Origin of the sequence: Chromobacterium sp. Rain0013 (assembly GCF_015291765.1) — a bacterium.
Lineage (GTDB): Bacteria > Pseudomonadota > Gammaproteobacteria > Burkholderiales > Chromobacteriaceae > Chromobacterium > Chromobacterium haemolyticum.
Map to the genome: position 1 here is coordinate 1,014,529 of NZ_CP031514.1, position 55,074 is coordinate 1,069,602.

General features: G+C 63.0%; 59 protein-coding genes and 1 tRNA gene. 47 read left to right on the top strand and 13 right to left on the bottom strand.

The genetic code is table 11. The features are described from left to right. Positions 1-59 precede the first annotated feature (59 nt). From DXT74_RS04780 to DXT74_RS04880, 21 genes are all read left to right on the top strand, one after another. Entirely contained in the window at positions 60-1,079 is a 1,020-nt protein-coding gene (locus DXT74_RS04780; protein WP_194427421.1) for a heme A synthase, read from the top strand. Positions 1,080-1,104: 25 nt separating this feature from the next. Continuing rightward, positions 1,105-2,004, top strand: a complete 900-nt coding sequence (locus DXT74_RS04785) for a heme o synthase (protein WP_043636858.1) — start codon at positions 1,105-1,107, stop codon at positions 2,002-2,004. Then, a complete protein-coding gene (locus DXT74_RS04790) occupies positions 2,004-2,591 on the top strand; it encodes an SCO family protein (protein WP_194427422.1) in 588 nt (195 codons plus the stop codon). The genes DXT74_RS04785 and DXT74_RS04790 overlap by 1 nt, the downstream gene beginning before the upstream one ends. A gap of 93 nt (positions 2,592-2,684) precedes the next feature. Next, positions 2,685-3,401 (top strand): flagellar brake protein, encoded by a 717-nt coding sequence (locus tag DXT74_RS04795; RefSeq protein ID WP_231138274.1) that lies wholly within the window; start codon positions 2,685-2,687, stop codon positions 3,399-3,401. Positions 3,402-3,454: 53 nt separating this feature from the next. After that, positions 3,455-4,096 (top strand): ATP phosphoribosyltransferase, encoded by a 642-nt coding sequence (hisG, locus tag DXT74_RS04800; protein ID WP_043589540.1) that lies wholly within the window; start codon positions 3,455-3,457, stop codon positions 4,094-4,096. Between the two features lie 10 nt (positions 4,097-4,106). Beyond that, on the top strand, positions 4,107-5,399 hold the full coding sequence (gene hisD / locus DXT74_RS04805) for a histidinol dehydrogenase (protein ID WP_081554438.1): 1,293 nt from the start codon (positions 4,107-4,109) through the stop codon (positions 5,397-5,399). A gap of 57 nt (positions 5,400-5,456) precedes the next feature. Next, the gene (locus DXT74_RS04810; protein WP_043636864.1) at positions 5,457-6,446 is read left to right on the top strand and encodes an ABC transporter substrate-binding protein; all 990 of its coding nucleotides are present in this window, start codon (positions 5,457-5,459) and stop codon (positions 6,444-6,446) included. Positions 6,447-6,545: 99 nt separating this feature from the next. Continuing rightward, entirely contained in the window at positions 6,546-7,616 is a 1,071-nt protein-coding gene (gene hisC / locus DXT74_RS04815) for a histidinol-phosphate transaminase (RefSeq protein ID WP_194427423.1), read from the top strand. A gap of 3 nt (positions 7,617-7,619) precedes the next feature. Next, positions 7,620-8,213: an imidazoleglycerol-phosphate dehydratase HisB gene (gene hisB, locus DXT74_RS04820; RefSeq protein ID WP_194427424.1), complete on the top strand. Its 594-nt coding sequence runs from the start codon at positions 7,620-7,622 to the stop codon at positions 8,211-8,213. Beyond that, on the top strand, positions 8,210-8,626 hold the full coding sequence (locus tag DXT74_RS04825; protein WP_043636870.1) for a VOC family protein: 417 nt from the start codon (positions 8,210-8,212) through the stop codon (positions 8,624-8,626). The genes hisB and DXT74_RS04825 overlap by 4 nt, the downstream gene beginning before the upstream one ends. Positions 8,627-8,630: 4 nt before the next feature. Next, positions 8,631-9,272 (top strand): imidazole glycerol phosphate synthase subunit HisH, encoded by a 642-nt coding sequence (gene hisH, locus DXT74_RS04830; RefSeq protein WP_194427425.1) that lies wholly within the window; start codon positions 8,631-8,633, stop codon positions 9,270-9,272. A gap of 20 nt (positions 9,273-9,292) precedes the next feature. After that, positions 9,293-10,033, top strand: coding sequence for a 1-(5-phosphoribosyl)-5-[(5-phosphoribosylamino)methylideneamino]imidazole-4-carboxamide isomerase (gene hisA / locus DXT74_RS04835; RefSeq protein ID WP_019103911.1), 741 nt, complete (start codon positions 9,293-9,295; stop codon positions 10,031-10,033). Positions 10,034-10,201: 168 nt separating this feature from the next. Further along, positions 10,202-10,966 (top strand): imidazole glycerol phosphate synthase subunit HisF, encoded by a 765-nt coding sequence (hisF, locus tag DXT74_RS04840; RefSeq protein WP_019103912.1) that lies wholly within the window; start codon positions 10,202-10,204, stop codon positions 10,964-10,966. A 358-nt stretch (positions 10,967-11,324) separates the two neighbouring features. Further along, positions 11,325-11,717 carry a phosphoribosyl-AMP cyclohydrolase gene (gene hisI, locus DXT74_RS04845; RefSeq protein WP_194427426.1) on the top strand — a complete coding sequence of 131 codons (393 nt, stop codon included), beginning with the start codon at positions 11,325-11,327 and terminating at the stop codon, positions 11,715-11,717. 124 nt (positions 11,718-11,841) lie between these two features. Next, positions 11,842-12,168: a phosphoribosyl-ATP diphosphatase gene (locus tag DXT74_RS04850; RefSeq protein WP_043589545.1), complete on the top strand. Its 327-nt coding sequence runs from the start codon at positions 11,842-11,844 to the stop codon at positions 12,166-12,168. Positions 12,169-12,190: 22 nt separating this feature from the next. Next, a complete protein-coding gene (locus DXT74_RS04855; RefSeq protein ID WP_019100820.1) occupies positions 12,191-12,514 on the top strand; it encodes a histidine triad nucleotide-binding protein in 324 nt (107 codons plus the stop codon). A gap of 72 nt (positions 12,515-12,586) precedes the next feature. Then, on the top strand, positions 12,587-12,796 hold the full coding sequence (tatA, locus tag DXT74_RS04860) for a Sec-independent protein translocase subunit TatA (protein ID WP_043589548.1): 210 nt from the start codon (positions 12,587-12,589) through the stop codon (positions 12,794-12,796). A 14-nt stretch (positions 12,797-12,810) separates the two neighbouring features. Beyond that, positions 12,811-13,305: a Sec-independent protein translocase protein TatB gene (gene tatB, locus DXT74_RS04865; protein WP_052370776.1), complete on the top strand. Its 495-nt coding sequence runs from the start codon at positions 12,811-12,813 to the stop codon at positions 13,303-13,305. 72 nt (positions 13,306-13,377) lie between these two features. Beyond that, on the top strand, positions 13,378-14,118 hold the full coding sequence (gene tatC / locus DXT74_RS04870; protein WP_194427427.1) for a twin-arginine translocase subunit TatC: 741 nt from the start codon (positions 13,378-13,380) through the stop codon (positions 14,116-14,118). After that, positions 14,115-14,468, top strand: coding sequence for a DUF2069 domain-containing protein (locus tag DXT74_RS04875; protein WP_043640648.1), 354 nt, complete (start codon positions 14,115-14,117; stop codon positions 14,466-14,468). The genes tatC and DXT74_RS04875 overlap by 4 nt, the downstream gene beginning before the upstream one ends. Before the next feature lie 200 nt (positions 14,469-14,668). Further along, a complete protein-coding gene (locus DXT74_RS04880; protein WP_114152411.1) occupies positions 14,669-16,300 on the top strand; it encodes a methyl-accepting chemotaxis protein in 1,632 nt (543 codons plus the stop codon). 158 nt (positions 16,301-16,458) lie between these two features. Here DXT74_RS04880 and DXT74_RS04885 read toward each other — a convergent pair whose 3' ends face one another. The 6 genes from DXT74_RS04885 to kynB all read right to left on the bottom strand — a co-directional run bounded on the left by DXT74_RS04885 (position 16,459) and on the right by kynB (position 24,477). Beyond that, a complete protein-coding gene (locus DXT74_RS04885) occupies positions 16,459-17,253 on the bottom strand; it encodes a TatD family hydrolase (RefSeq protein ID WP_194427428.1) in 795 nt (264 codons plus the stop codon). 18 nt (positions 17,254-17,271) lie between these two features. Continuing rightward, complete coding sequence (locus DXT74_RS04890; RefSeq protein ID WP_194427429.1) at positions 17,272-19,029, bottom strand: ABC transporter ATP-binding protein; 1,758 nt, start codon at positions 19,027-19,029, stop codon at positions 17,272-17,274. After that, positions 19,019-20,791 carry an ABC transporter transmembrane domain-containing protein gene (locus tag DXT74_RS04895; RefSeq protein ID WP_114152413.1) on the bottom strand — a complete coding sequence of 591 codons (1,773 nt, stop codon included), beginning with the start codon at positions 20,789-20,791 and terminating at the stop codon, positions 19,019-19,021. The genes DXT74_RS04890 and DXT74_RS04895 overlap by 11 nt, the downstream gene beginning before the upstream one ends. 247 nt (positions 20,792-21,038) lie before the next feature. Further along, the gene (locus DXT74_RS04900; RefSeq protein ID WP_043640636.1) at positions 21,039-22,427 is read right to left on the bottom strand and encodes an amino acid permease; all 1,389 of its coding nucleotides are present in this window, start codon (positions 22,425-22,427) and stop codon (positions 21,039-21,041) included. A 134-nt stretch (positions 22,428-22,561) separates the two neighbouring features. Then, positions 22,562-23,815 (bottom strand): kynureninase, encoded by a 1,254-nt coding sequence (kynU, locus tag DXT74_RS04905; RefSeq protein WP_194427430.1) that lies wholly within the window; start codon positions 23,813-23,815, stop codon positions 22,562-22,564. A gap of 8 nt (positions 23,816-23,823) precedes the next feature. Continuing rightward, complete coding sequence (gene kynB, locus DXT74_RS04910; protein WP_194427431.1) at positions 23,824-24,477, bottom strand: arylformamidase; 654 nt, start codon at positions 24,475-24,477, stop codon at positions 23,824-23,826. Positions 24,478-24,617: 140 nt separating this feature from the next. Between kynB and DXT74_RS04915 the strand changes: the two genes are divergently transcribed. From DXT74_RS04915 to DXT74_RS04925, 3 genes are all read left to right on the top strand, one after another. Next, the gene (locus tag DXT74_RS04915) at positions 24,618-25,088 is read left to right on the top strand and encodes an Lrp/AsnC family transcriptional regulator (RefSeq protein WP_043640627.1); all 471 of its coding nucleotides are present in this window, start codon (positions 24,618-24,620) and stop codon (positions 25,086-25,088) included. Positions 25,089-25,211: 123 nt separating this feature from the next. Further along, positions 25,212-27,482, top strand: coding sequence for a TonB-dependent receptor domain-containing protein (locus DXT74_RS04920; protein ID WP_194427432.1), 2,271 nt, complete (start codon positions 25,212-25,214; stop codon positions 27,480-27,482). Between the two features lie 255 nt (positions 27,483-27,737). Then, on the top strand, positions 27,738-28,292 hold the full coding sequence (locus DXT74_RS04925) for a DUF2939 domain-containing protein (RefSeq protein WP_052370769.1): 555 nt from the start codon (positions 27,738-27,740) through the stop codon (positions 28,290-28,292). Positions 28,293-28,492: 200 nt separating this feature from the next. Here DXT74_RS04925 and DXT74_RS04930 read toward each other — a convergent pair. Further along, positions 28,493-28,577: transfer RNA gene (locus DXT74_RS04930), tRNA-Leu, on the bottom strand. Between the two features lie 82 nt (positions 28,578-28,659). Then, complete coding sequence (gene rsmI, locus DXT74_RS04935; RefSeq protein ID WP_194427433.1) at positions 28,660-29,556, bottom strand: 16S rRNA (cytidine(1402)-2'-O)-methyltransferase; 897 nt, start codon at positions 29,554-29,556, stop codon at positions 28,660-28,662. Between rsmI and DXT74_RS04940 the strand changes: the two genes are divergently transcribed. From DXT74_RS04940 to DXT74_RS04960, 5 genes are all read left to right on the top strand, one after another. After that, on the top strand, positions 29,551-30,669 hold the full coding sequence (locus DXT74_RS04940) for a penicillin-binding protein activator (RefSeq protein WP_194427434.1): 1,119 nt from the start codon (positions 29,551-29,553) through the stop codon (positions 30,667-30,669). The two genes, rsmI and DXT74_RS04940, sit on opposite strands and share 6 nt — an antisense overlap. Further along, the gene (locus tag DXT74_RS04945; RefSeq protein ID WP_114152420.1) at positions 30,669-31,004 is read left to right on the top strand and encodes a YraN family protein; all 336 of its coding nucleotides are present in this window, start codon (positions 30,669-30,671) and stop codon (positions 31,002-31,004) included. The genes DXT74_RS04940 and DXT74_RS04945 overlap by 1 nt, the downstream gene beginning before the upstream one ends. Positions 31,005-31,043: 39 nt before the next feature. After that, complete coding sequence (locus tag DXT74_RS04950; protein WP_043640614.1) at positions 31,044-31,634, top strand: phosphoheptose isomerase; 591 nt, start codon at positions 31,044-31,046, stop codon at positions 31,632-31,634. Continuing rightward, a complete protein-coding gene (locus DXT74_RS04955) occupies positions 31,631-32,215 on the top strand; it encodes a BON domain-containing protein (RefSeq protein WP_231138275.1) in 585 nt (194 codons plus the stop codon). The genes DXT74_RS04950 and DXT74_RS04955 overlap by 4 nt, the downstream gene beginning before the upstream one ends. Positions 32,216-32,447: 232 nt before the next feature. Continuing rightward, positions 32,448-33,245, top strand: coding sequence for a DNA-binding protein (locus DXT74_RS04960; RefSeq protein ID WP_194427435.1), 798 nt, complete (start codon positions 32,448-32,450; stop codon positions 33,243-33,245). A gap of 18 nt (positions 33,246-33,263) precedes the next feature. On the opposite strand, the gene DXT74_RS04965 is transcribed toward DXT74_RS04960, so the two are convergent. The 4 genes from DXT74_RS04965 to DXT74_RS04980 all read right to left on the bottom strand — a co-directional run bounded on the left by DXT74_RS04965 (position 33,264) and on the right by DXT74_RS04980 (position 37,140). Then, positions 33,264-34,457 (bottom strand): EAL domain-containing protein, encoded by a 1,194-nt coding sequence (locus DXT74_RS04965; protein ID WP_043640611.1) that lies wholly within the window; start codon positions 34,455-34,457, stop codon positions 33,264-33,266. A 144-nt stretch (positions 34,458-34,601) separates the two neighbouring features. Then, positions 34,602-35,591, bottom strand: coding sequence for a Tim44 domain-containing protein (locus DXT74_RS04970; RefSeq protein ID WP_043640608.1), 990 nt, complete (start codon positions 35,589-35,591; stop codon positions 34,602-34,604). 56 nt (positions 35,592-35,647) lie between these two features. Continuing rightward, entirely contained in the window at positions 35,648-36,349 is a 702-nt protein-coding gene (tsaA, locus tag DXT74_RS04975; protein WP_194427436.1) for a tRNA (N6-threonylcarbamoyladenosine(37)-N6)-methyltransferase TrmO, read from the bottom strand. 41 nt (positions 36,350-36,390) lie between these two features. After that, positions 36,391-37,140 (bottom strand): GNAT family N-acetyltransferase, encoded by a 750-nt coding sequence (locus DXT74_RS04980; protein WP_194427437.1) that lies wholly within the window; start codon positions 37,138-37,140, stop codon positions 36,391-36,393. Positions 37,141-37,338: 198 nt separating this feature from the next. Between DXT74_RS04980 and mnmG the strand changes: the two genes are divergently transcribed. From mnmG to DXT74_RS05070, 18 genes are all read left to right on the top strand, one after another. Then, entirely contained in the window at positions 37,339-39,234 is a 1,896-nt protein-coding gene (gene mnmG, locus DXT74_RS04985) for a tRNA uridine-5-carboxymethylaminomethyl(34) synthesis enzyme MnmG (RefSeq protein WP_194427438.1), read from the top strand. Then, positions 39,231-39,872 (top strand): 16S rRNA (guanine(527)-N(7))-methyltransferase RsmG, encoded by a 642-nt coding sequence (rsmG, locus tag DXT74_RS04990; protein ID WP_081554458.1) that lies wholly within the window; start codon positions 39,231-39,233, stop codon positions 39,870-39,872. The genes mnmG and rsmG overlap by 4 nt, the downstream gene beginning before the upstream one ends. Further along, positions 39,869-40,660 (top strand): ParA family protein, encoded by a 792-nt coding sequence (locus tag DXT74_RS04995; protein WP_043589578.1) that lies wholly within the window; start codon positions 39,869-39,871, stop codon positions 40,658-40,660. The genes rsmG and DXT74_RS04995 overlap by 4 nt, the downstream gene beginning before the upstream one ends. Positions 40,661-40,665: 5 nt before the next feature. Then, a complete protein-coding gene (locus tag DXT74_RS05000; RefSeq protein ID WP_114152425.1) occupies positions 40,666-41,523 on the top strand; it encodes a ParB/RepB/Spo0J family partition protein in 858 nt (285 codons plus the stop codon). Between the two features lie 90 nt (positions 41,524-41,613). Continuing rightward, on the top strand, positions 41,614-41,976 hold the full coding sequence (locus tag DXT74_RS05005) for an ATP synthase subunit I (protein ID WP_039755309.1): 363 nt from the start codon (positions 41,614-41,616) through the stop codon (positions 41,974-41,976). An 11-nt stretch (positions 41,977-41,987) separates the two neighbouring features. After that, positions 41,988-42,800, top strand: coding sequence for a F0F1 ATP synthase subunit A (atpB, locus tag DXT74_RS05010; protein ID WP_043640594.1), 813 nt, complete (start codon positions 41,988-41,990; stop codon positions 42,798-42,800). A gap of 77 nt (positions 42,801-42,877) precedes the next feature. Then, positions 42,878-43,165, top strand: a complete 288-nt coding sequence (gene atpE / locus DXT74_RS05015; protein WP_019101091.1) for a F0F1 ATP synthase subunit C — start codon at positions 42,878-42,880, stop codon at positions 43,163-43,165. Positions 43,166-43,215: 50 nt separating this feature from the next. Beyond that, a complete protein-coding gene (locus DXT74_RS05020) occupies positions 43,216-43,686 on the top strand; it encodes a F0F1 ATP synthase subunit B (RefSeq protein ID WP_043640591.1) in 471 nt (156 codons plus the stop codon). 7 nt (positions 43,687-43,693) lie between these two features. Beyond that, positions 43,694-44,230 (top strand): F0F1 ATP synthase subunit delta, encoded by a 537-nt coding sequence (locus DXT74_RS05025; protein ID WP_043640588.1) that lies wholly within the window; start codon positions 43,694-43,696, stop codon positions 44,228-44,230. Between the two features lie 8 nt (positions 44,231-44,238). After that, positions 44,239-45,783, top strand: a complete 1,545-nt coding sequence (atpA, locus tag DXT74_RS05030; RefSeq protein WP_019100514.1) for a F0F1 ATP synthase subunit alpha — start codon at positions 44,239-44,241, stop codon at positions 45,781-45,783. A 44-nt stretch (positions 45,784-45,827) separates the two neighbouring features. Next, positions 45,828-46,694, top strand: coding sequence for a F0F1 ATP synthase subunit gamma (gene atpG, locus DXT74_RS05035; RefSeq protein WP_043640585.1), 867 nt, complete (start codon positions 45,828-45,830; stop codon positions 46,692-46,694). 41 nt (positions 46,695-46,735) lie between these two features. Then, on the top strand, positions 46,736-48,133 hold the full coding sequence (gene atpD / locus DXT74_RS05040) for a F0F1 ATP synthase subunit beta (protein ID WP_019103741.1): 1,398 nt from the start codon (positions 46,736-46,738) through the stop codon (positions 48,131-48,133). Between the two features lie 11 nt (positions 48,134-48,144). Next, on the top strand, positions 48,145-48,567 hold the full coding sequence (locus tag DXT74_RS05045; protein WP_043640582.1) for a F0F1 ATP synthase subunit epsilon: 423 nt from the start codon (positions 48,145-48,147) through the stop codon (positions 48,565-48,567). Between the two features lie 74 nt (positions 48,568-48,641). After that, a complete protein-coding gene (glmU, locus tag DXT74_RS05050) occupies positions 48,642-50,009 on the top strand; it encodes a bifunctional UDP-N-acetylglucosamine diphosphorylase/glucosamine-1-phosphate N-acetyltransferase GlmU (RefSeq protein ID WP_194427439.1) in 1,368 nt (455 codons plus the stop codon). 174 nt (positions 50,010-50,183) lie between these two features. Then, a complete protein-coding gene (locus DXT74_RS05055; protein WP_194427440.1) occupies positions 50,184-50,975 on the top strand; it encodes a DeoR/GlpR family DNA-binding transcription regulator in 792 nt (263 codons plus the stop codon). Then, on the top strand, positions 50,975-52,804 hold the full coding sequence (glmS, locus tag DXT74_RS05060; RefSeq protein WP_194427441.1) for a glutamine--fructose-6-phosphate transaminase (isomerizing): 1,830 nt from the start codon (positions 50,975-50,977) through the stop codon (positions 52,802-52,804). The genes DXT74_RS05055 and glmS overlap by 1 nt, the downstream gene beginning before the upstream one ends. Positions 52,805-52,994: 190 nt before the next feature. Next, positions 52,995-53,582: an HD family hydrolase gene (locus tag DXT74_RS05065; protein WP_081554462.1), complete on the top strand. Its 588-nt coding sequence runs from the start codon at positions 52,995-52,997 to the stop codon at positions 53,580-53,582. 423 nt (positions 53,583-54,005) lie between these two features. Further along, positions 54,006-54,518: a hypothetical protein gene (locus DXT74_RS05070; RefSeq protein ID WP_194427442.1), complete on the top strand. Its 513-nt coding sequence runs from the start codon at positions 54,006-54,008 to the stop codon at positions 54,516-54,518. 158 nt (positions 54,519-54,676) lie between these two features. On the opposite strand, the gene DXT74_RS05075 is transcribed toward DXT74_RS05070, so the two are convergent. Beyond that, on the bottom strand, positions 54,677-54,880 hold the full coding sequence (locus tag DXT74_RS05075; protein WP_043634925.1) for a cold-shock protein: 204 nt from the start codon (positions 54,878-54,880) through the stop codon (positions 54,677-54,679). Positions 54,881-55,074: the final 194 nt, after the last annotated feature.

A 55,074-nucleotide genomic window follows, 5' to 3' on the forward strand; every position in this document is an offset into this window, starting at 1 on the left:
TGGCCGCCACGGCCCGCGGCTTTCGCAGTTTGTTGGCCGCTCGACAAGGGGAGCGCAGCATGAGGCGACTGATCTGGCTGGCATTCATCCTGGCATGCGTGGTCGTGCCTTTCGGCGCCTATGTGCGCCTGTCTGACGCCGGGCTCGGCTGTCCGGATTGGCCGGGTTGTTACGGCCAGATATCCCCGCACCACGCGGCGGAGAGCATCCAGCGGCAACATGCCCAGAGCCCGGACGGGCCGGTCAGTCTGGGCAAAGCCTGGAAGGAAATGAGCCATCGCTATCTGGCCGGCGCGCTTGGGGCCTTGATTGTCGCCGTTGCCTGGCAAGCCTGGCGTGCGCGGCGGCATCGCCGCGCGGCCGGCGCATTGCTGACGGTGGTGGCGGCCCAGGGCCTGTTGGGCATGTGGACGGTGACCCTGCTGCTCAAGCCGGCCATCGTCACCCTTCATCTGCTTGGCGGCATGTCGGTGCTGCTGCTGTTGGCCTGGCTGGCCTTGTCCCCGCGGCTGCGGCCGGTGGAGGCGCCGGCGGCGCTTAACTGGCTGGCGCGCGGCTTGGTGCTGGCTGTGGTCCTGCAAGTGGCGCTAGGCGGCTGGGTGTCCACCAACTACGCCGCTCTGGCCTGTCAGGGCTTCCCCGCCTGCAATGGCGAATGGTGGCCGCAGATGCGCTTTGAGCACGCTTTTCATCTGTTCCGGGCATTGGGCGAGGCGCCGGACGGCAGCCCGTTGGCGGTGGGCAACTTGGTGGCGGTGCATTGGCTGCACCGGCTCGGGGCCGCGTTGGTGGCCGTCTTGTGCCTGGCGACGGCGCGCGCCGGTTGGAGGCTGCCGGCGCTGCGGGGCCATCTGGCTTGTTTGCTGGCGCTGCTGGGCTGCCAGCTAGCCCTGGGCGTCGCCAATGTGCTGCTGGCGCTGCCCTTGCCGGCGGCGGTGTCGCACAATGCCGGCGCTGCTAGTTTGCTGCTGGCGTCCAGCTTGTTGGCGCTGCGCTTGCGCCCGGCGCGAGCTGTTCAGCCTCGGGCCGCGGCCGGGCCATTGCCGGGTCTTTCGAAAAATCATCGCGAGTGGGTTTGAGCGCCGCATCCTGAAGGGGGAAAACATGAACGCAGCGGAGCTTCAGCAGGCGCGCCAGCACGCGGTCGCCTTGATGCAATTGGCCAAACCCCGGGTAGTGGGGCTGATCGTGTTCTGCGCGGTGATCGGCATGTTCCTGGCGGGGCCGGGCTGGCCGGATCCGGCGCGTTTGCTGCCGGCCACCGCCGGCATCGCCCTGGTGGCCGGCGCGGCGGCGATGATCAACTGTCTGGTGGAGCGCACGGTGGACGCCAATATGCGTCGCACCGCCTGGCGCGCCACCGCGCGCGGCGAGGCCGGCGCGGGCGAGACCCTGGTCATCGCTCTGACCGCCGGCGGTATCGGCATGGCCTTGCTTGCCGGCCTGGTCAACGCCTTGACCGCCTGGCTGACGCTGGCCACTTTCGTTGGCTACGCCATCGTCTACACCTTGCTGCTCAAGCCCAATACGCCGCAGAACATCGTGATCGGAGGCGCCAGCGGCGCGATGCCGCCGGTGCTGGGCTGGGCGGCGATGACCGGGGAGGTGCACGCGTTCGCCTTAGTGTTGTTCCTGATCATCTACGCTTGGACGCCGCCGCATTTCTGGGCGTTGGCCTTGTATCGCCGCGACGATTACGCCCGCGCCGGGCTGCCGATGCTGCCGGTGACTCACGGCCAGCGTTTCACCACGCTGTCCATCTTGCTGTACGCCTTGCTGTTGTCGGCCATCACCCTGCTGCCGGTGGCGATGGGCGCGGCCGGTTGGCTCTATCTGCTGGCGGCGCTGGCGTTGGACGCGCGTTTGCTCTTCCTTGCCGTGCGCTTGCATCGCCAGTATGCTGACGCTCTGGCCCGCCGCGCCTTTGCCTGGTCGATCTGGTATCTGACCTGGCTGTTCGCGGCCCTGCTGATAGACCACTACTGGCTGATACCCGTTTCCTGATGCGCAAATTGATAAAACTCGCCGGCTGGCTGTTGCTGCCGTTGTGGCTGGCCGCGTGCTCGCCGAATGAACCCAAGCTGGATTTGAAAGGCACCGATGTCGCCGGAGCATCGATAGGCGGCGATTTCACCTTGACCGACCATCAAGGCCAGCGCCGCAGCCTGTCTCAATACCAAGGCAAAGTGGTGGCGCTGTTCTTCGGCTACACCCATTGCCCGGATGTCTGCCCGACCACCATGCTGGAATACGCGGCCGCGGTAAAGCAACTGGGCGATAAGGCCGGACAGGTGCAGGTGCTGTTCGTCAGCATCGATCCCGAACGCGACACGCCGCAGGTGCTGGCCGGTTACGTGCCGCACTTCAACCGCGGCTTCGTTGGCCTGACCGGCACGGTCGGCGAGGTCGAGCAGATAAAGAATCAGTACAAGATTGTCGCCCAGCGGGTGAACCAGCCGGGCGGCGGCTATAGCGTGGACCACAGCGCCGGCTCCTATCTGTTGGATAAACAGGGCCGTTTGCGTGTGTTTGAGGCCTACGGCACGCCGTCGGCGAGCTTGGCTCATGATATTGAACAGTTGTTACGCTAAACTTGGCGTATCGGAAACTGACGCAGACATGAAAGTCGGATCAAAGTGAGCAACGACCATAACGCTGGCGCAACATCCGGCTCGCAGCCATCGTTGGATCTCGCCAAATACACGCTGTCCACGTCGGTGGAGATCGCCCATCACCTGGCCGGCATCGCCAAGAACGGCCACATGGTGACGGTGTTTTCCAACAAGGGTAAAACCTTCATCCTGACCCGCTTCCTGGAAGTGGACCACAAGGCGGGCACGCTGGTGTTCGACTGGGGCGCGGACCCGGAGACCAATGAGCATTTACTGGCCAGCGAGCGCAATGTCTTTGTCTGCTCGCCGGAGGGCGTCAAGACCCAATTTGTCACCGGTCAGGTGCGGCGAGTCGAGTGGGAGGGCCAGCCGGCCTTCCAGGCGGATCTGCCCGAGCAGGTGATCAAGCTGCAGCGCCGCGAGTTCTTCCGCATCCAGACCCCGGTGGCCAGCCCAGTGATGTGCCATGTGGCCGATTATCCGCACAAGCCCGTCGACCTGGCCTTGTTCGACGTCAGCCTGGGCGGCGTCAGCATGTGGCTGCCGCAGCCGGGAACGCCCGGCTTCGACATCGGCCAGCAATACCAGCGCTGCACGCTGGATTTGAAACCGCTGGGCGCGCTGCATATCGGGTTGGAAGTCCGCCACCGGCTGGCCGCTAAATTGCGCAACGGCAACGAAGCCGTGCGCATAGGCTGCTCCTATCTGGGGCTGACGCCGGCGATGGAGACGTTGATCCAGCGCTATGTCGGCCTGCTGGAGCGCGAACGCCGCGCTCTGGTGGGCTGAGCCCGGGTCGCTCCGCCTTAACTTCGATTTCGTTATCCTTGCCGCAATACATCATGAAGCTGACTATTGCCCTGTCCAAAGGGCGCATCTTTGAAGAAACTCTGCCTTTGCTGGCCGCCGCTGGCATTTTGCCGGCGGAGGACCCTGAAGCCTCGCGCAAACTGATTATCGGCACCAACCATCCGGGGGTGCGGCTGGTGATCGTGCGCGCGTCCGACGTGCCGACCTATGTCCAGTACGGCGCGGCCGATCTGGGCATCGCCGGCCGCGACGTGCTGATCGAGCACGGCGGCGCCGGCCTGTACCAGCCGCTGGATCTCAATATCGCCAAGTGCAATATGATGGTGGCGGTACAAAACGGCTTCGATTACGAGGCCGCGGTGCGTCGTGGCGCGAGGCTGAAGATCGCCACCAAGTATCCGCAGATCGCGCGCGAGCACTTCGCCCGCAAAGGCGTGCACGTGGACATCATCAAGCTCTACGGCTCGATGGAGCTGGCGCCGCTGGTCGGCTTGGCCGACGCCATCGTCGACCTGGTCTCCACCGGCGGGACGTTGCGCGCCAATAATCTGATCGCGGTCGAGCACATCGTCGACATCAGTTCGCGGCTGGTGGTCAACCAGGCCGCGCTCAAACTCAAACACGACGTGATCCAGCCGGTGCTGGACGCATTCGCCGGCGCCGTGCCGGCCTGAGGTCCGCTCCATGCTGAAACTGTCTTCTTCCCAAGCCGATTTCACCGACCGCCTGCAGGCGCTGCTGGCCTTTGAAACCGCGCAAGATCCGGCCGTCGACGCCGCAGTCGCCGCTATCTGCGACGATGTCAAAGCGCGGGGCGACGCCGCGGTGATCGAATACACCAACCGCTTCGATCGCATGCGCGCCGTCTCCATGGCCGATCTGACGCTGTCGCGAGAGCAACTGGAGGCCGCCTTCCAGCGGCTGAGCGATCCAGTGCGCCACGCGCTCAGCACCGCCGCGGAGCGGGTGCGCCGCTATCATGAGAAGCAGTTGGCGCATTCCTGGAGCTACCAGGACGAGGACGGCACCCTGTTGGGGCAGCAAGTGACGCCGCTGGACCGCGTCGGCATCTACGTGCCGGGCGGCAAGGCCGCCTATCCCAGCTCGGTGCTGATGAACGCGCTGCCGGCCAAAGTGGCCGGCGTGGGCGAAATCATCATGGTGGTGCCGACGCCGGACGGCGAGCGCAACGATCTGGTGTTGGCGGCAGCCTATATCGCCGGCGTCGACAAGGTGTTCACCTGTGGCGGCGCGCAGGCGGTGGCCGCGCTGGCCTACGGCACCGAAACCGTGCCTCAGGTCGACAAGATCACCGGCCCGGGCAATGCTTACGTCGCCGCGGCCAAGCGCCGGGTATTCGGCGTGGTGGGCATCGACATGGTGGCCGGCCCGTCCGAGATTCTGGTGATCTGCGATGGCGACACTCCGCCGGACTGGGTGGCGATGGACTTGTTCAGTCAGGCCGAGCACGATGAAATCGCCCAGGCCATCCTGCTGTGCCCGTCGGCGGAATACATTGCCCAAGTCGAGGCCAGCGTCGCCAGGTTGCTGCCGCAGATGTCGCGCCGCGCAATCATCGAGGCCAGCCTGGGCAACCGCGGCGCGCTGATTCAGGTCAGCGACTTGGCGCAAGCCTGCGAAATCGCCAACTACATCGCGCCCGAGCATCTGGAACTGTCGGTGGCCAACCCGGACGAATTGTTGCCGCGGATTCGCCACGCCGGCGCCATCTTCATGGGCCGCTTCACCTCGGAAAGCCTGGGCGATTATTGCGCCGGCCCCAATCACGTGCTGCCCACCAGCCGCACCGCGCGTTTCGCCAGCCCGCTGGGCGTGTACGATTTCCAGAAGCGCAGTAGCCTGATCCGGGTGTCCCAGGCCGGCGCGCGGGCGCTGGGCCAGGTTGCCAGCCTGCTGGCTCACGGCGAAGGGCTGAGCGCGCACGCGCGCGCCGCGGAATTGCGCTTGGACGCATAGCGTCAAGAGCAAAATGCCGCGTCATCGCTTAATCTGGATAAGTAACCGGAGAAGGCGATGGCTGGGCTGCTACGCATCATGGCCGGACTCTGTCTGGCCTTTTTCTTGTCCGCCGCGGCTTGGGCGCAGCCGCGAGTGCTGGTGGTGGAGAGCTATCATAGCGACTACCCCTGGGATCGGGATTACCGCCGCGCGCTGCAGGAGCGTCTGGGCAAGCGCGCGCAATTGAGCTATTACGCGATGGACACCAAGCGCCTGCCGCCGGCCCAGCATCAGGCGCGCGCCGACGAGGCGCTGGCCATGGCGGCTAAAATAAAGCCGGATCTTGTCATCGTCGGCGACGATGCCGCGTTACAGAGAGTGGGCAGCAAGCTGGCTCAGCAAGGCGTGCCGGTGATTTATCTGGGCATCAACAACAATCCGCGCAATTACTTCCCGGGCGCGGCGACGAACGTCAGCGGCGTGCTGGAGCGGCCCTTGATCCTGCGCAGCGTCTTCGAACTGGGTAAAACCGTCAAAGGCTTGCGCAACGCCCTGGTGTTGTTCGACGACGACCTGACCTCGCGGATCATCCGCGACGAGACCTTCGTCGGCCGAGACACCATGTTGTTGGCCAATATCCATGTCGACCTGTTCTTGACCGGCTCCTACGCCGAGTGGCAGCGGCGAGTGCTGAGCGCAGCCGACCGTTACCAGGCGATCTGGGTGGGCCTCTACTTCACCCTGCGCGATGCCGGGGGCAGGGTAGTGCCCGGCGATGAAGCGCTGCGTTGGACCGCCGCTCACGCCAAGCTGCCGCTATTTGCGTTTTGGGACTTCGCCGTGGGCAAGGATAAAGCCGCGGGCGGCTTGGTGCTGTCCGGCTACGAGCAAGGCCGAGAGGCGGCCAAGTTGGCCGAACAGGTGCTGTTCCAAGGTCAGTCGGTGGCCAGTTTGTTCCCGGTGACGCCTTCGGAAGGCCGTTATGTTTTCAGCCGCGAAGGGATGGCGCGCGACCACGTCCAGCTGCCGGCGCGGCTGCGGGAACGGGCTGACTGGGTTGAGTAGCTGAAAGCGAATGAACACGCTACTATAGCTTTTCGCCGTTTCCGATAACACGGCTCCGTCCACGGGGCTCTTGTTGGCCGCGAGGCCGATTGCGATGTCATGAAAAAGTCCGTCCGACAATTGGTGCGCGATGAGATCGCCGCCATCAGCGCCTACCCGGTAGCCTCCGCCGACGGCTACATCAAGCTGGACGCCATGGAGAATCCGTGGCCCTTGCCGGCCGAGCTTCGCCAAGAACTGGCGCGGGTCTTGGCCGACGTCGCGGTCAACCGTTATCCGGATCCGTCCGGCGGCACCTTGAAAGCCCAACTGAAGCAGGCGTTTGCTATCCCCGAGCCGGCTGATGTGTTGCTGGGCAACGGCTCAGACGAGCTGATCACTTTGGTGGCTCAGGCATTGGCCCGCCCCGGCGCCAAGTTGCTGGCGCTAGAGCCGTCGTTCGTGATGTACAAGATGAACGCGTTGTTCTCCGGCCTCGATTACGTCGGCGTGCCGCTGCGCTCCGATTTCAGCCTGGATCTGCCGGCGACGCTGGCGGCCATCGCCGAGCATCAGCCGGCGGTGGTGTTCGTGTCTTACCCCAATAATCCGACGGGTCCCCGCTTCGCCCGCGCCGAGGTGGAGGCGATCTGCGAGGCCGCGCCCGGCCTGGTGGTGGTGGACGAAGCCTACCAGGCTTTCGCCAGCGACAGCTTCATGAACCTGGCCGGCCTGCGCGACAATCTGATCGTGATGCGCACGCTGTCCAAGCTGGGCCTGGCCGGCATCCGGCTGGGCTACGCCGCCGGCTCCGCCGCCTGGATCCGCGAGCTGGACAAGGTGCGTCCTCCGTACAACATCAATGTGCTGACCCAGGCCGCCGCGCGCTTCTCGCTGCGCCATATCGAGGTGTTCAACCGTCAGGCCGCGGAGCTGTGCGAGGAACGCGGCCGGCTGTCGGCGGGGCTGGCGCGCTACGCCGCCGTGGAAGCCTTCCCTTCCGAAGCCAATTTCATCACCATCCGGGTGCCGGACGCGCTGGCCTTGTACCAGCATTTCAAGGCCAGCGGCATCCTGATCAAGCAACTGCACGGCAGCCATCCGCTGCTGGAGCGATGCCTGCGGCTGACCGTGGGCACGCCGCAGGAAAACGACGCTATGCTGGCAGCCCTGGACGCTTACTTCGCCTAAGTCATGAGAACCGCAACCGTTACCCGCAATACCCTGGAAACCCAGATCACCGTCAGCCTGAACCTGGACGGCGCCGGGGTCGGCCGCTTTGAAACCGGCGTGCCCTTTCTCGACCACATGATGGACCAGATCGTCCGCCACGGCTTGATCGATCTGGACGTGGTTGCCCACGGCGATCTGCACATTGACGCCCACCACACGGTGGAAGACATCGGCATCACTCTGGGCCAGGCTTTCGCCAAGGCGATAGGCGACAAGAAGGGCATCCGCCGCTACGGTCACGCCTATGTGCCCTTGGACGAGGCGCTGAGCCGGGTGGTGATCGATCTGTCCGGCCGGCCGGGCCTGGTGTACAACGTCGAATACACCCGCGCCAGCATCGGCCAGTTCGACGTCGACCTGTTTTCCGAATTCTTTCATGGCTTCGTCAGTCACAGCATGGTCACGCTGCACATAGACAATCTGCGCGGCGTCAACAGCCATCACCAGGCCGAGACCATCTTCAAGGCGTTTGGTCGCGCTCTGCGCATGGCCTGTGAGGTGGACGAGCGCATGGCGGGGCAGACGCCGTCCACCAAGGGCACGCTGAGCGTATGAGCCGGGTCGACTCCGGCATCGCCGGCCTCAACCACCTGTGTTTGTCGGTGCCCGACCTAGCGGCGGCGCTGACGTTCTATGACCAGGTGATGCCGGCGATGGGCTGGCGGGGGCGCAGTAGCGCGGATGCGCGCGCCTATGTCGCCGGCAACTACGAAATCTACCTGCAGCAGAGCAAAACCATGGATGCGGGCTTTGTCCGCCATGGCGTCGGCTTGCAGCATCTGGCCTTCAATGCGCCCAGCCGACAGGCGGTGGACGCGTTGCATGCGCTGTTGCTGCGAATCGGCGCGCGGGTTACCGATGCGCCGGCCGAGTACGAGCATTACAGCGACGGTTACTACGCCGTCTTTTTCCAGGATCCAGGCGGCATTGCGCTGGAGTTCTGCCACACCCCGAACATGAGCTTGTAGCAAGATGAAAGTCGCAGTAGTAGATTACGGCATGGGCAACCTGCATTCGGTGCTCAAGTCGGCGCAGGCGGTCAATGACATCGGCGCGGACATCTTTCTTACCAGCGAGCCGGAGGCAGTGCTCAGGGCGGACAAGGTGATCTTTCCCGGGCAGGGCGCGATGCCGGATTGCATGCGGGAACTGAATCAACACGGTTTGGCCGATGCGATAAGGGAAAGCACCAAGAGCAAGCCGTTTTTTGGCATCTGCGTCGGCGCCCAGCTATTGTTCGAGGAAAGCGAGGAGGGGCCGACCCAAGGCCTGGGCCTGTTTCCCGGCAAGGTGGCGCGCTTTGCCCCCGGGCTGCGCGACGCCGAGGGCGAGCGTTTGAAAGTGCCGCACATGGGGTGGAACCAGGTGTTTCAGAAAACAGTCCACCCCTTGTTCGCCGGCATCGCCGACGGCGAGCGTTTCTATTTTGTGCATAGTTACCACTTTGCGCCGGCCGATGCGGGCCTGACGCTGGCGGAAAGTGAATATCCCGAGCGGTTTTCCTGTATTGTCGGTCGTGGGAACATCTTCGCAAGCCAGTTCCACACCGAAAAGAGCCACCGGGCCGGTCTTCAGATGATGAAGAACTTCCTGGCCTGGGATGGCAGTGTTTAACTCACGTTTGATTTAGCACCATGCTGCTCATACCCGCGATAGACCTGAAAGACGGTCAATGCGTACGCCTGAAACAGGGCGTGATGGACGATGCCACCGTTTTCTCCGACGACCCCGTGCAAGTCGCCGCCCATTGGCGCGATCAGGGCGCTCGCCGCCTGCATCTGGTCGACCTCAACGGCGCCTTCGCCGGCAAGCCCAAGAATCTGGCGGTGATCCGCGACATCCTGGGCGAGGTCGGCGATGAATTGCCGGTGCAGTTGGGCGGAGGCATCCGCGACCTGGACACCATAGAGAAGTATCTGGACATGGGCTTGTCCTACGTGATCATAGGGACAGCCGCGGTCAAGACCCCCGGCTTCCTGCATGATGCCTGCGACGCCTTCCCGGGCCAGGTCATCGTCGGCCTGGACGCCAAGGACGGCATGGTGGCGGTAGACGGCTGGGCCAAGATCACCAACCACAAGGTGGTCGATCTGGCCAAGCGCTTCCAGGATTACGGCGTCAATTCGGTGATCTACACCGACATCGGCCGCGACGGCATGATGAACGGCGTCAACATCGACGCCACCGTCAAGCTGGCGCAGGCGTTGACCATCCCGGTAATCGCTTCCGGCGGTCTGAGCAATCTCGACGACATCCGCGCGCTGTGCGCGGTGGAGGACGAGGGCATCGAAGGCGCGATCACTGGTCGCGCCATCTACGAAGGCGGCATTGATTTCGCCGCCGCGCAGACGCTGGCCGACGAATTGTCGGACTGAGAGGCTGTTCAAAGTCGCGCGAGCAAGAGCGAGACCAGGCGTTTTCAACGCCGTGCCGCTGAAGCGCAGCAGACTATGAGCAGGTTCTGAGAGCCTGTTTCTCGACTCATCAAGCCTTCCCGGCCCGTACTCACTGTCCGGGCCGTTTGGCTGTTTGCCGGACCCCATATGCTTGCCAAACGCATCATCCCCTGTCTGGACGTGACCGCCGGCCGCGTCGTCAAAGGCGTCAACTTCCTGGGCCTGCGCGACGCCGGCGACCCGGTGGAAATCGCCCGTCGCTACAACGAACAGGGCGCGGACGAGTTGACCTTTCTGGACATCACCGCTAGCTCGGACCAGCGCGACATCATCCTGCACGTGATTGAATCGGTGGCGGAGCAGGTGTTCATTCCCTTGACCGTGGGCGGCGGGGTGCGGGAGGTGGCGGACATCCGCCGCCTGCTCAGCGCCGGCGCGGACAAGGTCAGCATCAACACCGCGGCGGTGACCCGCCCGCAGTTGGTCAGCGAGGCGGCCGACCGCTTCGGCAGTCAGTGCGTGGTGGTGGCGGTGGATGCCAAGGCGGTGACACCGGAGAACGACCGCTGGGAGGTGTTCACCCATGGCGGCCGCACGCGCACCGGCATCGACGCGGTGGCGTGGGCGCGTCAGATGCAGCAACTAGGGGCGGGAGAAATCCTGCTGACCAGCATGGACCGCGACGGCACCAAGATCGGCTTTAATCTGGAGCTGACGCGCGCGGTGTCGGAGGCGGTGGATATCCCGGTGATCGCCTCCGGCGGCGTGGGCACGCTGCAACACTTGGTGGACGGGGTCAAGCTGGGCAAGGCCGACGCGGTGCTGGCCGCCAGTATTTTCCATTTTGGCGAGCACACGGTGGCGGAGGCCAAGCAGGCGATGCGGGACGCCGGCATTGAGGTGCGGCTGTGATAGCCGGTTCCATGCCCGTTGCGCTTGCCGCCGGGCACGGCCTCTAAACGCTCCCGCCTTGTTTGCGTCAACGCCCTGTCTCGCGCTTGCGCGCAGGGCTTTAGAGCCTGTTCAAAGTCTCGCGAGTTAGGGCGAGACAAGGCGAAAACCAGCGAAAAAGCGGAATGGTCGAGGGGTACATGAGCATGTTGAGCTTGTACTCACCGCGCAACGCTTCACGAAGCGCAGCAGACTATGAACAGGTTCTTAGAACATAAACCCACTTGCCGGCGTCTTAATTTGAAGCGAAGCGGACGCCGCGCTGAATCATTTTCCGCGCCGCCACTCATAGCCAAGGCGCGCGGCGCAAAGGTGAGCCATGAATTGGTTGGATGAAGTCAAATGGGACGACAAGGGCCTGGTTGCTGCCATCGCCCAGGACGCCGCCAGCGGCCGGGTGCTGATGGTGGCATGGATGAATCGCGACAGCCTGGCCTTGACCGCGGAAACCGGCGTCGCTCATTACTGGAGCCGCTCGCGCGGCAAGCTGTGGAAGAAGGGCGAGAACTCCGGCCATCTGCAAACCGTCAAGGAACTGAGGCTGGATTGCGACGGCGACGTGGTGGTGATGCAGATCGAGCAGGCTGGCGGCATTGCCTGCCACACTGGCCGTGAAAGCTGTTTCTACCGACGTTTCGACTCAGCGCGGCAGGATTGGGTAGTTGTCGACGCGGTGTTGAAGGACCCGGATGCGATCTATCGCAAGGATTGACTTGCGCGCGGTCAACGCCGCGCGGCGGCCGGCCGTTAGAATGGCAGCCGGCAAGCCGATTGTTATCGTTTTGCCATCGGAACGACATATACTTGCCGGGGTTGCGGCGTAAAGGAATAGCGACATGAGCCAGGATGTGCTGAAAACCATCGCGGACACGCTGGAAGCGCGGCGCGAAGCCAGTTCCCAGTCTTCCTATGTGGCGTCCCTGTTTCACAAGGGCGAGGACGCCATTTTGAAGAAAGTGGCGGAGGAGGCGGCAGAGACGCTGATGGCCTCCAAGGACAAGGACAAGCTGCACTTGGTGCGCGAGGTGGCCGATCTGTGGTTCCACAGCATGGTGTTGCTGACCTATCATGGCCTGCGGCCCGAGGACGTGCTGATGGAGTTGAAGCGGCGCGAGGGTATTTCCGGCCTGGATGAAAAGGCCTCCCGCGCCCCCACCCCTTAAGATTTAGCGAGAGCCGACAACAATGACAGATTGCATCTTCTGCAAAATCGTGGCCGGGCAGATTCCGGCCAATAAAATCTACGAAGACGACGATGTGCTGGCCTTCCACGACATTCGTCCGATCGCTCCCGTGCATTTCATGCTGATTCCCAAGCAACACGTGGACTCGCTGGCCCATTGCGGTCCCGAGCACGAGGCGGTGCTGGGCAAGATGCTGACGCTGGCGCCCAAATTGGCGCGCGAACAGGGTCTGGAGGCTGGTTTCAAGACCGGCATCAACACCGGCCGCGGCGGCGGGCAGGAAGTGTTTCACCTGCACGTGCATGTATTCGGCCACAAAAACTGATTGGCCGATCAGGCCGGAGCGGACGGCCGGGCGGCCTCCGCGCATTCATTCGATTTGATAAGGAAGTGAATCATGGGTTCTTTCAGCATCTGGCACTGGCTGGTGGTATTGCTGATCGTGGTGCTGGTGTTCGGCACCAAGAAACTGCGTAATATCGGCGAAGATCTGGGCGGCGCCGTTAAAGGCTTCAAGGAAGGCATGAACGGCGAGAACGACAAGGCCGCCAAGGATAAGCCGGCCGAAACCGGCCGTATCATCGACGGCGACGCCGACAAGAAATAAGGCGCGGTTCAAGCGTGTTTGAAATCAGCTTTGGCGAAATCCTGTTGATAGGCGTGGTGGCCCTGGTGGTGCTGGGGCCGGAGCGCCTGCCCACGGTGGCGCGCACTTTGGGCGCGTTGGTGGGCCGCGCCCAGCGCTTTGTGGCCACGGTGAAGGCCGATATCCAGCAGCAGGCCAACTTGACCGGTCTGAACGAATTGCGGCAGGACATCGAGGACGCCGCGCAGTCGTTCAAAGGCCAGCTCGATTCCGAAGTTCGGGGCGTGCGCGAGGCGATGGAGCAGAACGGCGCCGAACTGCGCGCGCTGGCGGACGAGGCGCGCGCGCCGGTGGAAGAGGCGGCCAACGTCATCCACGGCGGCCTGCAGCCGGATCTGCTGGAGCCTCTTCCGGTCGAGCCAGCGGCGCAGGCCGAGACGGCGCCGGTCAAGGACGAGAACCAACTGGATCTGTTCGACGACTTGCCGCCGTCGCCGCCCCAGCCGGTGGAGCCGCCATCGCTACGCTGAGGCCGGCCGCACCCGGCCGGGCGGGGCTGGTTCCCGCTTCGGCCGTTCCTGAATCCATTGGAAATCCCGCGCATGAATGAACAACCCTTGCTCGCGCATCTGCTTGAGTTGCGCACCCGTCTGGTGCGGGCGCTGCTCGGCATCGCGTTGGTGTTTCTCGGCCTGTTCCATTGGTCCGGGGATATCTACCACCTGTTGGCCAAACCATTGCTGGACGCGCTGCCTGCGGGGGCGAACATGATCGCCACCGATGTCACCGCGCCGTTCTTCGTACCGGTCAAGGTGACCATGCTGGTGGCTTTCCTGATCTCGCTGCCCAATACCCTGTATCAGATCTGGGCCTTTGTCGCGCCCGGGCTCTACCACCATGAGAAACGGTTGGTGCTGCCCTTGGTAGTGGCCAGCCTGCTGCTCTTCCTTATCGGCATGGCTTTCGCCTATTTCCTGGTGTTCCCCGTGGTGTTCGGCTTCATGTCGGCGGTAACGCCGGTCGGGGTCAGCATGATGACCGACATCGATAAATACCTGTCCTTCGTGCTGGGCATGTTCATGGCCTTCGGCGTCACCTTCGAGGTGCCGGTGGTGGTGATCCTGCTGGTGCGCATGGGCGTGGTGTCGGTGGAAAAACTGCGTCAGGGCCGGCCTTATGTCATCGTCGGCGCCTTCGTGGTGGCCGCCGTTGTCACGCCGCCGGACGTGCTGTCGCAAACCCTGCTGGCGGTGCCGCTGTGGTTGCTGTACGAAGCGGGCATTCTGATGGCGGTATTCCTGGGCCGCAAGAAGGAGTGTCCATTGCTGGAGGATGGTTCATGAATCGAAACGCCTGGCATTACGGCGCGTCGGCGTCGCTGATCGCGCTGATTCTGCTGTGCCTGGCCTGGGAGCTGTGGCTGGCGCCGCTGCGTCCGGGCGGCTCGCTGCTGGCGCTTAAGGCGGCGGTGCTGCTGCTGCCGCTGCGCGGCATCCTGGGACGGCGCTTGTATACCTATCAATGGGCCAGCATGTTCATCCTGGCCTATTTCACCGAGGGCGTGATGCGCGGTTGGGCGGATCGCGGCCTGTCGCAGCAACTTGCATGGGGCGAAATCTTCTTGAGCGGACTATTCTTCGTCTGTGTATTGGGCTTTGCCAGAACTTTCAAGTTGTCGCGTCAACCGCAGTAGACTCCGCGCGCAGCGAAAAGGAAGCCGTCAGCTCATGTTGGCGGCTTTTTTTGTGCCCGCGGCTCATGCGGGACGCAGACTGTGAAACTTGCCGGAGTCATGCGAGTAAAACCGCAAACGGCTTGGTTTACAATCGCGGCGAAACCGCGGGCTTGATCGGCGGAAATCCAAAAAATACAGTTTGGTTGGGGAGTGTGTAAATGCGGAATATGACGATTGCGGCCCGGATTACCCTGGGTTTCGCCTTGTTGTTGGTGGCGCTGGCGGTGACCAGCTTGCTGGCTTTCATCGGCCTGGGGAGTATTTCCAGCCGGGTGGAGGATGTCAGCACCCATGAGTTGGCCTTTTACCGCGACGTGGTGGGTTTGCAGCAGCACATGGGCAATCTGCGGCGCTTCGAGAAAGACTATTTCATCAATATGGGTGACGCGGCCAAGCGCGCCGAGTACAGCGAGAAATGGAATAAAACAATAGAGAGCGCGCATGCGGCGATCAAGAACGCCGGCACGCACCCGCTGAACGGCGACGCCACTCAGCAACTAACGGCGCTGGACGGGCTGCTCAACAGCTATGCGGACGGTTTCAAGGCAGTGGCGGCGAAGGTGGACAAGCAGGAGCTTGCCGGCACCAGCGACGCCAACAAGGCGTTTGGCCAGTACAAGAGCAGTATTCACCAGATGGAAGAGGTCTCGGCCAAGCTGGCCAAGGGCGGTTCCGACGCAGTGGCGCAGCTGCGCAGCCAGATCGACGCCTCCGCGGACGCGGTGCGTAGCCAGTTGCTGGCCACGGTGGCAATCGGCCTGCTGGCTAGCCTGGTGGTGTCTTGGTACATCATCCGCTCCATCCGCGTGCCCTTGCTGCAGATGCGGGACTCCGCGCAGCAGTTGGCGCAAACCTGCGATCTGAACTTGAAGCTGCCGGACTTTGGCCGTAACGAGCTGGGCAGTGTCGGGGAGTCGCTGGCTTCTTTGGTCGGCACGGTGCGCCGCTTGGTGCAGGAAGCGCAGGGGCACGCCACCCAATTGGCCAACGCTTCCGGACAAATGGCCGACGTCAGTTCCCAGGTGTCCGGGGCCGCGGCCAATCAGGCGGAGTCCGCCGCCAGCGGCGCGGCGGCGATTGAGCAGATGTCGGTCAGCATCAATCTGGTGGCGGACAACACCCGTGATGTGGAAGATCAGGCGCGCCAGACCATGGCGCAGGCGGATAGAGGCAACGGCCTGGCGGAGAAAGCCGCCAGCGAGATTCAGCGGATCGCCAGCGGCATTACGGAAACTTCCACCGTGATGGACCAATTGAATCAGCGCTCCAGCGATATCGGCGACATTGTGCGGGTGATCCGCGACATCGCCGATCAAACCAATCTCTTGGCCTTGAACGCGGCGATCGAGGCCGCGCGCGCCGGCGAGATGGGCCGCGGCTTCGCCGTGGTGGCCGATGAAGTGCGCAAGCTGGCCGAACGCACCAGCCAGGCCACGACGGAAATATCCACCCATATCGAGGGCGTGCAGACCGATACTCAGCGTGCTTACCAGAGCATGCAGCAGGCGAATGCCCGCATCGAGAGCGGCGTCAGCAGCACCTCCAGCGTGGCCGAATCGTTGCGTGAAATTCATCAGCTGTCGCAGCATTCGGTGGAGCGCATCTCCGACATCGCCAACGCGATCAAGGAGCAGAGCCACGCCAGTCAACTGGTGGCGGGCAATGTAGAGCAGATGGCGCAGATGAACGAAAGCACCGCCAAAGCCTCCGGTCAGGCCAGTCGGCTATCGCAGGAGTTGCAGCAGTTGTCGGTGGATTTGGACTCCAATCTCAGGCGTTTTCGCACCTGAGAGCCTGTTCAAAGTCTCGCGAGCAAGAGGGGACAAGGCGAAAACCAGTGAATAAAGCGGAATGTGCACGTGGTACATGAGTATTTTGGGCTGGTTTTCAACGCCGTATCGCCGAAGCGCAGCAGACTTTGAACAAGTGCTGAGGAAGAGGCTTCATCTCAGCCGGCGATGCCCAAAGCGTCCAGGCTGTTGCGGCGCAGGGCCTGGCGCAGTTCCGGTTCCGGCAGCCCGCGCAGTTCGGCCAGCAAGGCGCTGAAGGCGGCCAGATGGGCCGGCTCGTTGGGCCGGCCCTGGGCGAACTCGGGGCGGATGTCCGGCGCATCGGTCTCCAGCACCAGGCCCGACAGCGGCAAGGTGGCCGCCAGCCGGCGGATGCGCTGCGAGCCGGAGTAGGTCATCGCGCCGCCGAACCCCAGCTTCATGCCCTGGCGCAGCATCGCTTCCGCCTGTTGCGGGCTGCCGTTGAAAGCGTGGGCGATGCCTAGCTCGACGCGCTGCTCGCGCAGATGTTTGAGCACGCGGTCCACCGAGCGGCGCACATGCAGCACCACGGGCAGCGCGTATTTGCGCGCCAGCTTCAGCTGTTCGACGAACAAGGCTTCCTGCCGCGCCGGGTCCAGTTCCGGCAGATAGAAATCCAGACCGATTTCCCCCACCGCTTCCGGTCGCTGTTCGCGCAGCGCGCGCTCCAGCTCTCCCAGATGCTCGTCCAGATGCCGTTCCAGGTAGATGGGATGCAGGCCGAAGCCTATCCAGCAACCGTGGTCGCGGCGCAGGGCGGCGGCGGCGGCGAAGGTGTCGGCGCGCACCGCGGGCACCAGGATCTGGCCCACGCCGGCGGCGCGCGCGCGTTCCAGCACGGCGGACAGCATCGGGGCCAGCTCCGGCGCGTCCAGATGGCAGTGGGTGTCGATCAGCGCGTCGGACGCGGGCGGGGAGAGAAAACGGTGCATGGCGGAGTCGTCGCTGGTTCAGCCGGCTTCCGGCTGCAATTGCTGCAGCAAGTATAGCCGTTGGTAGATGCCGCCCACGGTCATCAATTCCTCGTGGCTTCCGGTTTCGGCGATCTGGCCGTGGTTGAGCACGATGATGCGGTCGGCGTCGCGTATGGTGGACAGCCGGTGGGCGATGGAGATCAGCGTGATCTGGCCGCGAAGTCGTTCCAGCGCTCTTTGCACCAGCTGCTCGGTTTCGCTGTCGATATGCGAGGTGGCCTCGTCCAGCAGCAGGATGCGCGGCCGGCCCGCCAGCGCGCGGGCGATGGCGATCAACTGCTTCTGTCCGCTGGACAGCCGCGAGCCGCTTTCGCCCATATCGGTGTCGTAGCCCTGTTCCAAGGCCAGGATCAAGTCATGCACCCCGGCGGCGCGCGCGGCGTCCTCGATTTGCTGCTGGGACAGCGGCCGGCCCATGGCGATGTTGTCGCGCGCGCTGGCGGCCAGCAGGAAGGGCTCCTGCGGCACCAGGCCGACGCCGTCGCGGAAGGCCGTGTCGTCGAAAGTGGCCAGCGCTTGGTCGTCTATCAGGATCTCGCCGCTTTGCGGCGCGTAGAAGCGCAGCAGCAGCGACAACAGCGTGGACTTGCCGCTGCCGGTGTGGCCGACGATGCCGATGAAGCCGCCGGCCGGAATCTCCAGCGAAAGATCAAGCAGCACCGGCCGTTCGGGCTGGTAGCCGAAACTCACCTGGCGGAAGCTGACGGCGCCCCGGCCAATGCGGCCCCCGCCTTGGCCGGCCGTTGCGGCCGGCTCCTGCAGCAGCGCGTCCACCCGCGCCGCCGCCACCACCGCTTGCTGCAGCTGGCTGAACTGCATGGTGATCTGGATCAGCGGGTCCACCATGCGGCCGATATAGCTGATGAAGGCGTAGAGCACGCCTATCTGCAGCGCGCCCAGCGGCCGTTGGCTGAAGCTGTAGATCACCCCGGCCAGCAGCAGCACTTTCAGCAAGTCCAGCGCCGGCCGCAGCAGCCAGGCGTTGGCGCTCAGTTCCGCGATCCGCGCCCGGTAGTAATTGTGGTTGGCCTGATCGAAACGCTCGGCGAAGCGGCCGGTGGCGTTGGAGGCTTGCAGCACGCTCATGCCGGAGATGGATTCCGCCATCTGAGCGTTGATGTCGCTGCGCAGCGCGCGGGCTCGCGTCACCGACGGCGCGCTCCAGCGCTGATACAGCCAGACGATGGCCAGCATCGCCGGGAGGAGCATCGCCGCCAGCAGCATCAGCTGCCAATCCAGCCAGGCCATCGCCGCCATCACGCCGATCACGACGATGCTGCTGTCCAGCATCACGAACAGCACCTGCACGTACAACGCCTTCACCGACTCGGTGTCGTTGGTGACGCGGCTGACCAGTTGGCCGGTGATCGCTTTGTCGAAAAAAGCCATCGGCAGCCGGATCACATGGCGGTAAACCTGCTCGCGCAGTCTTTGCACCGAGCGCATCGCCACGCCGGACAGGCGCACCAGCTGCAGATAGCGCAGGCTGGAGGCGGCGTAGCCGGCCATCAGACAGGCGAGCAGCAGCAGGCCCATTTCCAGCCACTGCGGCGCGCGCGGCAGAAGGTAGCGGTCGATGAATACCTTGCCCAGCAGCGGCGACAGCGCTTCCATCAGCGCGGCGGCGATCAGCCACAGCGTGCCCCACAGCACATGGCGGTTTTCCGGAGCGGCGGATTGGCGCAGCAGGGCCACCGCCCGGCGCCGATTGATCGCGGATTGATCAGATTTCATCCAGGCTGGCCTCCAGTTGTTGGTAGCGCCACTGGCTGGCGTACCAGCCGTTCAGTTGCAGCAGCGCCTCGTGGCTGCCGGCTTCGGCGATGCCGCCGTGCTGCAGCACGATGATGTGGTCGGCGTCGGCCACCGCCGATAGCCGGTGGCTGGCGATGATCACGCTGCGGCCGCGGCGCGCTTCGCGCAGATGGTGCAGGATCTGGGTTTCAGTCTGGGTGTCCACCGCGGACAAGGCGTCGTCCAGCAGCAGCAGCGGCGCGTCGGCCAGCAGCGCGCGGGCGATGGCCAGGCGCTGGCGCTGGCCGCCGGATAAGGCCACGCCTTTTTCGCCCACCGGGGTGGCGTAGCCCTGAGCCAGACGCAGGATATCGTCGTGAACCGCCGCCAGCCGCGCTACGCGTTCGATGTCGCGCTCGGAGGCGTCCGGGCGCGTCAGCGCGATATTGTCGGCCACCGAGGCGGAGAACAGGAAGGACTCCTGCGGCACCCAGCTAATCGCCGCGCGCAAGGCGTCCATCTTGTATTCCTCCAGCGGCACGCCGTTCCAACTGATGCTGCCGGCCGGCAGCGGATATTGGCGCAGCAGCAGGCGCAGCAGCGTGGATTTTCCGCTGCCGGTAGGGCCGACGATGCCCAGGGTCTGGCCACGGCTCAGGCACAATTCGATCGCGCGCAGCGCCGGCGTCGCCTGTCCCGGGTAAGTGAAGTCGAGATTGTGCCAGCGCAGTTCGCCAGCCGGCTCCGTCGTGTTGGAGCCGCTGTCGTCCACGGACTCGGGCGCGCTCAGCACGGGCTCCAGCCGGTTCCAGCCGGCGCGGCCGCGCTCCAGCAGCGACAACACCCAGCCGGCGGCGAACATCGGCCAGATCAACTGGCCCAGATACATGCTGAAGCTGGTCAGCGCGCCTATGGTCAGTTGTTGTTGCCAGACCAGATAGCCGCCCACGCCTAGCGTGGCCGCCGCCGCGGTGCTCAGGGTCAGCCCCACCACCGGTTCGAACGCCGCCTCCCAACGTTGCGCCTCCAGGCTGTTGTCGGCCGCGGAAGCGGCCAGGCCGGCCAGTTCGCGGCTGTTGCGTTCTTCCAGGCCCAGGGTGCGCAGCGTGCGCACCCCGCTCAGCGTCTCTTGAACGTGGTCGTTGAGCCTGCTGAAGCTTTGCAGCGAGCCGGCCCAAGCCTGGTGCACGCGGCGGGTGATGCGCCAGAAGGCGAAGGCCATGAGCGGGAAGGGCAGCAGCGCGGCGGCGGCCAGCCGCCAGTCTATGCCCAAGGTCATCATCGCCAGCACCATTACCAAGGTCAGGCTGCCGTCGAAGCCCGCCAGCATGGCTTCCCCGGCAGCCATTTCCACCGCGTCGATGTCGTTGGTGGCGCGCGCCATCAGGTCGCCGGTGCGTTGGTGATGGTAGAAGCCCGGTCCCTGGCGGCTTAGCCGCTGATACAGCCGGGTGCGCAACTCCACGCCCAACTGGTAGGCGGCGGCGAACAATTGCAGTCGCCAGCCGGCGCGCAGCAAATAGATCACCACGCCGAACAGCAGCAGCCAGCCCAACTCGCGCAGCAGCTGCGAGCCGCCAAGCTCGCCCTTGGCCAGCAGGTCGACGATTTGGCCGATCTGGCGCGGAATCAGCACGGTGAGCACCGCCACGGCGGCCAGCATCAACGCCGCGCGCAGGTAGTAGGGCCAATGGCGGAGGACGAAGCCGCGCAGCAGCGCGGGCAGGCTGGCGCCGGGGGCGAGATCGGACGGGCGTGACATGGCGGAGGCGGGCTATCCGGATTGGGTATCGAGTCGAACATTCTATGCCGAATCCGATAGCGGTGTCAGAACCTGTTCAAAGTCTGACGCGCTGCGGCGGTACGGTATTGCAAAGGGTTTCGAAATGCTCATATACCACGGGTACATTCCGCTTTCCCGGCTGTTTTCGCCTTGTTCCGCTCATAAGCGGAATCCTTTGAACAGGCTCAGGCCGGGCGGACCCGGCCTGGCGATTGCACCACTGGGCTTAATTCGTTTGCGCCGCGGGCGTCAGCCGCGGCCTGCGCACTTTGTGATAGAGGACGACCAGCAACAGCAGGAAGGGCAGGCCGAAGACCAGGGTCAGCCGGAAGACCTCGGTAAAGACGGTGGTGACCATGATCGCCAGCATCAGCACCAGCCCGGTCAGCGTGCTGTAGGGAAACAGGCGCATCTTGAATGGCAGATCCAGCCCGCCGGCCTGATCGTGATGACGGCGGAAGCGAAGATGCGTGTAGAAGATCATCAGCCAGGTGAACATGGCGCCGAACATCGACAAGGAAATCATCAGCGTGAACGCCTGTTGCGGAAATAGCACGTACAGCACTGCCGCCAGCGCGATGCCGCTGGTGGACAGCAGAAGCGCGTTGACCGGAATGCCGCGCGGGTTCAGTTTGCCCAGCCCTACAGGGGCGTCGCCGGCGCGCGACAGGCTGAACATCATGCGGGTGGTGATGTAGAGCTGGCTGTTCATCGCCGACAGAGCGGCCACCACCACCACGAAGTTGAGGATGCCGGCTGCGTAGGGGATATTAAGCACCTGCATCACGGTGACGAAGGGGCTGTTGCCGGAGCCGATGCGGCCCCAGGGCACGATGGCGATGATCAGGCTCAGCGACAGCAGGTAGAACACCACGAGCCGCGCGATCGTGGCGCGGAAAGCCTGGCGCACCGCCTGCTCCGGATTTTCGGCCTCGCCAGCGGCCACCGCGATCATTTCCACGCTCAGATAGCTGAAGATGGAAATGACCACCGCCACCCACATCCCCCAGACACCGTTGGGGAAAAAGCCGCCGTCGGCGCTGAAGTTGTGCGCGCCGTAAGCAGGGTTGCCGCTGCCCCACACCACGTAGCAGCCCATCAGGATGAAGGCGAGGATGGCGAAGATCTTGATGGAGGAGAACCAGTACTCCACGGTGCCGAAGGCCTTGACGCTGGCGGCGTTGACGCCGATCAGCGCGCTGGAGAACAGCAGAATCCAGATCCAGGGCGGGGTGTCTGGAAACCAGTAGCGCATGTATTCGGCCACGGCGGTGATTTCGGTCCCCACCGCCAGCACCACGCAGGCCCAGTAGCTGTAGCGCACCAGGAAACCAGCCAAGGGGCTGACGTAGTGCTCGGCGTAGGCGCCGAAGGAGCCGGAGGTGGCGTGCGCCACCGTCATCTCCGCCAGACAGCCCATCAGCAACAAGGTAATCAGGCCTCCGATGGCGTAGCTGAGCACCACGCTGGGTCCGGCGAAGCCGATGGCGAACTTGCTGCCGAGGAACAAGCCGGTGCCGATGGCGCCGCCGATGGCGATCATGCTCATCTGTCCGGCGGTGAGCCGGCGTTGCAAGCCTTGTTCTCTGTCTTTGATGTCCTGGAAGCTGCTCATGATGTTTCTCCTCTGTAGATGGCGCTATTTGCGGGATCTAACGTCCCTTGCGCTGTTGAGCCGCCGGCCGCGTGAGATCGCGGGCGGCGGCTCTAGGGAGGCGCGACGGTTTGGGACGTCGCGCCGTGCCGGGTTCAGGTTACCTCGCCGCGGCGATGAAACTCCGGGCGGTCCCAACTGCCGCTGTCCAGGATCTCGCGCAGAATTTCCACCGCGTCCCAGATGTCGGCATGGCTCAGGTAAAGCGGGGTGACGCCGAAGCGCAGCACTTCCGGCTCGCGGTAGTCGCCAATGACGCCGTTGGCGATCAGCGCCTGCATCACCGCGAAGCCCTGCGGGTGGCGGAAGCTGACGTGGCTGCCGCGGCGCGCGTGCTCGCGAGGGGTGATCAGGGTCAGCGGATGCCCGCCGCAACGTTGTTCCACCAACTCGATGAACAGATCGGTCAGGGCCAGGGACTTGGCGCGCAGCTGCTGGCTGTCCACCTCTCGCGCCACGTCCAGGCCGCACTCCAGCAACGCCAGCGACACGATGGGCTGGGTGCCGCACAGGAAGCGGCGGATGCCCTGGGCCGGCGCGTAGTCGGCAGCCATCTCGAAGGGTTTGGCATGGCCCCACCAGCCGGACAAGGGTTGCCAGAAAGCGTTTTGATGGCGCGGGGCCACCCAGATGAAGGCCGGCGAGCCCGGGCCGCCGTTCAGGTATTTGTAAGTGCAGCCCACGGCGAAGTCGGCGTCCGCGCCCTTCAGGTCAACTTGCAAGGCGCCGGCCGCGTGGGCCAGGTCCCAGATCGCCAGCGCGCCGCGTTGATGAGCGCTGCGGGTCACCGCGGCCATATCGTAGAGATAGCCGGTGCGGTAATTGACGTGGGACAGCAGCAGCACCGCCACCTTGTCGTCCAGCGCCTGTTCCAGCGGCAGCGCCTCGTCGATCAGGCGCAGTTCATAGCCCTGCTGCAGGAATTCGATCATGCCCTGGATCATGTAGAGATCGGTGGGGAAGTTGTCGCGCTCGGACAGGATCACCTTGCGTTCCGGGTGGGCTTGCCGCTGGATGCGCAAGGCCGCCGCCAGCGCCTTGAACAGGTTGAGCGAGGTGGTGTCTGTGATCACGGTTTCGCCGGGGCCGGCGCCCAGTAGCGGCGCCAGTTTGTCGCCCAAGCGCGTCGGCATTTCGAACCAGCCGGCGGTGTTCCAGCTGCGAATCAGATCATGACCCCATTCGCGGGTGATCACCTGCTGGCTGCGCTCCAGCGCGCCCTTGGGGAGCACGCCCAGCGAGTTGCCGTCCAGATAGATGGTGTTGGCCGGAAGGTCGAACCGTTGGCGGAAGCCGGCCAGCGGGTCTTGCTGATCGGCGATGAGACAAGCTTCGCGAGTGTGTTTCATGGCGGGTCCTACACGAGAGGGGTGGAAACGGACAAGGGTCGCAGCACGGCGCGCACCGGGCTGGCGTCCAGGTTCATCAACTTCAGCGGCAGCGCGATCAGCTCGTAATCGCCCTCCGGCGAGTGGTCCAACAGCAATTGTTCCAGGATGGCCATGTGTTGACGCGCGGTGGCGTGATGGGCGTCCATGGTTTTGCTGTCCATCGGGTCCAGCGAGGCGGTATCGACGCCGATCAGGCGCACGCCCTGGCCGCCCAGCCAATCTATGGCGGCGGCCTCCACGCCGGGGAAGTCCGCGTCCCAGGACTCCAGCGGGTAGCGCGCATAGCTGCGGATCAACAGGCGCGGCGGCAGCGGCCCGGTTTGGATGGCGAGCCGGGATTGGATCTGCTCCAGCCGAATCAGAGGGCCGGGAGACAGGCAGTGAATCACCCTGCAGGGCCCCAAGTAGGCGTCCAACGCGACTTGGCCGATGCCTTGGCCGGCGGCCAGGAAGTGGGCCGGCGCATCGGCGTGCGCGCCGCTGTGCGGAGACAGGGTCAGTCGCGCCACGTTGACCGGACAGTGGGCGTCCAGCTGCCAGGCCGGGCTGGCGTCGAAAGCGGTGTCGCCGGGCCAGACCGGCAGGCCGGCGCGCAGCGGGGGGCTGATGTCAAGCAACATGGAGCGGCTCCAGAGAGGCGAAAAGCTTGGAATCATGCTATCACCAAGGCTTCCGCCAGAAATTGCAAGTTGCTCTTGCTGATGGCATGCTTTTCGCAGGAACTGCAGCGAAACGGATAGATAACGATGGGAAATTGCAAATGCAGCTTGATGCGATAGATTGCCGGATTCTTTCCGCATTGCAGCACAACGCTAGGCTCAGCAATCAGGACCTGGCCGATCAGGTGGCCCTGTCTCCGTCCGCCTGCCTGCGGCGAGTGCGCACGCTGGAAAGCCAGGGCCTGATACGCGGTTATCACGCGCAGTTGGACCCGGCCCTGCTCGGCTACGAGCTGGAGGCCATCGTGCACGTGACCTTGGACCGGGCGCGCGAGGATTGGCACGAAGATTTCATGAACCGCATCCAGCAGTTCGAGGAAATCGCCGCCGCTTACATCGTCGCCGGTCCCAGCAACTATGTACTGCACGTCCGTTGTCGCAATCTGGCGGCCTTTAGCGGTTTCATTGTGGAGCGGCTGAACCGCATTCCCGGCATGCGCGATATCTGTTCCTACATCGTGATGCGCACGCTCAAGGATCGGCGCTGGGAGGTGCCGTTGGACGGCAAGTAGCGGCGGAGGTCATTCCGCGGCGAGTATGGGTGTCGCGTGGGGTGGAGTGTGAATAATCACGTTGTTAATGATAATCATTAGCATTAACTTCGGCGCTCCTATCCCAAGTACCCCACCCATATCATGAAATACCGGAGTCTTTCCGCCTGCCTATTGCTGTCGGCGGCTTACCCGCAAACCCTGCTGGCCGCCGAGCCCGCGCCGCAACTGGAAACCGTTCACGTCAGCGCCGAGCGCAAACGCGCGCTTTTGCATGGCGAGGAGCTGGATGCGGCGCAATTGCGCCGCGCGCGCGGCACGGGCAACGCCGACATCTTTTCCGCCCTGCCCAGCGTGCAGGTCAACAATATCCGCAACGAAGCCGGCGCCATCGACCTGGGCATCCGCGGCCTGCAGGGCGAAGGGCGGGTGCCGGTATTGATAGACGGCAGCCTGCAATCCACCCATACCGCCCGCGGCTACCAGGGCACCAGCGACCGTACCTATATCGATTCGGACTTGATCAGCAAGGTCAGCGTGGAGGAGGGGGCCAGCAACGGCGCCTTTTCCAGCGGCGCGATTGGCGGCCTGGTGCAGATACGTACCCTGGGCGTTGAGGATGTACTGCGTCCGGGCAAGGATTTCGGCGTACTGTTGAAAGGCAGCCTGTACAACAATAACAAGATGCCCGCAGTGCCGGGAGACGAGCGCGACCAAGTGTATTACCAATTGAACAACGGCCTCAGCCCGCGAGTGTTCAACAACGGTTCGGCCACGCTGGCGTTGGCTTATCGGCAGCCTGGCCTCGACGCTCTGCTGGCTTACAGCAAGCGGCGCACCGGCAATTACTTCGCCGGTGTCCATGGCTATGAGGGCTACCCGGAAGCGGTGGTGTCGCGCGGTCAGGAAGTGGTGAACACCAGTTACGAGAGCGACTCTCTGTTGGCCAAGCTGGGCTTCGCGCTGGACGACGCGCAGCGCTTGAAGTTGATCTTCCGCCGCCACCGTCAGCAAGCCGGCGAACTGCTGGCCGCTTACTGGTACAAGAATTCCAACGACAAGAATTTCCAAGAGCTGCCGCCAGGCGTGGAGTCGATGCCGCAATGGGCGCTGGGCAGCGCCGTCGTGCATGCCTATAGCGCCAACTACAGCTATACGCCCAGCGACAACAAGCTGATCGACCTGAACTTGGGCCTGTGGGCCACCGAGGCGGATCTGGATCAGCACAACGGCCTATGGGCCGGCCGCCCCGGCGCCTCCTACGGCGATCAGTACATGCATGCCTACAACAACAAGCGTCACGGTTTCAATGTGCTCAACCGATCGGAACTGGATGTCCTGCCCTTGAGCTTGAGCTACGGCCTGGCCTTCCAGCAGGAGCGCACCCAGCCCACCAGCCGCTACACCGAGCAGCCGAGGACGCTGGAAGCGTCGCGCAACGGGGTGCGCAATGAGCGCAGCCTGTTCGCCAACGCCGTCCTGTCCTATCGCTGGGCCAGCTTCTCTCTGGGCACGAATCTGCATGGTTCGACCACACGCGACTATTCGACCAATCTGGAAGCGGATTACGCGCCCAAGCTGGACCTGACTGGCCAGGTGGATGTTCATCTGGCCAAGTGGCTGGATGTTTACGCCAAAGGCGGCCGCGCCTACCGCACCCCCAGCCTGTACGAAACAACCACCTCGTCCGAGGTCTTCAGCTACAACCCTTACAACCCCTTGCGGCCGGAGCGTTCGCTGAACCTGGAACTGGGCCTTAAGGCGAGTTTCCAGAACGTGTTCCGCGATCAGGAGCGCATCGGCTTCAAGGCCGCCTATTTCGACAACAAGGTAGCGGACTATATTTCCAGCGCCTGGCTGGACAGGACGCCGGGCATGCCGTCGTGGCAGGGCAATCTGACCTTCCTCAACTACGACAAGGTGGAGTTGCGCGGCTATGAATTCGGCTTGGACTACCATAGCCCGTCCTTCTTCGTGGAAGCCGCCGCCACTCACTACCTGGAGCCGGAAGTGTGTTCGGTGAACCAGGCGACCCGGCGCGACGCCGCGGTGTGCAATCCGAACGGCTTCGCCTGGAGTCTGATCCCGACCCGCATCCCGCCCAAGAGCGTATACGTGATTTCCGCCGGCAAGCATTTGTTGAACGGCGATCTGACCGTGGGCGGACGCTGGCGCTACCATTCGGGCAAGACCAATCCGGCGGACTGGCTCAAGGGCACTGGCGCGCAACCGGTGTTGGAACTGGGGTCCGAACGCTTGGTGGACCTGTTCATCGAGTACCGCCTGAACAAGCAAGTCAACGTGAATTTCAATGTGGATAACCTGACCAACCGCTATGCGGTGGATCCCGGCTCCGTGATCAGCATGCCGATCCCGGGGCGGACCATACGGATGGGGATGGAGGCGCGCTTCTGAGAGCCTGCTCAAAGCCTGCTGCGCTTCGTGGAGGGTTGCACGGTGAGTACAAGCTCAAAATGCTCATGTACCACGTACACACCGCTTTTTCGCTCGTTTTCGTCTAGTCTCGCTCTTGCTCGCGTGGCTTTGAACAGGCTCAGGGAAACCGGCCGCGCGTTTTTTGCCGTGGCCGGCGGGAATCTGCGCGCCGGCCGGCGGTCTGTAGACTTTATGAGCCGTATGGACGCGGCCGCTCGATTCAGGGGGATAAGCATGAGCATCAAAGTGAAGCTGGCGCTGGGCGCGGCGGTGTTGGCCTTGGGGGCGTGGTTCTACGCGACGCCGTATCTGACGGTGCGCGGGATGCAGCAGGCGCTGGACGCGCGCGACGCGGCCAAGTTGTCCGGTTATGTGGACTACCCCGCCTTGCGCAATAGTCTGAAAGAGGCGGTTGCGCCCAAGTCGGTGCTGGAGTTGAACCAGTCCAAGGACAAGAATCCTTTGGCGGCGATGGGCGCGGCCATTGCCGACGCGGTGATCGCCCCGGTGGTGGACGCCATGGTGACGCCGGAAAGCCTGGCCTTGATGATGCGGGGGATCAAGCCCAAGCCGGGTCTGCCGCAAGGCGGCGCCGATGAGCCGGCGACCGGCGGCGGCGCATCGGAAGATCGGCGCGCCGGCGTGGACACGGCCATGGGCTATGAAGACATTGACCGCTTCGTGGTGACGGTGAAACAGAAGGAGAAACCCGAACAGTCCTTGGGCTTGATTTTCAAGCGCGATGGCTGGTTCGGCTGGAAATTGTCGGCGGTGCGGCTGCCCGAATAAGAAGCTGCTGACGATCCGCCACATGTTGGCTTGTGGTGTTGAAACCCGCATTGGAAATGCTCATGCGCGATCGGCGCATTCCGCTTGCTCAGCGGGTTTCGTCTTGTCTCGTCTCAGTCCGCGCTAAGTAGAGAAGACAACAAAAAACCCGCATAGCTTGCGCTGTGCGGGGTTTTTGGGGTTTCGGCTTGCCAAATCGCTGGTGCCCAGAGTCGGACTCGAACCGACACACCTTGCGGCGGGGGATTTTGAATCCCCTGCGTCTACCAATTTCGCCATCCGGGCGTCTTCGGCATTCCGAGAACACGAATGATAGCGATAGCAAATCGCTTTGTAAATCCTTTTTTCCCAGGCGCTGGGCGACGGCTCAATCCTGCTTCAGTTTGAGCGCAAGGTCATAGAGCTGTTTGCGGTTGCCGTCGCAGATCTGCGCGGCCAGGGAGGCGGCCTGTTTGGTGGGCAATTCCGCCGCCAGCAGCTTGAGCACGCGCACGGTTTCTTCCGGCACGGCGTCATCGGTTTCGTCGCGCGCCGGGGCTGCGTCCAGGATCAATACAATCTCGCCGCGCTGCTGGTTGGAATCGGACTCCACCCACTCCAACATTTCCTGGGCGGGGAGATTGCGGAAGGTCTCGAAGGTTTTGGTCAGCTCGCGCGCCAGCAGTACGCGGCGTTCCGCACCCAGCTCCGCCACGATGTCTCGCAGGGCGTCGACGATGCGGTGAGGCGCTTCATAGCACACGGTCAGATGCGGCGCGGACTGCCATTGGCGCAGCGTTTTGCGGCGCTCGCCGCTCTTGGGTGGCAAGAAACCGTGAAACAGGAAGGACGGCGCGGTCAACCCGCTGGCGGACAAGGCGGCGATCACCGCGCTGGAGCCGGGCACCGGCCGCACCGGCAAGCCGGCGGCGCGCACCGCTTCCGCCAGCCGCGCGCCGGGATCCGACACCGCCGGCGTGCCGGCATCCGACACCTGCACCACGATTTGGTCTTCGGACAGCCAGCGCACCACTTGTTCGGCCATGCCCCGCTCATTGTGCTCGCGCAGGCTGACCAGGCGTTTAGCGTGGATGCCGTAGGCGGACAGCAGTTGTCCGGTGACGCGCGTGTCCTCGGCGCAGACCACGTCGGCGGCGCTGAAAGCCGCCAAGGCGCGGGCGCTGATGTCCGCCAGATTTCCAATGGGCGTGGCCACCACATATAATGTGCCGCGACAGAAACTTTCCCTGGCTGATTCAAGCAGATGAGCGAACGAAGTATGCAAAGACTGACTCCGCTGTTGGTTGGCGTCTTGATGACTTGGTTGACGCCGACAATGGCGCAAACCCCGGACTATATCATCCAAAGCAACACCGCGCCGCTCAAGTTGCTGGGCCAGCCGGCGCCGAAGCCGCTTGTTCCGAAGGTCGCGCCGCGCGATGCCAGCGCGACGGCGACGAAACCGCAGCCGGCCAACGGCCGCCTGCGCGTCGGCCTGCTGCTGCCCACCGGCTCAGCCACTTTGGGCGAAGCCGCCGCGGTGGTGCGCAGCGGAGTGGAGGCGGCGGCGAGCGTGGATCAGAACGCCGAGCTGGTGCCCATAGACGCGTCCGAGGACACCGCGGTGGCCAGCTACCGTCAGGCGCTGGCTGGCGGGGTCAATGTGGTGATAGGCCCGCTGTCGCGCGGCGCCATCGCCGCGGTGGCGCCGCTGGTGTCGGTGCCTACGCTGGCCTTGAACTCGATAGGTCGTGAAGTGCCGGCCAACCCCAAACTGTTCTCCTTGTCGCTGATCGTCGAAGGCGAGGCGCGCCAAGTAGCGCGTCTGATGTATGCGGACGGCAGGGCCAACCCCTTGCTGTTGTTCGGCGCGGACAACCTGTCCCAGCGGTTGCGCCAGGCTTTCATCGACGAGTGGAGAGCTTTGAGCCGCGGCAAGTCGCCCATGACCTTGGAAGCCAAGCAGGACAGTCTGCCGGCGATACTGCAGGCGGCGGCCGGCGCGGACGCGGTGTTCATGGCGCTGGACGCCCAGGAGGCCGGCATCGTCAAGGCCGCGCTGGCGCCGGAACTGCCGGTGTACGGCACCTCACAGCTCAACGGCCGCGGCAGCGTGGCGGCGTTGGCCGGAGTGAGGGTGATAGACATGCCCTGGTTCCTGATGCCGGAGCACCCGGCGGTGAAACGCTATCCGCGGCCGGCGACGGCGTTGACGATGCAGACTGAGCGTTTGTATGCCCTGGGCGTGGACGCCTGGCGGCTGGCGGTGCTGCTGGCGGGCGCCAGGCAGCCGGCGGGGCTGAGGCTGGACGGCGTCACCGGCGACCTGAGGCTGGGGCGCGACCGTCTGTTCGAGCGCCAGTTGCCGATGGCGGTGCTAAGCGTGGAGCAACCGTAGTGAATCTTCAGGGCCGGCTTGCCGAGGATAGGGCGCTGGCCTGGCTGCTGAAACGGGGCCTGACGCTGGTGGAGCGCAACTGGTCCTGTCGCGGCGGCGAAATCGATCTGATCATGCGCGATGGGCGCTACTGGGTGTTCATCGAAGTGCGTCATCGCGCCAGCGCGGCCTTTGGCGGCGCGGCCGCCAGCATAGGCGCGGCCAAGCAAAGGAAACTCATGCTGGCCGCCGAGGTCTATCTGTCCCAAAAGGGAATAGACGCGCCATGCCGTTTTGACGCGGTGTTGACCGTGGGCGAGGCGGAGCCGCAATGGCTGCAGAATATTTTCATGTAGTGCTATGGGCCGATAGGCCCTAAAAGATAAGGATGTCCCATGGATTTGATTGACCGCGTCAGCGGGCATTTCCTGGAAAGCATCGCCGTCAAGCAAGAGGCGATGGAGTTGTTGTCGCCGGCGATAGCCGCGGCGGCGGAACAGATGGTGGCTTGCCTGATGAACGAAGGCAAGATTCTGGCCTGCGGCAATGGCGGTTCGGCGGCGGACGCGCAAAACTTCGCCGCGGAAATGGTGGGGCGCTTCGAGAAGGAGCGGCCGGGATTGGCGGCGATTTCGCTGGCCACGGACAGTTCCGCCTTGACCGCTATCGGCAACGATTACGATTTCGACATGGTGTTTTCCAAGCAAGTGCGCGCGCTGGGACATACCAATGATTTGCTGCTGGCGATTTCGGCGTCCGGCAATTCCGCCAATGTGATCGAGGCCATCTACGCGGCGCACGAGCGCGGCATGAGCGTGATCGCCTTGACCGGCATGGATGGCGGCAAGGTGGCCGAGATCCTGTCGCCGGAAGACATTCAGTTGATTGTGCCGGCGTTGCGCCGTTGCCGGATTCAGGAAGTGCACACCCTGGTGGTCCACGCCTTGTGCGACACCATTGATTACATGCTGTTGGGAGGTGAATGATGAAGCGTCGCGTATTCGCGGTATTGCTGGCTGCTGGTTTCAGCAGCGCCTTGAGCGGTTGTTTCGGTGTTGTGGCGGCGGGCGCCGCCGGCGGCGCGCTGGTGGCCACCGACCGTCGCACTAGCGGCGCCTATGTGGACGATCAGGGCATCGAACTGAAAGCCGCCGACCAGATCGGCAAACTGTTGCCGTCCGCCCACGTCAACACCACCAGCTTCAACCGCGCGGTGTTGCTGACCGGCGAAGTGCCCAGCGAGCAGGCGCGCCAGCAAGCGGAACTGACCGCGCGCGGCATCCCCAATGTGCGCCGTGTGTTCAACTACACGGTAGTGGCGCCGTCGTCCGGCTTTTCCGAGCGCAGCAGCGATACCTGGGTGACCAGCAAGGCGCGCACCCGGCTGCTGGACGGCAAAGGCTACAACCCCAACAACGTCAAGGTAGTGACCGAGCGCGGCGTGGTCTACATGCTGGGCATGGTGACCCAGGCCGAAGGCGCGGCGGCGGCGAAGGTGGTCAGCGAGACTTCCGGTGTGCAAAAAGTGGTGACCCTGTTCGAATACATCAACGACATCGCGCAGTGACGCGGATGTCCCGCGACGACCAGCCCGGCTTAGGCCGGGCTTTTTCATTGTCAGGCGGGGCGGGGACGAGGAATCGCCTATTTTTTTAGGAAAAATCCTATGTCCGCTTGCCGGCGGTTCTGCTGGAATTTGCCTTGCTGCCGAACCCTTGGGTTTCGGCGTATTTCTGACGCCTGGCATCCGCCAGGCGTACCGGCAACGCAGTTGGAAAGATGGGCGAGGACGCGGCTTTATGAACCAGGCGGGCAAGATATCGGCGGAGACACGGGAGCGCATTATCGCGGCGGCTACGGAGTTATACGAGAAGTCCGGTCGCAAGCGGCACCCCGCCGTGGACCAGGTCCGCCAACTGGCGGGCGTGGACATGGACTCCGCCAGCGTGGTGCTCAAAGACTGGCGGCGAGTGCAGCCGGCGACGGCGGCGGCCTTGGACGGGGAGGTGCCGGAAGGCGTCAGCCAGGCGGGGCTGGCCGCGTTGGAAGCGATCTGGACGCAAGCCAAGGCGCTGGCCAACGACAGCTTGAGCGCCGCCCAGGCGGCCTGGGAGCGGGAGCGGGCCGAACTGGATCATCTGCGCGCCGAGCTTGCCGACGCCTTCGAACGTCAGGCAGCGGAGCTGGACGCCACGCGCCGTCAGCTGTCGGCTTCCTTGGCCTTGACCGCGCAGCAGGCGCAAGACCTGGCGGTGGCGCAGCCGCAGGCGGAAGCGTTCCGAGAGCGCATGGACAAGGCCGAGGCCCGCGTCGGCGAATTGGAGCGGGAGCTGTCCGAGGCGAAAAGCCAGTTGTTGAAAGCTCAGAGCGAGTTGCGCCTGAGCGCCGCGGACAGCCAAGCGGCGGAAACCGCGCTGGCCAAGCTACGCGGCGAATTGCTGCAAGCCGGCGCCAGCGCCGCGATGAAGGCGGAAGTGGCTCGGATCAATACGCCTCCCAAACCGATGGCCGCGCCGGAGCCCGGCGACGAGGAGCCCTCCTTGACGGCCGCTTATACGCCGCAGCCGGCCGCCGAGGACATTCTGAAGTTTCGTTGATGCGTAGCGCGGCCGCGGTCAGTGTTGGGGAATCAGCACGTCGGCGCACAGCACGTGCATGATTTCGTCGATTTCTATCGCCATCGAGATGGTTACGCAGGAACGGGTGTCTGTCATCGACAGATACGGCTCGCTCATATACAGCACGCCGGGTTGGTCCACCGCATGTTGAAAGTAGCTGCGCCGAGACCAGACCGCGCCGGTGGTATCCAGCAGCGGCGCGAACTTGGGGTTGGCGGCAGCTTGCGGCTGGCGGCTGTTGAGGTTGCGGCCGATTTGGCGTCCGGCGCTGTCCAGCAGGAAGCAGCGCACCACGTCCGGCAGCGCCAGCATCGGCTTGGCGGCCAAGTCGAACGGCGTGCCTTGCATGAGCGAGATGGCGCTTTGAACAAAGGATTGTCGCGCCAGCTCGATCTGGCGCCGGGTCAGTTTGCGTTTCAGCAGTTCGCGCGCCATCAGTTCATCCCAGCGCTCATCGATGCGCGGGGTGATGATGTGGTCCTGATCCGGCTGGTCGCTGGGGTGGGCGACGAAATAGCCTTGCACCAAATCGCAGCCCGATTCCAGCGCGATCAGAACATCCTGATCGGTTTCTATCCCTTCTTCCACCACCAAGGCACCAATTTCGTGCATCAGCCGCACCAGCTTGGCCAGCAGATTGCGGGTGCGTGGCTGATGGACGGCGGCGCGCAGCAGGTGTCGGTCGAATTTGACCAGGTCCGGCTCTAGCTGGCAGACCCGGTCCAGATTGGAGTGGCCGACGCCGAAGTCGTCGATGGCGATTAGAAACCCGCTGCTTTTCAGTACATTGACGCCTTCAATCAGCGCCTCGTCCACTTCCAGCACATGTTCCAGCACTTCCAGCACCACCTGGCTGGGGTCCAGCCCGGCGGCCTTGATGCTGTTGGCCAAGGCCATCGCGCGTTCTGGCCGCGACAAGGACGCGGCGTCGATATTGAGAAACAGCCAGCAAGGGTGGTCGCTCTGCATCTGGCTGAAACGGACGGCATGGGCTTCGCTCGCGGCCAGATCCAACTGGTGGCGGCGTTCGGGAGAGACTACGGAGTAAAAGGCCTCCGCCGGCGTCAGCGGCGAGGTGTCCTGTCTGGCGCGCAGCAAGGCTTCCATTCCTATCGTGCGGCGATGGGCCAGGCTGTAGATAGGCTGGAAGTGACTGCCGAGTTTCAAGCCGGCATGCTCGAATTCTTTCATGGAATAGCTGCCCTCCGTGGCGCGGACTCTATGGCCAGTATTGTTTTTTTGCCTGAAGCAATTGGCATTCCAGTTTAGTGCATCGCCATTAAAAATAAAAAACGGGCCAAGAGGCCCGTTTGGATAAAGATGTTAAAAACCTTATTACTGTTGGATGCCCGCCACCAACCACTTGCCGTTGGTGCTGTCGTCCTTGATGTAGTGCCAGTATTCGGTGAACGGCTCGGCCGGCGCGTTTACGGCTTCGCTGACCATGCCGGAGAAGCGCACGCTGGCGATATAGCGGTTGCCTTCGGTGCTGGCTTCGGACAGCTGGCAGTCCAGCTGCGGGAAGTCGGCCACGTCGGTATTGCCGGCGATGTCCTCGCGCAAGGCGTTGAACAGGTCCGGCGTCATGTACTTGCGCACTTCTTCCAGGCTTTCCGTGCTGTTCAAGCTTTGCAGGTGCAGGAAGGTGGCCTTGGCCTGACGCAGGAAGTTCGGGGTTTCCGTGCCGTCCGGCAGGCGGGCCGGGGCGTCGTAGGCCGCCGCCGCGCCGAAGGCCGGCTGCGCGCCGCCCAGGCCGGAGCCGATTTTCGGGATGGAGTCGAAACGCGCCGGCTCCTGATAGCCTCCCATGTTCTGCGGCATGCCTGCCGGCTGCGCCGAGCCCATGGCCGGACGCGCCGCTCCGGCCTTGCGGCGGAAGAACATATAGCCGCCTACCAGCACCAGGCCCAGCAGGGCCAGCGTGCCCCAGGGCATGCCGCCGCTCTTCTGCGGCTGCTGGCCTTGGGCTTGCGCCGCGAGGGCCGGATCTGCGTTGCCGTTAGCCGTGGCGGGAGCTTGCTGTTGGCCGCCTTTGTCGCTCATGGCGGAGCCCAGCATATAACCGGCTGCCGCGCCGGCCGCGCCGGCGGCTACGGCGGTGCCGATGCCGGGGCCGGACTTGGGTTGAGCTTGAGCCGGCGCAGGCGCTTGCGCGGGCGGAGCCACCGGGCGTGCCGGCGCTTGTTGTTGGTAAGAACGGGTGGGGGCCGAGCGCTGCATGCCGGCGCTCTTGCCTTTACCTAGGCGGGCCGCTTCCGCGAACGGGGCGGCCAACATGGAAACCATGGTGAAGGCGAGCATGATCGTCTTCGCGCGGGTGGTCATATTTGCTTTTTTCCTGAGTGGTTGGTATCGCCCCGGTATGACTGGAGCGCAAAAAATTAGTTCGGGGTCAATGGCTGAATTTCAATGACTTGCGCATGGTTTTTTTCCACGCGGAAGCGCACGTTCCACTGGTGCAGCGCCACGCCGTAAATCCGTTCCGGGTCGTCCTGGTAGGCCGGGCGCGGATCTTGGGCCAGCACCTGTTCCACCAGCGCGGCGAAATCGTCCGGCAGGCTGGCTTCGGTGGCCAGTTGCGCGTGAGCTGCGGCGTCCCAGCCCACGCTCAATTGCGGCGGCGGGCCATCGACGAAGCCGCCGCGGGCGTCGGCCCTGGCTTCGACGAAGGGTATATAGGGCTTGATGTCCAGCACCGGGGTGCCGTCCAGCAGGTCGGCGCCCTCCAGCGTCAGCATTACCTTGGGCTGGGTGTCCACGCGCAACAGCCGCACCAGTGACAGGCCCAGCGGATTGGGGCGATGGGTGGCGCGGCTGGCGAATACGCCGACTTTGGCGTTGCCGCCCAGCCGCGGCGGCCGTACTAGCGGCTGCCAGCCGCGGTCGGCGGTTTGATGAAACACGAAGCTGATCCAGACGTGGGAAAACGCGTCCAGACCGCGCACCATGTCGGGGTGGTCGTAGGGCGGCAGCAGCTCCAGCGTGATGCGGGCGGCGTTGACCAGCGAGGGCTGGCGCGGGATCCCGAATTTCTCGCGGTAGGGCGAATGGATCACGCCTATCGTTTCAAAGGTGTAACTCATGGCCGGATTGTAGCATCCGACCATGCGCCAAGCGCTTGTCGCTAGCCGACGAAGTGCTTGTTGTAGCGGCTGCTCAGCCGGCCCATGGGCAGCAGCATGAAGAAGTCCGCGCAGTTGAAGTCCGGGTCCCAGGCCGGCTCGCCGCAGATATAGGCGCCGGCGCGCAGATAGCCCTTGATCAGCGCCGGCATCGGCGCGGAGGGGGCGTCGTCGCAGACTCGGTCCAGAGGCAGCGGCAGGTGGGGGAACACCCGCCATTCCGCCGGCGACAGGTGCTTGGCTTCCAGTTGACGGTACAGACTGACCGCCTGGTGGCCGCCGTCGCTCAGCGACACGCTGGCGCAGCCGGCCAGGTATTGACCGCCGTGCAGTTGAACGTAGTCGGCCAGGCCGGACCAGAGCAGGGCGATCACCGCTCCGGAGCGGAAATCGCGGTGCACGCAGGAGCGGCCCACTTCGATCAGGCCGGCGCGCAGGTGGGCCAGCCGGGTCAGATCGAACTCGTGCTCGGAATACAGGCTGGGCGCGCGGCGCGCCATGGCCGGGGACAGCATGCGGTAAGTGCCCACCACCAGGCCGCTGGCGGCGTCTTCCACGATCAGGTGGTCGCACAACTCGTCGTACTCGTCGCAATCGATGCCTAGATCGCTCGAGGCGAGCTCCGCGCCCATTTCTCCGGCAAACACATCGAAGCGCAGCTTCTGCGCGCGGCGGATATCCTGCGCTTCACTGGCCACGCGCACGCTCAGGCGCGGTTTGGCGCTCACGGCAAGCTGTTCATTTAGCAGCATGTTTTGCTCCCTTTTGTGGTGAGCCCCATGCTAGGCAGCTTGTTTGACGCGGCGATGTCTTTAATATGACTATCGGGTGACCGGCGCTTGACGCCGCGGTTACCAGCTGGATTTATTGAAATCAACGACTTACGCTGGTTAAGGATTTGGCGTAGAATAGGCCGTTTTTCCGTTCGATTTGCTCTTTCCGACAAAGCCATGATTTATCCGACAAACTTCGACGTGATAGTGGTGGGCGGCGGCCATGCCGGCACCGAGGCCGCTTTGGCGGCCGCGCGCATGGGCTGCAACACCCTTCTTTTGACGCACAACATCGAGACGCTGGGTCAGATGTCGTGCAATCCGTCGATCGGCGGCATCGGCAAGGGCCATCTGGTCAAGGAAGTGGATGCCCTGGGCGGCGCAATGGCGCTGGCCACCGATATCGGCGGCATCCAGTTCCGCACGCTGAACGCCTCCAAGGGCCCGGCGGTGCGCGCCACCCGCGCGCAGGCCGACCGCATCCTGTACAAGGCTGCGATCCGCGAAATGCTGGAGAACCAGCCCAATCTGACCTTGTTCCAGCAGCCTGTGGACGATCTTCTGGTTGAAGGCGACCGCGTCGCCGGCGCCATCACCGCCATTGGCATCACTTTCCGCGCCAAGACCGTGGTGTTGACCGCCGGCACCTTCCTGTCCGGCAAGATCCATGTGGGCATGGAAAACTATACCGGCGGCCGCGCCGGCGATCAGGCCGCGTCCACGCTGGGCGCGCGCTTGCGTGAACTCAACCTGCCGGTAGGGCGCCTGAAAACCGGCACGCCGCCGCGCATCGACGGCCGCAGTGTCGACTTCTCCGTAATGGAAGAGCAGCCGGGCGACACGCCGGAGCCGGTATTCTCCTACCGCGGCAGCCGCGCGCTGCACCCCAAGCAGCTGCCGTGCTGGATCACCCACACTAATGAACGCACCCACGAGATCATCCGCTCCGGTTTCGACCGCAGCCCGATGTTCACTGGAGTGATAGAAGGCGTGGGCCCGCGTTACTGCCCGTCTATCGAAGACAAGATCAACCGTTTCGCGGACAAGGATAGCCACCAGGTCTTCCTGGAGCCGGAAGGCCTGACCACGCACGAGTTCTACCCCAACGGGATTTCCACCAGCCTGCCCTTCGACATCCAACTGGCGGCGGTGCGTTCGATCCGCGGCATGGAAAACGCCCACATTCTGCGGCCTGGCTATGCGATCGAATACGATTATTTCGATCCGCGCGGTTTGAAGGCCTCTCTGGAAACCAAGGCGATCCAGGGTCTGTTCTTCGCCGGCCAGATCAACGGCACCACCGGCTATGAAGAGGCCGCCGCTCAGGGCCTGCTGGCCGGCATGAACGCCGCCTTGTTCGCCCGGGACCAGGCTAGCTGGTGCCCGCGTCGCGACGAGGCCTATCTGGGCGTGCTGGTGGATGACTTGATCACCAAGGGCGTGGCCGAGCCCTATCGCATGTTCACCAGCCGCGCCGAATTCCGCTTGCAGTTGCGCGAAGACAACGCCGACCTGCGCCTGACCGAGATCGCCCGCCAGCACGGCCTGATCGGCGATGCCCAATGGGACAGCTTCTGCCGCAAGCGCGACGCGGTGGAGGCGGAGAAGGCGCGGTTGAAAGCCACCTGGCTGCACCCGTCTCGGCTGAGCGACGCCGCCGCGCTGCAAGCGCTGCTGGGCAAGGCGATTGAACGCGAGTACAGCCTGTACGATTTGCTGAAACGCCCCAACGTCGCCTATGCCGATTTGATGACCTTGCCGGAGGCCGGCGGCGCGGTGGCTGACGAGGCGGTTGCCGAGCAGGTGGAAATTCAGGTCAAATACCAAGGCTATATCAACCGCCAGAACGAAGAACTGGCGCGCCGCGACAACCTCGAGGACGTGCGCCTGCCGGCCGATATCGACTATGGTCTGGTCAAGGGTCTGTCCAAGGAAGTGCAGCAGAAACTGAACCAGCAACGCCCGGAGACCCTGGGGCAGGCTTCACGCATCCAGGGCATCACCCCGGCGGCGGTTGCTCTTTTGATGGTCCACTTGAAACGCGGCTTTGCCGACGCAACGAAAACCGCATGACACATACCACAGAACTACAACAAGGCCTGTCGCAGCTGAAACTGGAACTGAGCGACGCGCAAATCGATTTGCTGGACCGCTACCTGGCGCTGCTGGCCAAGTGGAACCAGACTTACAACCTGACCGCTGTGCGCGAGGAAAAGCGCATGGTCAGCTACCATCTGCTGGATAGCCTGAGCCTGGTGCCGCATCTGGACGGCGGCAGCCGTTTGCTCGATGTGGGCTCCGGCGGCGGCATGCCCGGCATTCCGGCGGCGATCGCCCGCCCGGACTTGCAGGTGGTGCTGTTGGATTCCAATCATAAGAAAACCACCTTCCTGCGCCAGGTGGTGGTGGAGCTGGGCCTGCCCAATGTACAGGTGATGACCGAGCGGGTAGAGGCTTACCAGCCGGAGCAGAAGTTCGACCGCATCACCAGCCGGGCGTTTTCCGAACTGGCCGAGTTCGTCAAGCTGACCCGCCACCTGTTGGCGGAGCAGGGTCAATATGTCGCAATGAAGGGTGTCTATCCTTACGAGGAAATCGCCTTGTTGCCGCAGGGTACGGTGGTTTCCGAAGTATTGCCGGTGATAGTGCCGGGCCTGGATGCCGAACGGCACCTGGTGAGAATGCGCCTGGAAGGGGTGGGTGCGCAATGAATTCAAGGGTGATCGCGGTCGCCAACCAGAAGGGCGGGGTCGGCAAGACCACGACTGTGGTGAATCTGGCGGCGGGCCTGGCCGACTTGGGCCGGCGCGTGCTGATTGTCGATCTCGACCCGCAGGGCAATGCCACCATGGGTAGCGGCATCGCCAAGCAATCCCTGAAGTTGTCCGGCTACGACGTGCTGCTGGGCGAGGCCTCGGTTGAAGAGGCGCGCCAGCCGGCGAAGGAGGGCGGCTACGACGTGCTGCCCGCCAACCGCGATCTGGGCGGCGCGGAATTGGAACTGGTCAATGAGCTGGCGCGCGAGGCGCGGCTGAAGAACGCGCTGCAGGCGGTGGAGGAACAGTACGACTACGTGCTGATAGACTGCCCGCCGTCGTTGAACCTGCTGACATTGAACGGACTGGTGGCGGCGCACAGCGTGCTGATCCCGATGGTGTGCGAATACTATGCGCTGGAAGGCCTGTCGGACCTGGTGGCGACCTTGCGCAAGGTGCGGGTGGCGGTGAATCCCAAGATCGAGATCATGGGGTTGCTGCGAACCATGTTCGACGCGCGCAATAATTTGTCGCAGCAGGTGTCCGAGCAACTGGCCCGCCATTTCGGCGCCAAGGTGTTCGACACTGTGATCCCGCGCAATGTGCGGCTGGCGGAAGCGCCCAGCCACGGCTTGCCCGGCCTGGTCTACGATCGCGCCTCGCGCGGCGCTCAGGCTTATCTCGCGCTGGCGCAAGAGCTGGCGGACCGGCTCGAGCCCGCAACCACAACTCCCTCCGTCTAAGCAATATGGCCAAATTAAAAGGATTGGGGCGCGGCTTGGACGCGCTCCTGTCCACTGCCGAGACAGTGGACGACAGACTCACCTCCCTGCCCATAGACAGCATCCGTCCCGGCAAATACCAGCCGCGCAGCTTCATGGACGAAGCCGCGCTGGATGAGTTGGCCGCTTCGATTCGCGCTCAGGGCGTGATTCAGCCGCTGGTAGTGCGAGAGATCGGCTTCGGCGATTACGAATTGATCGCCGGCGAACGGCGCTGGCGCGCTTCGCGCAAGGCCGGTTTGACCGAAGTGCCGGCGGTCATCAAGAGCGTGCCGGACGAGGCTGCGCTGGCGATGGCGCTGATCGAGAATATCCAGCGCCAGGAGTTGGACCCCATAGAAGAGGCACAGGGGCTCAAGCGCCTGATCGACGAGTTCGGCCTGACCCACGAGGCCGCGGCCGACGCGGTGGGTCGTTCGCGCAGCGCGGTCAGCAATCTGCTGCGCCTGTTGGCCTTGCCGGAACCGGTGCAGACCATGTTGCATCAGGGCCGGCTGGAGATGGGCCATGCTCGCGCTTTGCTGGCGTTGCCAGTGGTGGAGCAACTGGGCTTGGCGCAGGAGGTGGGCGACAAAGGCCTGTCCGTGCGCGAGGTGGAGCGCAGGGTACAGCAGAAAGCTGTGGAAAAAACCACAGTCGCACCGCAGCAAAAACGTACAGACCCGGATGTGACGAGGTTGGCTGAACAAGTGTCGGAACGCATAGGGGCCCGGGTCAGCATTCGTCACGCAAACCGTGGCAATGGCAGGCTGGTCATAGAATATGCGACGCTGGACGAGCTGGAAGGCTTGCTGGAAAAGCTGCAGAAAAGTTCAGAAAAATGAGGATGTTGCGCCGCAGCATACCAATGACACGCAAGTTGACGCAAATCAAGCAGGAAGCCTATAATTCGGCGGTTTTTTTGCTGGGTCAACATGGTTAATCCGGAAGTTAAGCGTATACTGCGCCTGCAGTGCACTCTGGTGGGTGTCGCACTGTTGATTGGAGTGGTTGCAGGGGGAGGAAACCTGGCCATTCCGGTTTCTGTCTTGCTTGGCGGATTGTCGGCCTTGGTGCCGGCCCTGGTGTACGCCAGGATCGCCTACGCCAAGCGCCATGTCGCCCCCGCGGAACTGATGAAAGCGCATTTCAGGGCCGAGGCGGTCAAATACGTCCTCACCATCCTGATATTTGGCGCGACTTTGGTATTTTTCAAGGATTTATCGATAGTCGGTCTTTTTGGCGGATTTTTTGCCGCCGTATCCGGCTACTGGTTCGGGCTTTTAATCAAAAATTGAGAAAATGAGCGATGGCAAGCAACGCAACTGACTACATCAAGCACCACCTCACCTTCTGGAATTCGGATCCTTCCGCCGGCTTCTGGAGCCTGCACCTTGATACCTTTTCCATTTCCTTGGTTCTCGCTTTCATCTTCGCCGGCGTGTTCGCCGTCGTGGCGCGCCAGGCCAAGCTGGAGAATCCGGGCCGGCTGCAGTTGTTTGTGGAAAGCATCGTCGAGATGGTGGACAAGCAGGTGCGCGACGTATTCCACGGCCAGAGCAAGGTGATCGCTCCGTTGGCGCTGACCATTTTCTGCTGGATCTTCCTGATGAACTTCATGGACCTGCTGCCGGTGGATCTGCTGCCGTCGCTGGCCCAGTGGGTGGGTTACACCTTCTTCGGCGCCGAGCCGCATCATGTCTATTTCCGCGTTGTGCCGTCCGCCGATGTGAACGCCACTTTCGCGATGTCCTTGTCCGTGATGTTCTGCATCATCGGTTTCTCCATCAGCGCCAAGGGCGTTGGCGGCTACACCAAGGAGCTGTTCACCGCGCCGTTCCATGCCGAAGGCACCGTGGGCAAGATCTTGCTGGCCCCGGCCAACTTCCTGCTGCAGATGGTTGAACTGCTGGCCAAGCCGATTTCGTTGTCCCTGCGTTTGTTCGGCAATATGTATGCCGGCGAAATGATCTTCATCCTGATCGCGCTGCTGCCGTGGGGCTTGCAGTGGATCCTGGGCGCGCCGTGGGCGATCTTCCACATCCTGATCATCACCCTGCAGGCCTTTGTGTTCATGATGCTGACCATCGTGTACCTGAGCCTGGCGGTGGAAGCGCACTAATACCGGTTTCTTTGTTTTACCTTTGTTTCTTTAGCTTTTTTACCAACCATCCTTGATTAAGTCTTAGGAGATACACAATGGAAGCACTCGTTTCTCAGATCCAGTCCATGACCGTACTGGCCGCTGCCCTGATCATTGGCCTGGGCGCCATCGGTACTGCTCTGGGTTTTGCCATCCTGGGTGGCAAATTCCTCGAGTCCTCCGCCCGTCAACCGGAAATGATTCCGGTTCTGCAAACCAAACTGTTCATTCTGGCCGGTCTGCTGGACGCCATCTCCATGATCGGTGTTGGTATCGCCATGCTGTACACCTTCAATAACCCGTTCCTGTCCGCCGCCCTGGCCGCTCTGAAAGCCGGCGCTTAATTTTTAAGCGGAATTGGTTGTTGCAGTAATACTACTGGAGGAAAACAAGCGTGGAATTTAACGTAACACTACTGGGTCAGGCGATCACGTTCGCCATCCTGGTATGGTTCACCATGAAGTTTGTTTGGCCTCCGCTTACCAACATGATGGATGAGCGCGCCAAGCGCATCGCAGACGGCCTGGCCGCCGGCGAGCGTGGCAAGCAAGATCTGGAAGCCGCTGAAAAGCGCGTTGCGGACGAACTCCGCAAGGCTAAACAGCAAGCGACCGAAATCGTGATGGCCGCTGAAAAGCGCGCCAGCCAGATCGTGGACGAGGCCAAGGATGCCGCACGCGTTGAAGGCGCGCGCATTGTGGCCGACGCCAAGTCTGAGATCGATCAGGAAGTCCTGCGCGCCAAGGAAGTCCTGCGCGCGCAAGTGGCCGACCTGGCGGTTGCGGGTGCAGAGAAGATCCTGCGCAAAGAGATCGACTCGGCCAAGCACGCTGATCTGCTTGCCTCCATCAAAGCGGAGTTTTAATTAACTCATGGCAGAACTCATTACCGTAGCTAGGCCCTATGCCGAAGCGGTATACAGCCTCGCCACCGAGCAGCACGCCACCCAGCAATGGTCGGAATCGCTGTCGTGGCTGGCTGCCATGGTGAAGAACCCGGATTTGGAAGCCGTCATCACCAATCCGAAACATACCGCACAAGAGCTTGAGGCGCTGATGCTGGACGTTCTGGGCACGCGCGGCAATGAAGACGTAAAACGTTTTCTGGCCGCGCTGATCGAGAACAGCCGTTTGACGCTGCTGCCGCAAATCGCCGAACAGTTTGAAGTGTTCAAGGCGCAAGCGGAAGGCGTTGTGGATGCCGTGGTGGAAACGGCGTTTGCATTGAACGATGCGCAGAAGGCCGAACTGACCGACACGCTTTCCAAGAAGTACGGCAAATCCGTACGGATTGATGTGCGTGACAACCCTGACCTGATCGGCGGGGTTCGTGTGTTGGTAGGCGACGATGTCATCGACGCTTCCGTGCGCGGCAAACTGCAAGCCATGGCAGTAAGCCTCAAGAATTAGGAGAGATCATGCAGTTGAACCCCTCTGAAATCAGCGATCTGATCAAGGCGAAGATTCAGAACCTGGCCGAAGGCGCAGAAACCCGTACCAAAGGTACCGTGATTTCCGTGACCGACGGTATCGTTCGTATCCATGGCCTGGCAGACGTGATGCAGGGTGAAATGCTCGAATTCCCGGGCAACACCTTCGGCCTCGCGATGAACTTGGAGCGCGACTCTGTCGGCGCCGTGGTTCTGGGCGAGTACGAGCACATCTCGGAAGGCGACGAAGTTACTTGTACCGGTCGCATTCTGGAAGTTCCGGTGGGTCCGGAACTGATTGGCCGCGTGGTCAACGCCCTGGGTCAGCCTATCGACGGCAAGGGCCCGATTAACGCCAAGCTGTCCAGCCCGATCGAAAAGATCGCGCCGGGCGTGATTGCGCGTCAATCGGTATCCCAGCCGATGCAAACCGGCCTGAAAGCCATCGACTCGATGGTTCCGGTTGGCCGCGGTCAGCGCGAGCTGATCATCGGCGACCGCCAGACCGGCAAGACCGCGGTGGCGCTGGATGCGATCATCAACCAAAAAGGCACCGGCGTAGTGTGCATCTACGTGGCGATTGGCCAAAAAGCCTCCTCCATCGCCAACGTGGTGCGCAAGCTGGAAGAGCACGGCGCGCTGGGCCACACCATCGTGGTTGCCGCGACCGCTTCCGAAGCCGCCGCGCTGCAGTTCATCGCTCCGTACTCCGGTTGCGCGATGGGCGAATACTTCCGCGACATCGGCGAAGACGCGCTGATCGTATACGACGACCTGTCCAAGCAGGCTGTCGCCTACCGTCAGATTTCGCTGCTGCTGCGTCGTCCGCCGGGCCGCGAAGCCTACCCCGGCGACGTGTTCTATCTGCACTCCCGTCTGCTGGAACGCGCTTCCCGCATCAATGAAGACGAAGTGGCCAAGCTGACCAACGGCGAAGTGAAAGGCAAGACCGGTTCCCTGACCGCGCTGCCCATCATCGAAACCCAGGCCGGCGACGTTTCCGCCTTCGTGCCGACCAACGTGATTTCGATCACCGACGGTCAGATCTTCCTGGAAACCGACCTCTTCAACGCAGGTATCCGTCCGGCCATCAACGCCGGTATCTCGGTATCCCGCGTTGGCGGCGCCGCGCAGACCAAGGTGATCAAGAAGCTGGGCGGCGGTATCCGTCTGGCCCTGGCCCAGTACCGTGAACTGGCTGCGTTCTCGCAGTTCGCTTCCGATCTGGACGAGGCTACCCGCAAGCAACTGCAACATGGCGAAGTGGTAACCGAGCTGATGAAGCAGAAGCAGTTCATGCCGCTGGCCACCGCCGAAATGGCGTTGACCCTGTGGGCGGTGAACAAGGGCAGCTACGAAGACGTTCCGGTGAAGAAGGCCCTGGCTTTCGAAGCGGCGTTCCTCGCCTATGTGCGCGCGAACCATCACGATGTGTTGGCCGCGGTGAACGCTTCCGGCGACTTGTCCGGCGACAACGAGAAAATCCTGGCCAAGGCGATGGAATCGTTCAAGGCTGGCTTCAGCTACAACTGAGTCTTTTCGGTTAACGCAAACAGTTACTAGGAAAGGTTCAGGATATGGCAGTCGGCAAAGAGATTCTCACCAAGATCCGAAGCGTGCAAAACACGCAGAAGATCACTCGCGCAATGCAAATGGTGGCGACCTCCAAGATGCGCAAAACGCAAGAGCGTATGCGCGCTGCCCGTCCTTACGCCGAGAAGGTGCGCACAGTCATGGCGCACCTTGCTCAGGCGAACACGGATCTTGAGCACCCGCTGTTGCAAAGCCGCGACGTAGTCAAACGCGCCGGCATCATCCTGATGACCTCCGACAAGGGCCTGTGCGGCGGCTTGAACGTGAATACGCTCAAGCGCTTCTTCGCCCAAGTCAAGGATCTGCAGGAGCAGGGCATCGAAGTCGATGTCTGCTGCTTGGGCCAGAAAGGCCTGGCGGCATGCCAGCGCGCGCGCCTCAACGTCGTGGCCAGCGCAACCCAGCTCGGCGATGTGCCGAAGATGGAAAAACTGATTGGCCCGCTTACGGTGCTGTTCAAGCAGTACGCCGAAGGCGAACTGGACGCGCTCTACATCGTTTACTCCCGTTTCATCAATACGATGAAGCAGGAGCCGGCGACTGAACAGCTGCTGCCGCTGACTTCGGAACACATGGTGGTGGAGCACTCGCACTCGTGGGATTACCTGTACGAGCCGAATGCGCTTTCCGTGATGGAGTTCCTGGTCAAACGCTACATCGAGTCCGTGGTGTTCGAGGCGATGGCCGAGAACATGGCCTCCGAGCAAGCTGCCCGCATGGTGGCGATGAAATCCGCCACGGATAACGCCGGTAACACGATCAAGCAACTGCGCCTGGTGTACAACAAGGCTCGTCAGGCTGCGATCACTACCGAGTTGTCTGAAATCGTGGCAGGCGCCGCAGCGGTGTAAGCCGTCGCAGACTGAAAAAGTTTAATGTTTAGGAACCGATAATGAGCCAAGGTAAAATCGTACAAATCATTGGCGCGGTGATCGACGTGGAATTCCCGCGCGACGCCATGCCAAAGGTTTATGATGCCCTGAAGCTGGTTGATGCCGACCTGACGCTCGAAGTCCAGCAGCAGCTGGGCGACGGCGTGGCGCGCACCATCGCCATGGGTAGCTCTGACGGCCTGAAGCGTGGCATGAGCGTAGTCAACACCGGCGCACCGATTTCGGTGCCGGTGGGCAGCGCCACCCTGGGCCGCATCATGGATGTCTTGGGCAACCCGGTGGACGAAGCCGGCGCGGTAGCGACCGATGTTCGCCGCGCCATCCACCAGCCCGCTCCGAAGTTTGACGAGCTCTCCCCCGCCACCGACCTGCTGGAAACCGGCATCAAGGTGATCGACCTGCTGTGCCCGTTCGCCAAGGGCGGCAAAGTGGGCCTGTTCGGCGGCGCCGGCGTGGGCAAGACCGTCAACATGATGGAACTGATCAACAACATCGCCAAGGCACACTCCGGTTTGTCCGTGTTTGCCGGCGTTGGTGAGCGCACTCGTGAAGGTAACGACTTCTATCACGAGATGAAGGACTCCAACGTTCTGGACAAAGTGGCGATGGTGTACGGCCAGATGAACGAGCCGCCGGGCAACCGTCTGCGCGTAGCGCTGACCGGTCTGACCATGGCCGAGCATTTCCGCGACGAGAAGGACGAAAGCGGCAAAGGCCGCGACGTGCTGTTCTTCGTGGACAACATCTACCGCTACACCCTGGCCGGTACCGAAGTATCCGCGCTGCTGGGCCGTATGCCTTCCGCCGTGGGCTATCAGCCGACGCTGGCGGAAGAAATGGGCCGTCTGCAAGAGCGTATTACTTCTACCCGCGATGGCTCGATTACGTCCATCCAGGCCGTATACGTACCTGCGGATGACTTGACCGACCCGTCTCCGGCGACCACCTTCGCCCACTTGGACGCTACCGTGGTTCTGTCGCGCGACATCGCTTCGCTGGGTATCTACCCGGCGGTGGATCCGCTCGACTCCACTTCGCGCCAGCTGGATCCGCTGGTGGTGGGCGACGAGCACTACACGGTTGCCCGTGGCGTGCAGTCCACCCTGCAGCGTTACAAGGAACTGCGCGACATCATCGCGATTCTGGGTATGGACGAATTGTCCGAGGAAGACAAACTGGTCGTGGCTCGCGCCCGTAAGATCCAGCGCTTCCTGTCCCAGCCGTTCCACGTGGCTGAAGTATTTACCGGCTCGCCGGGCAAATACGTGCCGCTGCGCGAAACCATCAAGGGTTTCAAGGCCATTCTCGCTGGCGAGTACGACCATCTGCCGGAACAAGCGTTCTACATGGTTGGCTCCATTGAAGAAGCTGCCGAGAAAGCCAAGACCCTTAACTAAGGAGAGGGCTGATGTCCAAGATGCGTGTGGAAGTGGTCAGCACCGAGCAAATGATCTTCTCCGGCGAAGCTGAATTCGTGGTTGCGCCGGCTACCGAAGGCGAGATCGGTGTGTATCCCCAACACGTGCCGCTCCTGACCCGTATCAAGCCCGGCGTGCTGCGTCTGAAAGTGCCGGGCAGCAGCGAAGAAGTTCTGGTGGCAGTGTCTGGCGGCATGATGGAAGTGCAGCCCAGCCTGATCACCGTGCTGGCGGATACGGCGATTCGCGGCGAGGATCTCGACGAGGCCCGCGCCAATGAGGCAAAACGCGCTGCGGAGGATTCCCTCAAGCACGCCACCGACGACCTCTCCACCGCGAAAGCGCACGCTGCTCTGGCAGTGGCCATCGCGGAGTTGAAGGCGCTGGATTTCCTCAAGAAGCGCGCCCACTGATAAGAGATGTAATCGTGTATAGTAGGCTGCCACGCAAGTGGCAGCCTTTTTCCGTTTTCGACTCGTGAAAAACCATGGATAGTCTCAGCATCGTCATTCTCGCTGCCGGCAAAGGCAAGCGCATGTATTCCTCCAAACCCAAAGTGCTGCACCCCATCGGCGGGGAGCCGATGTTGGCGCGGGTGATCCGCACCGCGCGCGCGCTGAAGCCGGCGCGCCTGATCGTGGTGTACGGCCACGGCGGGGAACAGGTGCGGGCAGCCATCCCGGACGCGGACCTGATCTGGGCGGAGCAGGCCGAACAACTGGGCACCGGCCACGCGCTGAAGATGGCTTTGCCGCATCTGCCGGCGGACGGCAAAACCATGGTGCTGTACGGCGACGTGCCGCTGACCAAGGCGGATACGCTGCGCCGCTTGGCCGATGCCGCCGGCGCGGGTATGGCGGTGCTGACCGACGTGCTGGACGACGCCAGCGGCTACGGCCGCATGGTGCGCGGCGCGGACGGCAAGCTCCAAGCCATCGTCGAGCACAAGGACTGCACGCCGGAGCAATTGGCTATCCGTGAAATCAACACCGGCATGATGGCGCTGCCCAACGCGCGACTGGCCGGCTGGCTCGCCGCGCTCAACAATGGCAACGCGCAGGGCGAATATTATCTGACCGACGTGCTGGCTCTGGCGGTGGCGGACGGCGTGAGCGTGGACAGCGCCAGCGTCGACGCCAGCTGGGAGGCGGCAGGCGTCAACAACAAGGTGCAATTGGCCGAGCTGGAGCGCATTCTGCAGCGCAACCAGGCGCACGCTTTGCTGGAGGCCGGCGTCACGCTGGCGGACCCGGCGCGCATCGATCTCCGCGGCGAGCTCGCCCACGGCATGGATGTCAGCATCGACATCGGCTGTGTGTTCGAAGGCGTGGTGGAGTTGGGCGACCAGGTGGAAATCGGCGCGCATTGCGTGTTGAAGAACGTCAAAGTGGCCGCCGGCACCAAGATCGCGCCGTTCTCGCATCTGGAAGACGCGATGGTGGGCGAGGGGTGCAGGATCGGGCCTTACGCCCGGCTGCGCCCAGGCGCCCAACTGGCCGGCCACGTGCATATCGGCAACTTCGTCGAAGTGAAGAAGAGCATTATCGGCGAAGGCTCCAAGGTCAATCACCTGAGCTATATCGGCGATGCCGAGATTGGCGGCAAAGTGAATGTGGGCGCCGGTTCGGTAACCTGCAATTACGACGGCGTCAATAAATTCAAGACCGTGATTGGCGACAACGTCTTCGTCGGCTCCGGCACCCTGATGGTGGCGCCGGTGACGCTGGAATCCTACAGCACCATAGGCGCCGGCTCGGTGATCAGCCGAACCGCGCCGGCCGGAGAGCTGACAGTGGCGCGCGCGCGTCAGGTCACGGTGCCGGGCTGGAAGCGGCCTCAGAAAAAGACCGACTGATTCCATTTTCCGGCCAAGCGGCGCCCATTCTCCTGATTTGGAGGATGGGCGCCGTTTTTCATGGCGGCATTCTTGCGACAGCCCCTTGCCGCTACGCGACGGTTCCGCGCGAAAGGCTTGTCAGCGCCGAAGGTGCGCTGCTATGATCGAGAAACTTTCGAAACGAAACTTGTGATGACCAAACGAAATACTCAGCAACGCCGTCACGCCATTGCCGCCCTGGTGCAGGAACGCGGCGAAGTCAGCGTGGACGAGCTGACCAAGCGTTTCTCCACCTCCGAAGTGACCATACGCAAAGACCTGGCCCTGCTGGAAACCGGCGGGCTGCTGCTGCGCCGTTACGGCGGCGCGGTGTCCTTGCCGTCGGAGATGGTGGTCGAGGAAGACGCGGAACAGGTTTCAAAACGAAAGATCGCCATCGCTCGCGCCGCCGCCGAGCGCCTCCGCGACCATAACCGCGTGATCATAGACAGCGGCACCACCACCAGCGCGATGATTCCGCTATTGGGCAATAAGCGCGGCCTGGTGGTGATGACCAACTCCCTGAACGTGGCCGGCGCGCTGCGCGAGCTGGAGAACGAACCCACGCTGCTGATGACCGGCGGCACCTGGGACCCGCATTCCGAATCCTTCCAGGGCCAGGTGGCGGAACAGGTCTTGCGTTCCTATGATTTTGATCAGCTGTTCATCGGCGCCGATGGCATCGATCTTGAACGCGGCACCACCACCTTCAATGAACTGGTGGGCCTGTCGCGCGTGATGGCCGAAGTGGCGCGCGAAGTCATCGTGATGGTGGAGTCGGAAAAGATAGGCCGGCGCATCCCCAATCTGGAATTGCCGTGGGAGCGCATTCATACCCTGGTAACCGACGACGCCTTGTCGATGGAAGCCAGAGCCCAAATTCAGGCGAAGGGCATTGCGCTGATCTGCGCGTCCTCGCCCACTGATAGTTCAAGGAGAAAGTAATGTGCGGCATTGTCGGCGCCATCGCGGCGCGTAATGTGGTTCCGGTACTGGTGGACGGCCTGAAGCGGCTGGAATATCGCGGCTACGACTCCGCCGGCGTGGCGGTATTGGCCGGCGACGCCATCCGTCGCGTGCGCCGCGTCGGCCGCGTCGCGGAGATGGAAAACGCCGCGGCGGAAGAAAGCCTGCAAGGGCAGGTGGGCATCGGCCACACCCGCTGGGCCACCCACGGCGGCGTTACCGAGCCCAACGCCCACCCGCACGTGTCCTTCGGCAAGATCGCGGTGGTGCACAACGGCATCATCGAAAACCACGAAGAGCAGCGCGAGCGCCTGAAAGGCCTGGGCTACGCCTTTGAATCGCAGACGGACACCGAAGTCATCGCCCACCTGGTGCATCACTACTACCAGGCCGGCGACAGCCTGTTCGACGCAGTCAAGCGCGCCAGCCGCGAACTGACCGGCGCTTACGCCATCGGCGTGATCGCCGTGGACCGCCCGGACGAACTGGTGTGCGCGCGCATGGGCTGCCCGCTGTTGGTGGGCCTGGGAGACGGGGAAAACTTCATCGCTTCCGATGTTTCCGCCATCGTGTCCGCCACCCGCCGCGTAATTTTCCTGGAAGAGGGCGATATTGGCCGGCTGACCCGCGACGGCGTAGAGTTGCTGGACAAGGACGACCAGCCGGCGCTGCGTCCGGTGCATGTGTCCGACGTATCGCTGGCCTCGCTGGAACTGGGCCCGTACAGTCACTTCATGCAGAAGGAAATCCACGAACAGCCGAAGGCGCTGTCCGACACCATAGACGCGGTGCAGGACTATGGCTTCAATCCCGAGCTGTTCGGCGAGCGCGCCGGCGAAGTGCTGCCGCAGCTGGAAGGCGTCAAGATCCTGGCCTGCGGCACCAGCTACTACGCCGGCCTGACCGCCAAATACTGGATCGAAACCATCGCCGGCGTGCAGTGCGATGTGGAAATCGCCAGCGAATACCGCTACCGCAGCGCCTGGGCCAACCCCAATTACCTGGTGACCACTATTTCCCAGTCCGGCGAGACGCTGGACACTATGGAAGCGCTGAAATACGCCAAGGAACTGGGCCACCACTACGCGCTGTCGATCTGCAATGTGCGCGAATCCGCGATCCCGCGCGCCAGCGAACTGGTGTTCTTCACCCGCGCCGGCGCGGAGATTGGCGTGGCCTCCACCAAAGCCTTCACCACCCAATTGGTGGGCTTGTTTGCGCTGGCGGTGACGCTGGGCAAGGTGCGCGGCAAAGTCAGCGCGGCCGACGAGGCGCGCTACCTGGACGAATTGCGCCACCTGCCGGGCAGCGTGCAGCACGCCCTGAACCTGGAGCCGCAGATCAAGGCCTGGGCCGACAAGTTCGCGGCCAAGGACAACGCGCTGTTCCTGGGCCGCGGCCTGCATTTCCCGATTGCGCTGGAAGGCGCGCTCAAGCTGAAGGAAATCTCCTACATCCACGCCGAAGCCTACCCTGCCGGCGAGCTCAAGCACGGCCCGCTGGCGCTGGTGGACGAAGACATGCCGGTGGTGGTGATCGCCCCCAACGACGCGCTGCTGGAAAAAGTGAAATCCAATATGCAGGAAGTGCGCGCGCGCGGCGGCGAGCTGTTTGTGTTCGCAGACCTAGACAGTCATTTCAGCGAATCCGACGGCGTGCACGTGATCCGCACCCCGCGCCATGTCGGCGTGCTCAGCCCGGTGGTGCACGCCATCCCGGTGCAGATGCTGGCCTACCACGTGGCGCTGGCGCGCGGCACCGACGTTGATAAGCCACGGAACCTGGCCAAGAGCGTGACGGTGGAGTAAGGCGGGGTTTGGCCCACGGGCGTTGATCTAAAAGAATAAAGTCTGTCACGAGGCAATGAAGTCTGTCACGACGATGGCATGAACGATTTTGCCCGTAGTGATCTGCTCCCCTCATCCCATGGTGGTGCAGGTCCAGGCCACAGCTATAATCCCCCTCCGTGGTGAAACAGATCTGAATGCGGGATAAGCGATGCAAGTAGCGGCCTTGGAACGGCAACTGAATTTTCTGAGAGAGATAGACCGCTTGAAGTCGGTGTTGCGGCAATCGCCGTTGCTGGACCAGAGCCGCCGGGAGAACTCGGCCGAGCATTCCTGGCATTTGGCGATGTACGCCTTGCTGCTGGGCGATTACGCCAGCGGCCCGGTCAACACCGAGCGGGTGATCAAGATGCTGCTGCTGCACGATGTGGTGGAGGTGGATGCCGGCGATTTTCCCATACACGGCCAGGCCGTGCCTGGGGCGCAGGCGGAAGCGGAGGCGAGGGCGGCGGAGCGTTTGTTTGGTTTGTTGCCGGCGGAGCAGGGCGCTGAGCTGTTGGCGCTGTGGCGCGAGTTTGAGTGCGCGGAAAGCGCCGATGCCTGTTTCGCCAAGGCGCTGGACCGTTTCCAGCCTTTGCTGATCAATGTCTTCACCGGTGGCGGGACTTGGACGCAGAACGATGTTTCGCTGGAGCAGGTGCTGTCCCGTTACGGCCCAGTGATCCAGAAAGGCGCGCCGCAGCTTTGGTTTGTGTGCGAGCAGTGGGTGCGCCGGCATTTTGCGGGGCAGCCTGTTTAGACCCGCTAACAAAACCCCTGATGCTGTGTTGCGCGTAAAACTGAGTTTCGTTCGCGGCTTGTAACGCTATTCAGATTGGCTTCAGCGCCCAAGCGATGGCTTGCATCCGCCGCGCGCCAGGCGTGGCTATTTCCGTCTTGCCGGATGTCGCCGGCTTGACGCTTTCCCGCTCCTCCCCAACAATAGCCCCCGCGCCGCAGCAATCGCGGCGCTCGGGCTTAGTCTCCCGACATGGACTTCTACCGCGGATGCGCTGTTTTCACAGCGTATCCGTTGCCATTGCTTTGCCTATTCGGGCGGGCCGTGGCAAGTGGCGCCCCCGCGGGCGCGCCGGTTTTAGTAGAAGTCCACCGGTAGACTAACTCTTGTCATGTGCCCGCCCTGCCGCCTTGCGGCTGGGCCCTTCTGCTCAGGAGGTTGCAAATGGTAAAGCCTGTCCGTCCGGTGCTTGGCATCGATCTCTCTTCGTCCCCCACTCACGCCCAAAACCGGGCATCTCCACTCGCGCCGCTGTTGCCGCGCTCGCGCTATCGCTTTGCCGGCAGCGAAGCCAAAGACCTCAGCCTGCCCTTCATCCGCCGTATCGCAGGCCGTACCTATCCGCATTACTGGCAGCCGGCCGAGCCTAAGGATGAGTTTGAAGCCTGCGCCTTGGGCCGGCAGTACGCAGCTCACTTGGCGCAGCTGCTGAAACTCAACCGCCAGCACTCCGCGCGCGGCTTGTTGTTCCGCATCGCCAGCGATATGGATTTCAGCGATCGCGGCCATCACCGCAGTCTCTGCAAATGCTTCTTCAATTATCTGGAGATGTTGTTGAACCTGGGAGCGCAACAGGTGGACCTAGTGCGACATGTGGAGGCGGTTCAGCGCTTCTATCTGAGCCTGGATGAGCTGTACGCGGTGCAGCGCAATCCACGGCGCAAGAAGAAGCGTTAAGCCGGAGGAGGAGCAGCCGGCCCTGTGGGGCCGGCTGTTGGCAGGGGTGCTGCGTGCACTTCTGCTATCCAATAAATAAGACCTGCCTTGAGGCAGGTCTTATTTTTAAAATACGAAAAGCCCCATATGGGGCTTTTGCTATTTAGACGCTGTAATGCTTACAGCGGCTGAATCGCGGACGCTGCCGGGCCTTTTTGGCCCATTGCGCGGGTGTAGCTTACTTTTTGACCTTCACGCAGGGATTTGAAGCCATCCGCGCGAATTTCGGAGAAGTGAGCGAACAGATCGTCGCCGCCATTGTCCGGGGTGATAAAGCCAAAGCCTTTTGCGTCATTGAAAAATTTAACGGTACCAGTTTCCATAATGCACTCCATGTGTCAGTTAAGGACAATAAAATTATCGTATGGCATGATAATCAAGGAATAGATATGGAAACAATGAAGACCCAGTTTGATGGGCAACGAGGTATCGATAGATATGACGCTTGAAGATCCTGCCCGGACTTTTTACAGGAAAGTGGCGTAGAGGTCAACAGTAATTTTTAAAACGCTAGCAA

Coding starts and splice junctions, on each gene's coding strand:
- hisD (WP_081554438.1), top strand. CDS start 4,107: ATGCTGAAACTGTCTTCTTCCCAAGCCGATTTCACCGACCGCCTGCAG.
- DXT74_RS04970 (WP_043640608.1), bottom strand. CDS start 35,591: ATGACCACCCGCGCGAAGACGATCATGCTCGCCTTCACCATGGTTTCC.
- DXT74_RS04900 (WP_043640636.1), bottom strand. CDS start 22,427: ATGAGCAGCTTCCAGGACATCAAAGACAGAGAACAAGGCTTGCAACGC.
- hisG (WP_043589540.1), top strand. CDS start 3,455: ATGAAGCTGACTATTGCCCTGTCCAAAGGGCGCATCTTTGAAGAAACT.
- DXT74_RS05070 (WP_194427442.1), top strand. CDS start 54,006: ATGGTAAAGCCTGTCCGTCCGGTGCTTGGCATCGATCTCTCTTCGTCC.
- hisF (WP_019103912.1), top strand. CDS start 10,202: ATGCTTGCCAAACGCATCATCCCCTGTCTGGACGTGACCGCCGGCCGC.
- DXT74_RS05025 (WP_043640588.1), top strand. CDS start 43,694: ATGGCAGAACTCATTACCGTAGCTAGGCCCTATGCCGAAGCGGTATAC.
- DXT74_RS04950 (WP_043640614.1), top strand. CDS start 31,044: ATGGATTTGATTGACCGCGTCAGCGGGCATTTCCTGGAAAGCATCGCC.
- DXT74_RS04955 (WP_231138275.1), top strand. CDS start 31,631: ATGATGAAGCGTCGCGTATTCGCGGTATTGCTGGCTGCTGGTTTCAGC.
- atpA (WP_019100514.1), top strand. CDS start 44,239: ATGCAGTTGAACCCCTCTGAAATCAGCGATCTGATCAAGGCGAAGATT.
- DXT74_RS05075 (WP_043634925.1), bottom strand. CDS start 54,880: ATGGAAACTGGTACCGTTAAATTTTTCAATGACGCAAAAGGCTTTGGC.
- atpB (WP_043640594.1), top strand. CDS start 41,988: ATGGCAAGCAACGCAACTGACTACATCAAGCACCACCTCACCTTCTGG.
- kynB (WP_194427431.1), bottom strand. CDS start 24,477: ATGTTGCTTGACATCAGCCCCCCGCTGCGCGCCGGCCTGCCGGTCTGG.
- glmU (WP_194427439.1), top strand. CDS start 48,642: ATGGATAGTCTCAGCATCGTCATTCTCGCTGCCGGCAAAGGCAAGCGC.
- DXT74_RS04960 (WP_194427435.1), top strand. CDS start 32,448: ATGAACCAGGCGGGCAAGATATCGGCGGAGACACGGGAGCGCATTATC.
- tsaA (WP_194427436.1), bottom strand. CDS start 36,349: ATGAGTTACACCTTTGAAACGATAGGCGTGATCCATTCGCCCTACCGC.
- mnmG (WP_194427438.1), top strand. CDS start 37,339: ATGATTTATCCGACAAACTTCGACGTGATAGTGGTGGGCGGCGGCCAT.
- DXT74_RS04790 (WP_194427422.1), top strand. CDS start 2,004: ATGCGCAAATTGATAAAACTCGCCGGCTGGCTGTTGCTGCCGTTGTGG.
- tatC (WP_194427427.1), top strand. CDS start 13,378: ATGAATGAACAACCCTTGCTCGCGCATCTGCTTGAGTTGCGCACCCGT.
- DXT74_RS05045 (WP_043640582.1), top strand. CDS start 48,145: ATGTCCAAGATGCGTGTGGAAGTGGTCAGCACCGAGCAAATGATCTTC.
- DXT74_RS04780 (WP_194427421.1), top strand. CDS start 60: ATGAGGCGACTGATCTGGCTGGCATTCATCCTGGCATGCGTGGTCGTG.
- DXT74_RS04940 (WP_194427434.1), top strand. CDS start 29,551: ATGCAAAGACTGACTCCGCTGTTGGTTGGCGTCTTGATGACTTGGTTG.
- DXT74_RS04810 (WP_043636864.1), top strand. CDS start 5,457: ATGGCTGGGCTGCTACGCATCATGGCCGGACTCTGTCTGGCCTTTTTC.
- DXT74_RS04875 (WP_043640648.1), top strand. CDS start 14,115: ATGAATCGAAACGCCTGGCATTACGGCGCGTCGGCGTCGCTGATCGCG.
- DXT74_RS04850 (WP_043589545.1), top strand. CDS start 11,842: ATGAGCCAGGATGTGCTGAAAACCATCGCGGACACGCTGGAAGCGCGG.
- DXT74_RS04915 (WP_043640627.1), top strand. CDS start 24,618: ATGCAGCTTGATGCGATAGATTGCCGGATTCTTTCCGCATTGCAGCAC.
- DXT74_RS04895 (WP_114152413.1), bottom strand. CDS start 20,791: ATGTCACGCCCGTCCGATCTCGCCCCCGGCGCCAGCCTGCCCGCGCTG.
- hisB (WP_194427424.1), top strand. CDS start 7,620: ATGAGAACCGCAACCGTTACCCGCAATACCCTGGAAACCCAGATCACC.
- DXT74_RS04855 (WP_019100820.1), top strand. CDS start 12,191: ATGACAGATTGCATCTTCTGCAAAATCGTGGCCGGGCAGATTCCGGCC.
- tatA (WP_043589548.1), top strand. CDS start 12,587: ATGGGTTCTTTCAGCATCTGGCACTGGCTGGTGGTATTGCTGATCGTG.
- atpE (WP_019101091.1), top strand. CDS start 42,878: ATGGAAGCACTCGTTTCTCAGATCCAGTCCATGACCGTACTGGCCGCT.
- DXT74_RS04995 (WP_043589578.1), top strand. CDS start 39,869: ATGAATTCAAGGGTGATCGCGGTCGCCAACCAGAAGGGCGGGGTCGGC.
- DXT74_RS05065 (WP_081554462.1), top strand. CDS start 52,995: ATGCAAGTAGCGGCCTTGGAACGGCAACTGAATTTTCTGAGAGAGATA.
- DXT74_RS04885 (WP_194427428.1), bottom strand. CDS start 17,253: ATGCACCGTTTTCTCTCCCCGCCCGCGTCCGACGCGCTGATCGACACC.
- DXT74_RS04825 (WP_043636870.1), top strand. CDS start 8,210: ATGAGCCGGGTCGACTCCGGCATCGCCGGCCTCAACCACCTGTGTTTG.
- rsmG (WP_081554458.1), top strand. CDS start 39,231: ATGACACATACCACAGAACTACAACAAGGCCTGTCGCAGCTGAAACTG.
- DXT74_RS04890 (WP_194427429.1), bottom strand. CDS start 19,029: ATGAAATCTGATCAATCCGCGATCAATCGGCGCCGGGCGGTGGCCCTG.
- DXT74_RS05005 (WP_039755309.1), top strand. CDS start 41,614: ATGGTTAATCCGGAAGTTAAGCGTATACTGCGCCTGCAGTGCACTCTG.
- glmS (WP_194427441.1), top strand. CDS start 50,975: ATGTGCGGCATTGTCGGCGCCATCGCGGCGCGTAATGTGGTTCCGGTA.
- kynU (WP_194427430.1), bottom strand. CDS start 23,815: ATGAAACACACTCGCGAAGCTTGTCTCATCGCCGATCAGCAAGACCCG.
- hisI (WP_194427426.1), top strand. CDS start 11,325: ATGAATTGGTTGGATGAAGTCAAATGGGACGACAAGGGCCTGGTTGCT.
- hisH (WP_194427425.1), top strand. CDS start 8,631: ATGAAAGTCGCAGTAGTAGATTACGGCATGGGCAACCTGCATTCGGTG.
- DXT74_RS05000 (WP_114152425.1), top strand. CDS start 40,666: ATGGCCAAATTAAAAGGATTGGGGCGCGGCTTGGACGCGCTCCTGTCC.
- atpD (WP_019103741.1), top strand. CDS start 46,736: ATGAGCCAAGGTAAAATCGTACAAATCATTGGCGCGGTGATCGACGTG.
- hisA (WP_019103911.1), top strand. CDS start 9,293: ATGCTGCTCATACCCGCGATAGACCTGAAAGACGGTCAATGCGTACGC.
- hisC (WP_194427423.1), top strand. CDS start 6,546: ATGAAAAAGTCCGTCCGACAATTGGTGCGCGATGAGATCGCCGCCATC.
- DXT74_RS05055 (WP_194427440.1), top strand. CDS start 50,184: ATGACCAAACGAAATACTCAGCAACGCCGTCACGCCATTGCCGCCCTG.
- DXT74_RS04880 (WP_114152411.1), top strand. CDS start 14,669: ATGCGGAATATGACGATTGCGGCCCGGATTACCCTGGGTTTCGCCTTG.
- DXT74_RS04965 (WP_043640611.1), bottom strand. CDS start 34,457: ATGAAAGAATTCGAGCATGCCGGCTTGAAACTCGGCAGTCACTTCCAG.
- DXT74_RS04920 (WP_194427432.1), top strand. CDS start 25,212: ATGAAATACCGGAGTCTTTCCGCCTGCCTATTGCTGTCGGCGGCTTAC.
- DXT74_RS04980 (WP_194427437.1), bottom strand. CDS start 37,140: ATGCTGCTAAATGAACAGCTTGCCGTGAGCGCCAAACCGCGCCTGAGC.
- atpG (WP_043640585.1), top strand. CDS start 45,828: ATGGCAGTCGGCAAAGAGATTCTCACCAAGATCCGAAGCGTGCAAAAC.
- DXT74_RS04785 (WP_043636858.1), top strand. CDS start 1,105: ATGAACGCAGCGGAGCTTCAGCAGGCGCGCCAGCACGCGGTCGCCTTG.
- DXT74_RS04925 (WP_052370769.1), top strand. CDS start 27,738: ATGAGCATCAAAGTGAAGCTGGCGCTGGGCGCGGCGGTGTTGGCCTTG.